A 57,291-nucleotide genomic window follows, 5' to 3' on the forward strand; every position below is an offset into this window, starting at 1 on the left:
GTCACGGTGGACACGATGAGGCTGTTGGTGAGGTACCGCAGCAGCTTCGCGTTGTCGAGGATCGCGGTGAAGTGCTCGAACGTGAGGTGCTCCGGGAAGAGCCGCGGCGGGAACCGGAACACCTCGTGCGTCGGGGTCAGCGCCGTGACGAGCACCCAGTAGACCGGCCCGAAGGCGAAGATGCCGACGAGCGCGACGGTCACCGCTGCCTTTCTCACGCCCGCTCACCCCGCTCGGAGAACCGGACGTAGACGATCGTCAGGCCGAGGATGAGCACCAGCCACAGGGCGCCGAGCGCGCTCGCCTGGCCGAGGTCGAAGGCCTTGAACGCGGTGTCGTAGACCGCGACCGCGAACGTCGTCGTGGAGCCGGCCGGGCCGCCGTGCGTCAGCACGTAGATCATGTCGAAGTGCTGCAGGTTCCAGATGACCTCCAGCAGCACGACGATGCCGAGGACACCGCGCAGGTGTGGCAGCGTCACGTGCCAGAACCGGTTGACGCTCCCGGCGCCGTCGAGCGCGGCGGCCTCGTACAGCGCCTCGGGCACGGTCTGCAGCCCGGCGAGCAGCATCACCATGATCCACGGGAAGCTCGCCCAGGTCTTCGCCACGATGACGGCGGCCATCGCGGTGCCGGGGCTGCCGAGCCAGACGATCGGCTCGTCGATCAGATGCATGCTCGTGAGGAGCCCGTTGAGCAGGCCGTAGTTGGCGTTGAAGATCCAGAGCCAGACGAACGACACGACGACGCCGGGGATCACCCACGGCAGCAGGAACAGCCCGCGCAGCACCGCCCGGCCTTTGAGTCGCGTGTTGAGCGCCAGGGCGAGGGCCATGCCGATGACGACCGGCGCCACGGTCGCGCCGGCGGTGAAGACGAGCGTGTTGCGCAGCGTCGGCCAGAACTGCCGGCCGAGCACGTCGGTGAAGTTGGCCAGGCCGGCGAACGAGCGCCCCGGCAGCACCAGGCTCTGGTCGAACAGGCTCGTGGTCAGCGAACCGACCAGCGGGTACAGCACCACGGCGCTCAGCAACGCCAGCGCGGGAAGGGTCAGCAGGAACCCGAACGTCCGGTCCTTCATGTCATCACGCTCGGGTGGTCGTCATCCAGGTCGATCAGCTCCGGGTCGAGCTGGGCGGCGAGCTCCACGCCCAGCTGCCACTCGACGTGGTCGCGCGCGGCCCGCTCGGCGCCGTCGGGGTCCCGCCGCCGCAGCGCGCCGAGGATCGCCTCGTGCTCGGTGATGACCTGCCCCCAGGCCGGCTCGACGCGGACGCCGACGCGGTAGTGCTGCACCCGCAGCAGGGCCAGGTCGGTCAGCTCGCGGAGCGTCGCGTAGCGGGTGGCGGTCGCGATGCCGGTGTGGAACTGCCGGTTGAGCCCCGACATCGGGGTGAGCTTGCCGCGCTGGTGCTGGAACTGCATCTGCGCGTGCAGCTCCTCCAGCTCCTCCAGCTCGGCGTCGGTGATGACCGCTGCGGCGACCCGGGCACTGAGCCCTTCGAGCGCGCCACGGGCCAGGTAGACGCCGCGCATCTCGCGCAGCGACAGGGGCGCCACGTGCGCGCCGGCGTGCGGGTTGGGCTGCACCACGAGCCCCTGGCCGGTGAGCCGCTGGATCGCCTCCCGCAGCGGGATCTTGCTGATGCCGAACTGCCGCGACAGCGCGTCGATGTTGACCCGCTCGCCGGGGCGCAGCTCACCGCTGAGGATCGCGTCGCGCAGCCGCTCGTACACGAGGTCCGCCTTGGTCTGGAACCCACCGAGCGGCCTGTCGAACGCGTCTGCCATGTCAGGCATCTCCCCTGCTCAGCGTCGACCGTATACGATCGACCATCTACTGTTGAGGAGTGTTGCACGCCACCCGAGCGGCTTTCAAGAGGCTTCAGGGCATGGAAAAGCCCCCCACGGCGGTGGGGGGCTGCGCGTTTCGCAAGCAATGCCGCAACGTACCGGCGAGTATCTATTGACTGAAGGCGACGAACTGAATACGTTGCGTCATGCCTATCGGGTTTCTCCTGGAATCCAGGGCAGGAAGGCCCGAGGAGCACACCTCGGACCTTCCTTCTGACATCCCGGATCAGATGATGTGAATGCGCTCGATCTCGCCATTGGCATGCTGGACCCGCAGCACTCCTTCATTGCGGTCCATGATCTCCTGCACGATGGCGTAGATCTGCAGCGCCCGGTTGATCGTGTCGGTCTTGCTGTACCGCTCAGTGGAGCTGATCTGCTCCAGCGCCTTCATGGCCTGCTGGTTGAGGTTCACCGTCACTCGCGTGAGCCCATTGCCACCGCCGGCGCCCACCGGGTCACCCGGCCCCGGTATGTCGACGTCGTCATTGACGGCGGCCCGATGGTCAAGCGTGTCGGTTCTGCTCATAACTTCGCTCCTCCTGGTGAGCGTCACCCCTGCCACTACGTTCGGTAACCGGCAACAGCCGATGCAGTCATGGTATACCCAAAGTATGCCTCTGGATACGATTAACTGCTGCATCAGTGCTGCAACACGCGGATCATGGCACGCGTGAGCACGGATCGCTAGAGGTCAGGCCCAAGATCTCGGCGAAACTGTTCGCTTCCGAACGCTTCCGCGGTAAGCAAGTCACATAAAGATGCACCTTACGTACATCAAACTGATGACTCAAGCGCTCAACTTTGCTGCATTAAGGTCTGGCGCATACTCGCCTTCATCACTTACCGTAACATCCGTCGGTTCCTATTCAGGGGTACGAGGACGGAGCGCATGCGGAGAAAGCGAGTGCCTGAACAGCAGCATCTGGACTTGACCGAGTCCGAGGACCGCGACGGGGAGCCGTCCACAGACAGTTACGTTCTGCAATCGCGCCACTACGAGGTTACCGGGGCGCCGAAGCTCGACCTCGCCGCCGAGACGCCCAGCCCAGATGCGGTCGTCAGGCACATGGGCGAGACGGTCCGCACCTCCTTCGCACTCACCATCTGGAGGCACCTGAGCTTCCGCTTCAACCATCATCAGTCGGGAGCATCGACGGGCGCGGGTGAATTCGTGGTCGCCTGCGTCACCGTGCTCGGCATTGCGGCCGTCATCGTCGTCGCACCCGACTGGCGCCGGGCACTGGTCGCGGGCGCAGTCGCGGTCGCCACGGCGGTGCCCCTCGCCTTCCTGTTGATCCGCCGCCGCTCGAACTGACCCGAACCGACAGAACCGGAGGAGGAGCCGATCATGGCCGCAATGGAGTTCGACCTCAACGAGGTCCAGCTGGAGCTGCTCACCCAGTCGGGCCCGTTGGACCTCAACATGGACGTCATCCACCACGCACGCCAGTTGAACACCCTGACCTCGCAGATCCTGGCCCAGCGCGACCGCGACGAGTTCGAAGACGTGAACATGCTCGTGCACGAAGCGGGCCGGCTCTACCAGAGCCTGCTGCGCGTCGCGGCGCGTCAGGCGGCGATCGACGAGCTCAAGGCGCACCGGCGGTCGATGCTCCACTCGCAGCATGTGGACCTGTCCAAGGACGTTCCCACCGCGGCGGCGCACGTCGGGCAGAACCGGATCATCGGGCCGAGCCGGGTCGAGCGCGGCCTGCACCGCTTCGGGTTCCACCCCCGCGAGCCCGAGATCTCCCTGGTCGCCTGAGCGCGTCCGCTTCCGGTTCTACGGCGGCATGCGAAGCGCCCCCCACCTACAGGTGGGGGGCGCTTCGACGTTGCCAGAGCCGCCTAACGGAATCGAACCGTTGACCTATTCATTACGAGTGAATCGCTCTGCCGACTGAGCTAAGGCGGCAACGATGACCAAGTGTACGGCACGCCCAGGGGGCGCGCGCGAGGGGTTATCCGAGTAACGTCCGGCGCGTGATCCCTGACGATCTGCCGGCCGCCCCCGGCGAGCTCACGGCACAGCCCGGCGACCCCATCCTGCCGATGCCCGAGACCGGGCCGCCGGTCGCGCGGGTCGGCGACCGGCCCGACGCGCTGGACCCCGACCAGATGGGGTTCACCCCGCGGCGGGCCGTGCCGTGGCTGAGCCCGGTGCTGCTCAGCGGCACCGCGGTGCGGGTGGTGCTGGCCGACCTGTTCGGGGCGTACCTGGACAAGCGCGAGCTGCAGGACTCGATGCCGGACCGGATCATGCGGGAGGCGCCCGGGTACACCGGCTTCCTGAGCGCCGAGGACGCCGACGACATCCCCGACGGGGAGCTGTGGGTGGACTACTGCGCCGACACCGGCGACGGGTTCAACGCCACCTACTCCGTGGCCTACCTGCTGGCGCAGCAGTCGCTGACGGTCGAGGGGCACGAGCTGCCCCGCGGTGAGGTGCTCGTCCTCGGCGGCGACCAGGTCTACCCGACGGCGAGCGGCCAGCAGTACGAGGACCGCTTCAAGGGCCCGTTCCGCGCCGCGTTCCCCGACCCGCCCGCGGAGGGTCCCCTCCCCCGCATGTACGCGGTGCCCGGCAACCACGACTGGTACGACGGCCTGACCGCGTTCCTCCGCCTGTTCGTCCGCGGCGGCGAGGGCAAGATCGGCGGCTGGCAGACCCGCCAGTCGCGGTCCTACTTCGCGATCCAGCTGCCCAACCGGTGGTGGATCCTCGGCACGGACGTGCAGGCCGGCGCGTACATCGACGACCCACAGCTGCGGTACTTCAACCGCGTCGCGGCCCGCCTCGGCCCCGGTGACAAGGTGATCATCTGCCCACCGGCGCCGAGCTGGGTGGAGGCGCAGGAGGACCGCAAGGCGTACGACAGCCTCGACTACTTCGTGCGGACCGTCATCGCCCCGACCGGCGCCGACGTGAAGCTGATGCTCTCCGGTGATCTGCATCACTACGCCCGGTACGAGGGCACCGACCGCCAGCTGATCACCTGCGGCGGCGGGGGCGCGTACCTGTACCCGACGCACGAGCTGCCGCCGCGGATCGAGGTGCCGCCCCGGCGCTCGCTGGTGCGCAACGCGAGCCCTTCGCAGTGGTTCGACTTCAAGGCGGCGTACCCGAGCAAGGCCCGGTCGCGGGCCCTCTCCCTCGGCGTCTTCTGGCGCGTGCCGTGGCGCAACCCCATGTTCCTCGGCCTGCTCGGCGTGCTGCAGACCCTGACGATGCTCGCCTTCGTCAACGCCGCCGACCGCGTCATCTCCGGCACCGAGCAGCGGCTCGTCACCATCCCCGCGTTCCTGATGGTGATGGTCGACGTGCTCAGCGGCTTCTTCCTCGCGATGCCGGGCGTCGCCGGGAAACGCAGACCCCGGCACTGGATTCTCGGCCTGGGGCACGGCGCCGCGTTCGTCGGCATCGCCGTGCTCGGCACGTGGGCGTGGCTCAACCTGCCGTTCGTCGACCAGCCGTGGCCGCTGCCGCTGCTCATCGCGATCGTGCTGTACTTCCCGCTGTCGTGCGTCGCGGCCGGCGAGCTCTTCGCGCTGTACCTGCTGATCGCCTCGAAGTTCGGCGTGAACGTCAACGAGCTGTTCGCCGGCCAGGGCATCACCGGCTACAAGGGCTTCCTCCGGATGCGGTTCGGCGCCGACGGCACCCTCACGATCTACCCCATCGGGGTGGACCGCACCGCCCGCCGCTGGAACGCGCAGCCGACCGGCTCCTGGTTCGCCCCGCGCAAGCCGATGGCCCTGCGCCTGATGGAGCCCCCGATCGAGCTGTCCTAGCCGGCCTTCATGGAGCCCTCGATCGAGCCGTCCTGGCCGGCCTCATGGAGCCCTCGATCGAGCCGTCCTGGCCGGCCTCATGGAGCCCTCGATCGAGCCGTCCTGGCCGGCCTCATGGAGCGCCCGATGAAGCTGTCCTAGCCGCCGAGGTACGCCAGCAGCCCCACCTCGGGCGCGAGCGCACCGGGCTGCCCGAGCGCGCGGAACTCCTCGGCGACGGCGGCCCGGTCCAGCACGCCGCTGCGGGCCGCCTGGTAACGCACGATCGAATACAGGAACACGTCGAGGTTGTCGAACTGGGTGTGCCCCTCGATGACCTGCTCCTCGTGGAACCAGACGGCGATCCTGCCGTTGGTCAGCATCACGTACAGGTTGCCGCCGCCGTCCGACGCGATCGACCACACGTCGTCGTCGGTGAGCCGGGTCGCGTAGTCCGAGTCGAGGATCTCGCACTCGTTCCCGGCGAAGTCGAACCCGTACGAATACCCGGACACGTCGACGACCCACGGCAGCGTCCCGGACCGCACCCGCCGGTCGAACGCCGCGAGCGCCACGGCCGCCTCCCGCGGGAGCCGCGCCAGGAACGGCTCCACCGGCCGGGTGTCCGCCGGTACCTCGACCGGCGGCCGGTCCGGGAACCAGCGGACCAGGTCGCCCTCGAAGCCGTCGTCGCCGTATCCGGAAAGCTGCTCGACCGCGGTTGGCATGCGGCGATCGTAATGCCCCTACAACGCGACCCTGGTGGTCGGTGCCGCACCCCCGGCGGGCCCGGCCCCGGGCTCGCTGTAGCGCAGCTCTTCCAGGTCGGGCGCCCGGCGCGCCATCAGCTCGCGCGCTTCGGCGAACGCGTCCGCCGCCGGTTGCAGCACCCGCACCGCGATCCTCGCCGCCGCCTCCAGCACGTCCGCCGCCGGTGGCTCCTCCCTCAGTGCAGCCGGATCGGCCTGCCGCAGCGTGACGGCCTCCGCGGAGCTCACGACCCGGGCGACCGCCTCGGCGAGCTCGCCGCGCAGCGCGTCGCACCAGTCGGCGAGCGCCTCGGCGTAAGTGGCCGTGGCGCGCAGCCTGCCGGTGATGGTGCCCGGGTCGCCGCCGTCGCCGATGTACGAGGCGAGCGCCCCCCACCGCACCGCGAACGCCTCGGCTCCCGTCCCCTCCCACACCCCGGCCAGGTCCACGGTGAGCTTGCCCTGCCGCCGCGCGAACCGGTCGGCGTCGGCCCGCAGCTGCGCCCCGGCGACCCGCAGCGGCTCGGCCCTGACCTTGAGCCCGAACTCCAGCACGTCCCCGGGCAGCGCCCCGACCCGCCGCAGCAGCTCCCAGACCGGGTCCCCGGCCGGCGCACCCCCGGCGATCAGCACTCTGTCGACCCGGCGCAGCAGGTCACCCCCGACCCCCGCCAACCGCTCAAGCGCGTCCATCATCGCGCGGCCGACCGATCCCCGGACGGGCAAGAGATGCGTCGACCCTGAGCGCTGGGTGTCCCGGTGTCGCTGGCGGGGCCGTCCGGCGCCACCGTGCCCGTGGCGCGGTGGGCCGTCGGGGTGGTCGGTGAGGCCGGCCGGCCCGCGGCCCGGGTGCCCGGACGGGTCGGAGGTGCGGCGGCCCGGAGCATCAGGTGTCCCGGTGCTGGTGGCGGGCGTCGTGGTCGGCGGCGCGGTAGGACCGGGCGGCCTGGCGGAGCGCTTCGGCCGTCTCGGCGAGGCGGGCGCCGTGGGTCGAGGCCTCCCGGCCGCGGGCGGTCAGGGCCGTGGTCAGCGTGCGGTGCAGGGCGCGGCCGAGCTCGCCGGGGCCACCGGGGGCATCGCCGCCGAGCGGGCCGGAGCCGGGGTCGATGAGCGCCGTCGTGGTGCTGGTGGCGGCCAGCTCGTCGCCGGTGGCGTCGAGCCGGTTGGCCAGGTCGTCGAGTCGCATGCAGTCCCCCCGCTGGGTCGACGGTGTGCTGGTCAGGCCAGGGAGCGGTAGTCGCCGAACGTCTCGGCGTGCAGCTTCTTCCTCGCCCAGGCGGCGGCGTCGGTGGCGGCGGTGACGGCCGCGCGGACCGAGCGGGACACCTCGGCGCCCGTCTGCCCCCGCAGGTGGTCGATCCGCACGTCGCGGATCGTGCCGTCGGCGGTGACCACCACCTCGACCAGGCCATCGGGCGAACGCACGCTCACCTCGACGGTCGTGACCGCCTTGTCGAACTCGGCGAGCAGCGCTTCGATGCGGCGGTAACGCTCCACCGCCTCCTCGATCCACGACTCGTCGATCTCGCGCATGTCGGCCCCTCCCCGGAGTGACCGTACGGCACCAGCGAGTGACACGAAACCCCGAACTCAGGCCTGTGGATAACCTCGCGCGTCAGCCCCGCCACAGCGCGAGCATCATCGCCTCGACGGCGATGCGGGGCTTGACGTTGGCCTCGATGGCGACGCGGCACTCCAGCACCGACTCCAGCCGGCGCAGCGTGCTCTCCGGCGCCCACTTCTGCGCGGCGGCCCCGGCGAGCTCGTCGGTGTCGCCGTGCACGGGCTCGACCCCCGCGCCGAACGTGTGCACCAGCACGTCCCGGTAGAACCCGGCGAGATCCACCAGCGCCCGGTCGAGCGCGTCGCGCTGGGTCCGGGTGGCGCGGGACTTCTGCCGCCGTTCGAGGTCCTTGAGCTGCCCGGCCGACCCGCGGGCCGCCCCGGCGGCGCCCTTGCCCGTGCCGCCGGCGCCGAGCGCGGTCTCCAGCGCCGCCCGCTCGGCCGCGTCGGTTTCCAGTACCGACGCTGCCGCCTCCGCCTCGGCGGCCTCGATCAGTGCCGCGGCCGCGTCGAACGCCGCCCCGATGCCCGTCAGCCGCCGCGGCACGGCGAGCACCGCCTCGCGCCGGGCGCGGGCCTGCGGGTCCCGGGCCAGCCGGCGCGCCCGCCCCACGTGCCCCTGCGCCGCGGCCGCCGCCCACGCCGCGGTCTGCTCGTCCAGCCCGTCCCGCCGCCGCAGCAGCCCGGCGATCGCGTCGGCCGGCGGCTGCCGCAGCGGCACGACCCTGCACCTGGACCGGATGGTGACCGAGATGTCGTCGGGATGGGTGCTGGGCGTGCACAGCAGGAACACGGTCCGCGGCGGCGGCTCCTCGATCGCCTTGAGCAACGCGTTGCCCGCCGCCTCGGTCAGCCGGTCCGCGTCCTCGACCAGCAGCACCTGCCAGCGCCCCTGCGTCGGCGAGCTGGCCGCCCGCAACACGAGCGCCCGCATCTCACCGACCGCGATCGACAGCCCCTCCGGCACCACGAACCGTACGTCGGCGTGCGTGCCACCGAGGGTCGTGTGGCATGCCGTACACACGCCGCAACCACCATCAGGACACTGCAGTGCCGCGGCGAAGATGCGCGCCGCCACCGACCTGCCCGACCCGGGCGGCCCGGTGAACAGCCACGCATGCGTCATGCCCGCCTCGGGCACGCCCCCTTGGACGATCACCCCCGCGGCCGCGACCGCCCTGCTCAGCGTCGCGACCGCGTCTTCCTGCCCGACCAGCTCCGCGAAGATCGGCGGAGCCGTGCCGACCTCAGACCTCATGCCCACGCCTCCCCCCGACCGCCGGAGCGATCTCCAGCCCACCCACCACACCACGCGCGATGGCCAAAACGGCCGGCAACGGATGGGCGCAGGCGACCACCCCGCAGCCGATCGCCCGCCACCCGACGAGCGTCACTCGCCAGTCGGCCGCCTGCAACACCGCCGCCCGGACGAGCACCACTCAGCAGAGGGTCGCGGACAGCACCCACCCCCGCAGAGGTGCCCGCGCCGACATCCAGCGGACGGTGCATGGTGACAGGGCTCAAACCCGCGCCGACCGTCCTCTCACGAAATCCCGGCCAGGCCGATCGGCGCGGCACATCGACGCACGACGCACGGCCGCTCCGCCCAGCGGTCGTGGGCACACCGCCGTCCGGAAACCTGTCGGCCTCCACGCCCGCGCTCGGCACACCGCCGTCCGTGCCCGCGTGCAGCACGTCGACGTCGGACACGGTGGCGCCGGGCATGGCAGCCTTCAGCGCGGCGGCGGACGGGAGGCAGGCGCCCGATGGAGGGCGCAGCTGGTCGGTGCTCGGGAGGACGTCGCCCCGGGCGCCGGCGCCGGCCCGGAGGCCGGCGGGCAACGGGCGGGGCGGGGCGGCGTCGGGGGTCATACCCGGGTCTCCCGGCCTCCGCCGGGGGCGTCCTTGTCCAGGTCCACGGGCGGGAGGCCGGTCAGCTCGTCGCCGGTGAGCATGGTGACGGTGTCGGCCGCGTCCTCGAGGGCTTCCTCGATGGCCTCCTCCAGGTCGAACTCCTCCTCGGCGGGCATCAGGTGCCGGACCCGCTGCAGGACGCCGGCGGCCAGGGCCTCGGGTGGCATGGAGGCGTCGAGGACCAGGTAGCGGCTCGGGTCGGCGGCGGCCAGGTCGAGGAACGCGTAGCGGACCCGCTCGTGGAAGGCGAGCGACTCGCTCTCCAGCCGGTCGGCCTCGCCGCGGCGGCCGGCCCTGGCGAGGCCGATCGAGGGCTCCAGGTCGAGCAGGACCACCAGGTCGGGCTTGAGGCCGCCGGTCGCCCACTTCGACAGCCAGGAGACCTCGTCGACCGGGAGGGTGCGGCCGGCCCCCTGGTAGGCCAGAGACGAGTCGACGTAGCGGTCGCTGACGACGACGGCGCCGCGGGTGAGCGCGGGGCGCACGACGGAGGCGACGTGGTGGGCGCGGTCGGCGGCGTAGAGCAGGGCCTCCGCGCGGGGCGTGACGACCTCGCCGGTGACCTCCGGCGGGTCGAGCACGAGGCTGCGGATCCGGGCGCCGAGCGCGGTGGCGCCCGGCTCGCGGGTGACGACGACGTCGCGGCCGAGCTTCCGCAGCGCCTCGGCGAGGTGCTTGACCTGGGTGGACTTGCCGGCGCCCTCGCCGCCCTCGAAGACGATGAAGAGCCCGCTGGCGGCCTTCGGCTCGTCGGGGCTGAGCGGGCGGCCGCGGACCGAGCCGAGGACGTCGGCCAGGAGCGGCACGCCCTTCTTGTCGTCCATCTGGCGCAGCGCCACGATGCCGGCCATGACGCCCAGGACGCCGGCGACGGCGAGCAGCGGCCGGGTGCTGGAGATCTCCACGGACGTGAAGCCGAGGCTGAGGTGGCGCGACCCGCCGGCGCCGACGATGACGCTGGACAGCGAGATGGTGAGCATGAGCACGACGCGGGTGCCGGTCTGCACGAAGGCGAACGCCCGGCCGCGCATGTCGTCGGACACCTCGCTGCCGAGCAGCGTGGTGCCGGACAGGAACGCCATGCCCGCGCCGACGCCGACGAGCAGCGCGCCGCCGACGGCGACCGCGAGGTGGGTGGCGAGGGCCAGGATGAGCACGGAGCCGGCGGCCAGGATGATCGACAGGCCGAACCAGCGGCGCCGGGACAGCGCGCCGACGATCCGGGGGCCGGCCGCGATGCCGACCCCGAGACCGAGGAAGAGCGTGGCGAAGAGCAGGGCGAAGGCGGCGTCGCCGGCGCTGAGCGACACGGCGTAGAACTTCGCGGTGCCGACGACCACGCCGCCGCCGGCGAAGGCGCCGAAGATGCCCAGCACCAGGCCGCGGACCAGCGGGGTGCGCCGGACGAACGCCCAGCCCTGCACGAACTCCTTGAGCATCCCCGGCTTGTGCTCGACGGCCGCGGTGCGACGGCCGCTGATCTCCTTGATGCCGAAGAACACGGTGACGGCGGTGGCCAGGAACGTCAGCGAGTTGAACCACAGCGCGACGTCGCTCGGCTCGGCGCCCCTCGGGCGGCCCTCGGCCCCGAACACGAGGACGACGAGCTGCTCCAGGCCGATCAGCACGAGCCCGGCGAGCACCGGCGTGATGCCATAGGTGGTGGCGAGGGTCAGCTGGTTGGCCGTCTCGAGCCGGGCGCGGGGCAGCAGGTTGGGCACCGCCGCTTCCTTCGCCGGGGTCCAGATCATCGCGGTGGTCTCGATGATGAACGTGGCGATCGCGGTCCAGCCGATCACCAGCGCGGGGTCGTCGAGGATCAGCGCGGACGCCGGGATCGAGGCGAAGAACAGGAAGCGGACCAGGTCGCAGGCGACCATCGTGAGCCGCCGGTCGAACCGGTCGGCGAAGACCCCCGCCACCGGTCCGAGGATCAGCGCGGGCAGGAGGCGCACGGCGATGACCGAGCCGAACGCCGCACCCTGGGCCGCCGAGTTGGACACCTGCGAGGCGGCGAACGTCGCCGCGGCGAGGAGGCCGAGCCAGTCGCCCAGGGACGAGAGCCCCAGGACGGCCCACAACCGGCGGAACGCCCGGATGCGCAGGACCGCCTTGAGCTCCCCGAAGCCGGACAGGTCGCTGCTCGCGATGGCGGCACCTCCTCAACTAGGACGCCTACTGTAACCACGCTACCGGTCCCCAGGTGTCGCCCCGGTGTCGGCCGACGCGCGGACGCGAGGTTCTTTCATATTCATCACCGACTCGGTACGGTGAGTCGTGACCAGCTCACGTGCCGCCCAGCGGGCCCGCTACGACCGGGCGACCGCGGATCTCGACCCGCCGTTCGCGATCGTCGACCTTGACGCGTTCGACGCCAACAGCGCCGCGATGCTCGGCCGCGCCGCCGGCAAGCCGCTGCGGATGCCCAGCAAGTCGGTGCGGGTCCGCGCCCTGATGGACCGGGCGCTCGCCCAGCCCGGCTGGCAGGGCGTCATGGCGTTCACGCTGCCGGAGGCCATCTGGCTGGCGGAGCAGGGCACGTCCGGGGACATCCTGGTGGCGTACCCGACGGCGGACCGCGCCGCGCTGCACCGGCTCGCCACCGACGAGAAGCTCGCCGCGACCGTCACGGTCATGGTCGACAGCACCGCCCAGCTCGACCTGATCGACTCGGTCATCCCGGCCGGCGAGCGGGCCGGCGCCGTGCGCGTGTGCATCGACCTGGACGCCTCCTGGCGGCCGATGAGCAGCGTGCACATCGGGGTGCGCCGCTCCCCGGTCCACAGCGCCCGCCAGGCCGGTGAGCTCGCCGCCGCGATCGCCGGCCGGGCGGGATTCAGGCTGGTGGGGCTCATGTCCTACGAGGCGCAGATCGCCGGCCTCGGCGACGCCCCACCCGGACGGCCCGTGCGCGGGGCGCTGATCCGCATGATCCAGTCGCGCTCGTTCCCGGAGCTGCTCGCCCGGCGGAGCGCGGTCGTCGCCGAGGTGCGGCGCCACGCCGACCTCGAGTTCGTCAACGGTGGCGGCACCGGCAGCGTCCAGGCCACCGCGCAGGACCCTTCGGTCACCGAGGTCGCCGCCGGGTCCGGCCTGTTCGGGCCGTGGCTGTTCGACTCGTACCGCCGCTGGCGCCCCCAACCGGCGGCGTTCTTCGCCATGTCGGTCGTGCGCAGGCCGAACCAGCAGGTCGCGACCGTGCTCGGCGGCGGCTGGATCGCCTCCGGGGAGACCTCGCCGGCCCGCCAGCCGCAGCCGTGGCTGCCGGAGGGCCTCAAGCTGATCGGCACCGAGGGCGCCGGCGAGGTGCAGACCCCGCTCATCGGCCCCGGCGCGGCCGGCCTGCGCCTCGGCGAGCGCGTCTACTTCCGCCACGCCAAGGCCGGCGAGCTGTGCGAGCACGTCAACGAGGTGCACCTCGTCTCCGGCGACACGATCGTCGACACCGTGCCGACGTACCGGGGAGAAGGCAAAGTGTTCCTGTGAACCAGCGGAACGCCGGAGCCGTGCGGTGGCGGGCGGCGATGGAGCGGGCGCTCTACGGCGACGGCGGGTTCTTCCGCGCAGAAGCCGGCCCCGCCGCGCACTTCAGGACCAGCGCGCACGCGTCGCCGCTCTTCGCCGGGGCGATCGCCACGCTGCTGGAGCGCGTCGACGAGGCCCTCGACCACCCGGCCCGGCTCGACCTCGTCGACGTCGGCGCCGGCCGCGGCGAGCTGCTGCGCGGCATCCTCGCCGCCCTGCCGCCCGCGGTCGCCGCCCGGGTCTCGGCCGTCGGCGTCGAGGTCACGCCCCGCCCCGAGCACCTGCCCCCCACGATCGGGTGGACTTCCGCGATCCCCTCCGGCATCACCGGCCTTCTGGTGGCGACCGAATGGCTCGACAACATCCCTGTCGAGGTCGTGGAGCTCGATTCGACGTTGCGGCCACGGTACTGGCGCAGCACGCCCGACGGCACCCTGACGCTCGACGAGTCGCCGCTGGAACCCGGTGACGCCCGATGGCTGGCCGACTGGTGGCCCCTCGCAGGGTTACCGGAGGGTGCCCGCGCCGAGGTGGGCGCCCCGCGCGACGAGGCCTGGGCGGCGGCCACGGCCAGCGTGGCGCGCGGGATGGCGCTCGCCGTCGACTACGGGCACCTCGCCGGGGACCGCCCGCTGTTCGGCACGCTCACCGGCTTCCGGGACGGCCGGGAGACCGCACCCGTGCCCGACGGGTCGTGTGATCTGACGATCGCGGTGGCGTTGGACTCGCTGGGCGTACACCACCTGCTGACGACACAGCGAGAGGCGTTGCGCCTGCTCGGGGTGGACGGCCGGCGCCCGCCGCTGGCGCTCGCCTCGACCGACCCGGCCGGCTACGTGCGGGCCCTGGCACGGGCCGGGCAGGCGGCCGAGCTGACCGACCCCGCCGGCCTCGGCGGCCATCATTGGGTCATGTACTGGGTATGAACATCGGTCATACCGGGGGTACGCTAGGGGCATGACGGCCAAGGTGACGTTGTCGTTCTCCGACCAGACCATCGCCGACGCCCGGCACTGGGCCGAGCGCGACGGCGTGTCGCTCAGCGCGTGGATCGACCGGGCCGCGCAGGAGCGCGCGCTGCGTGAGATCTTCACCGCGCACGCCGAGGCGGTGCGCCGGGCCAAACCCGACCTGGAGCGGGCCGCGCTCGCCGACGAGGAAGAGATCGCCATGGTCGACGCGGAGCTGTTCAGCGGGCGCCGTGCGGCGCGGTGAGGTCTGGCTGATCAAGGGCGCCCGCGAGCGCCTCGGTCTGATCATCAGCTCCGACGTCTTCAACGGCACCGACGTGCCCGTCGTCATCGTCGCCGAGGTCACCGACCAGGAGGAGCTGCGCGACTCGCCGCTCGCCGTCGAGCTCGACGACCTGGTCGTCATGCCCGACCGGATCTCCTCGCCGCTGAAGCGCTGGTTCGTCGAGCGGGTCGCCGTGGCCGACACCGCCACGATGCACAACGTCTCGCGCGCGCTGCGGATCCTGCAGGATCTGTAGGGCCTTAGGGTTACGGTATGACCTCCGAGTTGACGGTCGGCACCGGGGCGGGCCTCGACACCGCCGACATGGTGCTCAACATCGGCCCGCAGCACCCCTCCACCCACGGCGTGCTGCGTCTGAAGCTCGTCCTCGACGGCGAGCGGGTCCTGAGCGCCGAGCCGATCATCGGCTACATGCACCGCGGCGCGGAGAAGCTCTTCGAGGTCCGCGACTACCGGCAGATCATCATGCTGGCCAACCGGCACGACTGGCTGTCGGCGTTCTGCAACGAGCTCGGCGTCGCCCTCGCCGTCGAGCGCCTCATGGGCATCGAGGTCCCCGAGCGCGCCACCTGGCTGCGCACCGCCCTCGCCGAGCTCAACCGGGTCCTCAACCACCTGATGTTCCTCGGCTCCTACCCGTTGGAGATCGGCGCGATCACGCCGGTCTTCTACGCCTTCCGCGAGCGCGAGACCATCCAGACCGTGCTCGAGGAGGCGTCCGGCGGGCGGATGCACTACATGTACAACCGCGTCGGCGGCCTCAAGGAGGAGGTCCCGGCCGGCTGGACCACCCGCGCCCGCGCCGCGATCGACCAGGTCCGCCGCCGCATGCCCGACCTGGACAACCTGATCCGCCGCAACGAGATCTTCCTCGCCCGCACCGTCGGCGTCGGCGTCCTGTCCGCCGCGGACGCCGCCGCGTATGGCGCCTCCGGCCCGGTCGCCCGCGCCTCCGGCCTGGACTTCGACCTGCGCCGCGACGAGCCGTACCTGGCCTACGGCGCCCTGGACGTCCCCGTCGTCACCCGCACCACCGGCGACTGCCACGCCCGCTTCGAGGTGCTCCTGGACCAGGTGTACGCGTCGCTGGACCTCGCGCAGGCGTGCCTCGACGAGGTCGACAAGCTCACCGGCCCCGTCAACGTCCGCCTGCCGAAGGTCGTGAAGGCGCCGGAGGGCCACACCTACGCCTGGACCGAGAACCCGCTCGGCATCAACGGCTACTACCTGGTCTCCCGCGGCGAGAAGACCCCGTGGCGCCTGAAGCTGCGCACCGCGTCCTACTCCAACGTCCAGGCCCTGTCGAAGCTCCTGCCGGGCACCCTGGTCCCCGACCTGATCGCCATCCTCGGCTCGATGTTCTTCGTCGTCGGCGACGTCGACAAATAGCGGAGCTGTTCACTCGTATCCGTCAGGGCGGTGCCCGCCGCCTCCGGTCCGCAGCCGCGGGTCAGCGCCAGCGGTCGTCGTCGCCTTCGAAGTCGACGATCTGGCGGGCGGGGCGGGGGCGGGAGTCGTCGCGGGAGCCGTTCCAGCCGTAGTCATCGTCGTCGTCGTGGCGGGCACGGCGGGAGACGCGCTCGTCGTCGCGGGCGGGGCCGGGGTCCTGCCAGCGGGAGGCCGGGGACGCCGGGAGGGCGGCCTGGGTGGCGCCGACGGCGGGGCGGCGGACCTCCGACCAGCGGGTGGTGCCGGTGTCGTCGCGGCGGGCTTCCTCGTAGCTGGACTCGGACCACTGGACGTCGGCGCCGTGCTGGCGTTCGCGCTCGCGGCGGGCCTCGGACCTGCGGGGGCTCTCGCGGCGGGGCTCGTCGTCGTCGGGCTCGGGCACGTACTCCTCGTGGCGCACGGACGCCCACCGGTCCTCGATCCGGACGTGGGTGCCGGTCTCGTCGGCGTGGACCGCGGCGCGGCGCTCGCCGACGCGGAACTCCCGGCCGCCGTGCTCGTCGCTGTGCACCGACGCCCACCGGTCCGTCGTCCGGACGCCGGTCACGCTGCCGGCGTCGTCGTCCGGGTCGTACGCGCGGCGGCGCCCACCGGCGCGCACCACCTCACCGGAGTCGTCGGCGTGCGCCATCCGGTCGCGCAGGAGCTGCTCGGTCCAGGACGGCTCGCGGGGTTCCTCGCGCGGGGTCTCGGTGCGCTCGATCCACTCCGAGCGCTCGCTCCGCTCGGTCCACTCGGAGCGCTCCGACCGCTCGGTGCGGCTGACCCGTTCGGCGCCCCGGCCCCGGTCGGCACGGTCGGCACGGTCGGGCTGGTCGTCCCGGTTTCCGCGGTCGGTGTGCTCACCACGCCCGCCGCGGTCGGCGTGGTGACCCCGGCTCCGGTCGGAGTCCCAGTCACGGTCCCTGTCGCGGTCCCGGTCACGCTCTGCGTCGGACCACTCGCCACGCCTGCCGCGGCCCTCGCCGCCGCCGTCCCAGTCACCGCGCCCGCCACGATCGGCCCGGCCCGCGCGGCCGGCTGCCTCGCCGCGCTCCGACCACTCGCCACGGCCCGCGCGATCGCCCCGGCCCGGGTCGCCGTCGCGGGAGGACCACTCGCCGCGGTGATCGGCCCGGTGCCCGGCCCGGTCGGCCCGGTCCGTCCGGTCCGCGCGGTCGTCGTCGCCGTCGCGGGAAGCCCACTCGCCGCGGCTGCCGTCACCGTCACGGGAAGCCCACTCACCACGGCCGCCGTCGCCGTCACGGGAGGACCGGCCCGCGTCGCCGTCGCGGGGGGACCAGTCGCCGTGGCTCGCGCGGCCGCGGTCGGGCGCGCCCGACCGCCCGCCACGCTCGGGAGCCTCGCTCCAGTGCCCGGTGCCGTCCACGACCCGGCCGGTCTCGTGCCAGTCGGCGTCGCGGTCGGAGACCCGCTCCGACACGCGCTCCGACACCGGGCGGCGCTGCTGCGGGATCTCGACGGGGCGGGCGCCGTACACGGTGCCGTCGCGCCGCTGGTCGGTCGGGTCGACGACCATCGTCTTGGTGGTGACCTGCACGGTCTCGGTGTGCCGGAGCACGCCCTGCGGGACCGCGGCGGAGCCGACCGGCTGCGGGCCGCCGTGCTGCGCGGCCGCCGCCTGCTGCGCGGCGCGCGTCGCGCGCTCCAGCTGGCCGCGCATCATGTCGACCTGGTTGCGCAGCGCGTCGACGGTCTCGTGCAGCACGCCGATGCGCTCGACGAGCTGACCGTGCGTGGCGCGCGCCGCGTGGGTGATGTCGCCGCGGATCTCGTCGCGGAGCGTGTCCATCTCCTCGAAGACCGCCTCCTCGACCTCGCTGCGCACGTTGTCGTTGTCGGGGCGCAGCGCGATGGACAGGCCGATGAGCACGACGACGCCGACGGCGAGCACCGCGGCGAGCTGCAGGACGAACCCGCCGCCGACCAGCAGTAACAGTGCCGCCAGCGGAGCCAGGCCGACGCCGGCCCAGAAGAGGATCTGGAGCAGCTTCGCGCTCGGCCGTCCTCCGGTGGTCTCCGCGGCTGGCATGAGCAGAGACCTTACCTACTCTTCAGGGCAAGCGAAATGCCCGCCCTGGAAGGCCAGGACGGGCATCCGCCAACTACCGTGCGTATCGGAGGAGCTAGCCGAGCGAGCCGTCCGAGGAGAAGACGAGCGCGATCGTGGCCGTGCCCTTCTTCAGCGCGTCGAGGCTCTGCGGGCCGCCCGCGTCGAGGCTGACGAACTTGCCGAACTGGATGCTGTAGGTCTTCTCCAGGCCGGGCTGGCAGAACGGCCGCTGCGGGCACTCGGCCGGACCGCCGAGGACGGTGTCCTTGCCGGAGCACTTGGCGGCGAAGTCGCTGAGCGTCTTCACCCCGTTCTTGTCGGCGAACGCGGTGGTGACCGCGAACGCGTTCTGGTCGGCCGCCTTCGACGCCTTGCCGAAGGACAGGCCGGCCTTGCCGCCGATCTCCTTGAGCGCGGTGACGGTCTTGTCGACGTCACCCGAGGCCAGCGTCTTGGCGTCCTTGCCGTTGACCTGCCCGTTGATGAACTCGGTCAGCGTGCCGGCGTACTCCGGGATGACCTGGATGTCGCCCTTGGTCAGCTGGCCGTAGTAGACCTCGCGCTTGCCGATGGTCTGGACGGTCGCGTCGTAGCCGGCGGCGTCGAGGACGATCTCGTAGAGCGCGCCGAGCGTGGCGCTCTCCGCGAAGTCGGCGGCGCCGATCTTGATCGCCCCGCCCTTGCCCTTCTCGATGCCGGTGGTGAGGTTCTCGGCCTTGGCGAAGTCCTCCGCCGCGACCTTGGACGTCTTGCGGTCCACGACGACCGCCTTGTTGAGCTGGATCAGCTTCTCCGTGGTGAGCGCGTCGGAGACCTTGTCCAGCGCCGCGACGAGGGCCGGGTCGGCGGCCTTCGTGTTGATCGCGGCGATGATGTTGTCCGCCGTCTGCAGTTGCTTGTCGTCGGTGAGGACGACGAGCTTGTCCCCGGCGACAGGGGCACAGCCGGCCCCGCTCACACTCGCCGGCGCCTTGGTGCCCGAGGAGCCCTCCTCGCCGCAGGCCGCGAGGCCCACGGTGGCGAGGCCCAGCAGGACCCCGAGCGTGGCGCGCATGGCAGTTCGCAAAATGGCCCGCCTTCCGTGTCCCGGCGCGATCACTGTGACCGGCCGCGTGTCCGACGGACGGCGCTATCGGCTTGAAGCCCGCCCGCTGCTAAATAGGCAACTCTGGCTATGGGAAATCGGCAACCGCATGCAGGCACGGTTTCGTAACGACCCGTCACGGAGCAACCTTCACCGCTGCCCCGGCCGCCGCCGCACCCCTGGTGACCGGCCTTCTGGACCGGTCACGCCCGGCCTGCGGCCTGCCGCAGCACCTTGGGTGTGACCTTGCGCTCCACCAGGGCCATCAGCCCGTCGATCAGCAGCGCGAGCAGGGCCACGAGGACCGCGCCGGCGAGGATCTGGGCGTCGCCGCGGCCCGGGCCGAGCCCGAAGCCGGCGGAGATGATGTTGCCGAGGCCGCCGCCGTTGACGAGGGTCGCGAGGGTGGCGGTGGCGACGACCTGGGTGGTCGCGATGCGCAGGCCCGTCGCGAGGTAGGGCACCGCGAGCGGCAGCTCGACCCGCATCAGCATCTGCGCGGACGTCAGGCCCATGCCCCTGCCCGCGTCGCGGACCTCCTCGTCGATCTCGCGCATGCCGGTGTACGCGTTGGCGAGCAGCGGCGGCAGGCAGAACACGGTCAGCGCGACCACCACGGCCGGCTTGCCGATGCCGAGCGGGCTGAGCGACAGGATCGTCAGCAGCGCGATGACGGGCATCGCCTGCGTGATGTTGGACAGGATGACGACCACGCCCGACCCGGCGCTGCGCCGCCCGAGCCAGATCCCGATCGGCCAGGCGACCAGGCTGCCGAAGAGCACGGAGAGGAACGAGATCTCCAGGTGCTCCTGCAGGCGCACCAGTACCCCGTCGGGATTGGTCCAGTTCAGCGGATCGTTGAACCAGTTGATCATGTCATTGATGGCGCTCATGCCTTGCTCCTCCTGGTCCACGGGGTGAGGGCCCGGGTCAGTGCGACCAGGAGCAGGTCGAGCACCAGGGCGAGCAGCACGCAGACGAGCGCGGCGGTGGCGATCTGCGCCTTGTAGAAGTTGTTGCGGAAGCCGCTGAGGATCAGCGCGCCGAGGCCGCCCTGCGAGCCGACGGCCGCGCCGACAGTGACCAACGCCACTGTCGAGACCGTCGCGAGCCGCAGCCCGGTCAGGATCGCGGGCAGGGCGAGGGGGAGCTCGACGCGCAGCAGGCGGGCGCCCCGGCCGTAGCCCATCGCGGTGGCGGCTTCGCGCACGTCGCCCGGCACCTGCTGCAGTCCGGTGAGCGAGTTGCGGATGATGACGATCAGCGCGTACATCACCAGCGCCACGACGACCGGAGTGCGTCCCGTGCCCAGGAACGGCGCGAGGAAGGCCAGCAGCGCCAGCGACGGAATCGTGTAAAGCACGCTGGCTGATGTCAGAATCGGCGTGGCGAGCGGGCGCACCCAGTAGGCCAGCACCGCCAGCGGCACCGCGATGGCCACCGCGATCGCGACCGACCACACGGTGATGGCCACGTGATCCAGCAGCGCGTCGCGGATCGTGTCGGCGTTGTCCCGGACATAGCTCCAGGAGAACCAGGGGTTGCCCGCCTCACCGCGAGCCAGGAAGGACATGCGTGGACCGTACCGCGAAGGCCGACGGCGCGCCGATCACGCTCGATCGGCTGGGCAAGACGTATCCGAACAACACCACGGCGGTCGAGGAGCTGAGCCTGGAGATCGCCGGCGGCGACGTGACCGTGCTCATCGGCCCGTCCGGCTGCGGCAAGTCGACCGTGCTCAGGATGGTCAACCGGCTCATCGAGCCGACCCGCGGCCGGGTGCTGGTCGACGGCGAGGACGTGACGCGCGCCGACCCGGTGCGGCTGCGGCGCACGATCGGCTACGTCATCCAGAACGTCGGGCTGTTCCCGCACCAGACGGTCCGCACCAACGTCGGCACCGTGCCGCGGATGCTCGGCTGGGACAAGCAGCGCATCGCCGCTCGCACCGACGAGCTGCTGGAGCTCGTCGGCCTGACGCCGAAGCAGTACGCCTCCCGCTACCCGCACGAGCTGTCGGGCGGCCAGCGGCAGCGGGTCGGGTTCGCCCGGGCGCTCGCCGCGGACCCGGTGGTGCTGCTGATGGACGAGCCGTTCTCCGCCGTCGACCCGATCAACCGCGGGCGGCTGCAGGACGAGTTCCTGCGGCTGCGGCAGAGCGTGCGCAAGACGACGATCATGGTCACGCACGACCTGCAGGAAGCGATCAAGCTCGGCGACAAGATCGCGGTGCTGTCCGACCGCGGCCACCTCGAGCAGTACGCGACGCCCGCGGAGCTGCTGGCCAACCCCGCGAACGCGTTCGTCGAGCAGTTCATCGGCGAGGACCGCGGGCTGATGCGCCTGTCGGTGACCCCGATCCCCCGCGACCGGCTGCACTCCCTGGACGGCGCGCCCGGCGACCTGCCGGCGGTGTCCGCGGACGCGACCCTGCGCGTCGCCTTCGGCGCGATGCTGGCGGCGGGCGTCGACGCGGTGGTGGTGCGCGAGGGCGATCAGCCGCTCGGGTTGCTGTCTGCCGCTGATGTACGGGTAGCGCTCGCCGAGGCCGACACCGTCAAACGGTGACCGGCGGTGGGGAGTTCCCGCCGCCGGCGTGCCGCTCTGTCAGGCCCGCGTCTGCCGCCGCGGGCCGCTTCTCGCCAACCCTGTTGCCGTTCTGTTCAGGGCCGGCGGCCGGCCATGGTGGCGAGGCCGATGATCCAGCCGACGATGAGCCCGTAGCCGGCGCCACCGGCGGCGGCGACGACCGCGCCGCCGATCGAGGCGTCAGCCAGCAGGAACGCGGTGATGAGGGCGGCCAGCGCCGCCGCGAACATGTAGGCGGCCCAGCCGGTCAGGATCGCCGAGATGGTGCCGCGCGCGCTGGCGAGCTGCGCGCCGACGAGCAGTGTGATGAACACGGCCGTGAACAGGACCAGCAGGATCGCCTTCAGATCGGCGGCGAGCAGGTCACGCACCGACTGGTCGGTGTCGAAGTTCCACGCGGGCCACGCGAGCGTCTCCAGGAACACGCCACGGTCGCCCTCGTTGACCCAGTCGACGTACCAGGGGCTGCCGAAGATCAGCACCAGGAGGAACGCCACCAGGGTGCCCGCGCTTGACGCGGTGCGGTAGCGCGAACGAGTGATTGCCATGCCCCGGATGAGTCCCGGGAAACACGTTTTATAAACAAATACCGATAGTTACTTGGCCGGCGACATGATGTAGTCGATGAACGCGGCGCGGACCAGCGGCTCGGACTCGCCATAGGTGTGGTCGGTGACCTCGCGCCACAGCGCCACGACGTCGTCGATGGTGGCGTCGAGCGAGCCGAGCCAGCCGTCCTGCGTGTCGTCGTTGCTGGTCGTGACGTGCTTGAAGAGGTCCCAGAAGAACTTCACGTCGCGACGCTGCCGGGCGAGGGCGAAGGCACGTTCGCGGAGCTCCTCGGTGGGTAGTGCGTCAAGCTCCGCAAGGGTGGCGTTGGTCATGACCACAGCTTAGCGAGACACCCGCCGCCCTGGTCGGTCGCGCTCACGCCCTCCGTCGCCAGCACTACCCGCACCCAGCGACCCGACGGCACTCGCCCGGCGCGCCGCAAGCCGCTCCCCCCGGATATGTCCGCTCCGCGAACATATCCGAAATTTCGGTTATGTCGGGGAGCACAGCAAGTCAACATAACCGACCAGGGCGGCACCTGGAGACCGGAGCGAGCCGACATGCCCGCGCCAGAGAAGGAGGCAAGCCGCCACGACCGGCTCGACGGCGGCACCGAGGAGCGACGCAAGCAGGCCGCCCCAGCGAGATCCACCCTTCGCTCCGACATATCCGAAATTCCGGTTATATCGAGGAGCGGGGCGAGCCGACATAACCGGCTCGGCGGGGCAGGAGAACGAGGCAAGCCGACACAAGCAGCCCAGCGGCGGCACCGGAGAAGGACGCGAGCCGACATGACCGGCCCAGCGGCGGTGTCGGGAAGCGAAGCGAGCAGGCCGCCCCGGATATGTCCGCTTCGCGAACATATCCGGAATTTCGGTTATGTCGGGGAGCGGAGCGAGTCGACATAACCGACCCAAGGCGGCACCTGGAGACCGGAGCGCGCCGGCATGAGCGGCGCGGCGCGGTTCAGCGGTTGCTGCCCCAGCGCTCCTCGACGCCCCAGTCCTCGTCGGTGCTGCGGGCCGGCAGCTGGCTGGTCCAGCCGCCGGTGCGCGACGCCGACCAGGCGCTGTCCGGCTCGGCCTGGCTCGACCCGTACCCGGCGGTCGAGGTGCTGGGCGTCCAGACCTGCTCCTCCTCGACGTCGTCCTCCGCGGTCCGCGGCCGGCCGAACGTCTCGATCAGGCGGGTCACGACCAGCCCGATGGCGATCGCGCCACCGCCGACGGCGAGCGGAGCGATGTTCCACTGCTCGGCGGCGGAGTACTGGAACAGCAGCGTGATCGCGGCGACCGCGAGGACGGTGCCGAGCACGCCGCCGCGGCGGCCGTAGACGGAGGTGCCGCCGAGCAGGGCCGCGCCGAGGGCGAGGATGGTGAGGGAGAGCCCGGCCGCGGCCATGCCGTTCTGGGTGGTGGTGACCTCGCGCTGGTCGAGCGCGGTCAGCACGCCGGCGAAGGAGGCGAGCAGGGCGGAGCCGGCGATCGCGAAGCCCGTGATGGTGGCGGCGCCGCCGCCGCGGCGGCGGGCCGGGTCGGCGACCGGGCGGAAGCGGCCGACCGCGCGGCGGACCGGCCGGATCAGGCCGATGGCGCTGCCGGCGACGGCGACGAGCACGACCCCGAGCATCCACCAGAGTGCCTGGTCGTGCGGGTCGTACGCGCCGGTGACGACCTTCTCGTCGTTCTGGTCGGCGATCCAGGCCATGAGTGCGACCGCGACGCCGAGACTGGCCGCCCAGCCGGGCACGTGGAAGCCGACGACCAGCACCGCGATGACCACGCCGACGCCGAGCGCGATGAGGGCGGTGATGCCGGCGGTCATCGCCAGGCCACGGTCGGAGTTGTCGGCGAAGAACAGCGCCGACGCGTACGCGATCGGGCCGAGCGCCAGGTTGGCGGCGCCGGCACGCAGGGTGAGCCCCATCGCGATGCCGACGAGCCCGAGCTCGGCGCCGGCCAGCAGCAGCGACTCGAGCTCGGTGCCGCGCAGGGCCTCCGGTCGGGCGTCGCGCAGCAGGTACAGCAGCGACACCGCGGCGAGGAGCAGCACCATCTCCCAGAGCGCGTGGACGGCCAGCCGGTCGCGGCCGGGCTCGCCGTGCTCCGGGTCGTCGAAGACGTCGCCGAGCTGCGCCGGGCTGGGCGTGGCGCGCCTGGCGGCGAGGCCCAGCGTGCTCTCCGACGGCGGGACGCTGTAGTCGGTGTTCGCCGCGTACGACCCGGGGGTGTAGACGGACTGGTTCGAGACCCCGAGCGTGGGAGCGTCCTCGGGCACCCCGCCCGAGCGGAAGTCGGGCTCCTCCCGGAACCCGGGCTCACCGCGGAACCGCGAGTCGTCGTACGCCATCGCGCGCGCCTCCTGCCAGCCGACGACCGGTTACGCGTCGCACAGTAACCGCGGATTGTGGCCTGCGACAGTCTTTGGGCGAGGAAGACGGCAGTGTTTATGCCAGATCTCTATCGATCGAGGCTTTCGTCCTCGCTGCGATCACCCTCCCGGCGTCCGTCCATGCGGCCCTGCCTGGGAAGATCCTTGTCTCGCTGGCTGGGTGGCACCTGGCACGACCGCTCCAGCCACAGCGCGGCGGCGAGCAGGACGATCGATGCGGCGACGCCCAGCAACGCCTGCGGCAGGTTCTCCGAGACCTTGGCGAGCACGCCCCGCTGGGTCAGCAGCCACGACGACATGCCCAGGTAGAGGCCGCCGAACAGGGCCGCGACCAGCGCCGACGCCTTGCCGAGCACCGCGTACCGTGCGATGACCAGCGGCTGGAGCGGGCCGGCGCCCTCCTTGCGGAGGATCCGGTTCCGGGTCGAGTACGCCTCGAAGCCCTCGAAGATCGCCAGGCCGATCAGCGTCAGCGGCGGCAGCCACGGCAGCGTCGGCAGGCTGTTCCACAGGCTGCTGATGCCGATCCAGGCCAGCGCGGTGGTCGCGAGCGCTGCGATGACGAGGGTGGCCGGCCTGGTCGGCTCCATCCGGCCCTTGGGTCCGTTCGCGTTCGGTTCGTCGGGTGGCGGCGTGGCCATCGGCTCGGCTCCAGATCACGAATCGAGGTGGATGTCTTCCCGCGGGCGCAGGTCGGCGAGGTCGGTGGCGACCGGGGCGGCCCGGACCAGCTCATACAGCCATCCGTGGCCCGGCACCTGCCCGTAGGGCTGGATGTCGAGCCACGGCCGGAGCACGAACGCCCGGAGATGCGCCCGCGGGTGGGGCAGAGTCAGCTCCGGGTCGTCCGACACGACCGGCCGGTCGTCGTCGTCCCAGACGGCGATGACGTCCACGTCAAGCGTACGCGGGCCGAAGCGCCGCTCCGGATCGCGCACGCGACCGGCGGCCTGCTCCAGCCGGTGGGCGCGGTCGAGCCAGTCGCGGGGCGTCGCGGCCGGGTCGACGGCCAGCACCACCGCGTTGAGGTAAAACGGCTGGTCGGCATCGCCCCACGGGGGTGTCTCGTAGACGCCGGAGACCGCCCGGACGGCGTCGCCGAGTCCCGTGACGGCGCCGCGCAGGTTGGCCTCGCGGTCGTCGAGGTTGCTGCCCAGCGACAGCACGGCCCTGGTCACGGCCTCGTCCGCCGGATGGTCACGGCGACGTCGGTGAACTCGTGCGGGATCGGCGCCTGGGGCTTGTGCACGGTGACGGTCGCCGCCCGTACCCGCGAATCCTCCAGGCAGGAGCCGGCGAGGCGGTGGGCGAGGGTCTCGATCAGGTTGACCGGGTCGCCCGCGACGATCTCCGCGAGCCGTCCGGCCAGCTCACCGTAGTGCACGGTGTCGGTGACGTCGTCGGACTCCGCGGCGGGGGCGAGATCGAGCTCCAGGATCACGTCGATCACGAAGTCCTGGCCGTCGCGGCGCTCGAAGTCGAACACGCCGTGGTTGCCGCGGACCCGCAGCCCCGTCAGGGTGATCCGGTCAGCCGTCATGCCCTTGTCATCCTCATTCGTCACCGCGCCGCCTGTACGGCCTTCCACACCTTGATCGCGTCCACGTTGCCACGGACCTCGTGGACCCGCACACCCCAGGCACCCGCCGCGACGGACAGCACGGTGGTGGCGATCGTGGCCGCCTCGCGCTCCTCGGTCGGGCGCGGGGAGCCGTCGGCGGCCTGCAGGAGCCGCCCGAGGTGCGACTTGCGGCTCGACCCGACCAGCACGGGGTAGCCCAGGCCGATGAGGTCCGGCAGGTGCGCGGCGAGCCGCCAGGTGTGCTCGGCCTTCTTCGCGAAGCCCAGCCCGGGGTCGAGGATCAGCCGTTCGGGTGCGACGCCGGCGGCGACGGCCTCGTCGACCCGCTCCAGCAGTTCGGCACACACCTCTTTGACGACATCGTCATAAACGGCCAAATCGGCCATCTTGCGCGAGTGGCCGCGCCAGTGCATGAGCACCCAGGGGCAGCCGGCGTCGGCGACCACGCGGGCCATGTCGGGGTCGGCGAGCCCCCCGGAAACGTCGTTGACCAGGGCGGCACCGGCGGCGACGGCCTCGGCGGCGACCGCCGCGCGGGTGGTGTCGATGCTCATCGTGACGCCGGCCGCGGCCAGCTCGCGGATCACCGGCAGGACGCGGTCGAGCTCGGTGCGCGCGTCGACCCGGTCCGCGCCCGGGCGGGTGCTCTCACCGCCGATGTCGATCACGTCGGCGCCCTCGGCGACCATCTGCATGGCGTGGTCGACCGCGGCGCCCAGATCGGCGTAGCGGCCGCCGTCGGAGAAGCTGTCCGGGGTCACGTTGAGCACCCCCATGACCACGGGGGAAGGACGGCGAAGGAGCGTCACCTGAATGAAGGTACTCACCTCCGGTCAGTCACCTGTCCCCCACCAGGGGTAACCGCTCAGGCGCCTCATCCGCAACACTGATCACGGACCGGTCAGCTTGTTGGAAAGAGGGCTGCACCGTACTCTCTGCAAGTGAACGTTATTCGGACCGTTAAACCCGACAATGGGCATTTAGCAGGGCAAACGCCCGGATAAGGTTCCGCTGGAGGGCGACACAGCAGCCGGGGTCGTATGACCGGGTCGTCTTATCAGCGAGGCTTAACGCGCGGCGTGCACCTCGCCCGTCGCGCCTCCGGGGAGGTCTGATGATGTTGTTGGAGATCGGCCACGCGTTGTGGGGGGAGACGACCCGCGTCGCTGATGCGATCGCTCTGGCGCCGTCGCCCGAACCCGCACCGAAGACGATCAACACCGACGGCATTCTGCAGTTCTTCACCACGAAGATCGTGCCGATCCTCCTCGCGGCGCTCGGCGTGATCTTCATCGGCCGAGCCAGCAAGGGTGAGGTCTCCCGGGTGCTGACCAGCTCCGCCATCGCGATCATCGGGCTGGCCTTCGTCGCGGGCGCCGCGTCGCTCTTCTTCTTCGGCGACTCCCTCGTCAAACTGCTCTTCAACTAGAGCTGCCGTGCCTTCCGGACTCACTGCTGAGCCTCACTGCTGAGACGAGTGAACAAGACATGCGGCTGCGCACCGACGACGACATCTACCGGGCCCGCCTGGTCTACCTCGGGCCGCCCGGCTACACCCTGCCCATCCAGCTGCCCTATGCGCAGTACGGGGTGTTCGCGCTCCTGGTGCCCCTGTTCATGTTCATCCGTTACCTGATCACACTGCAGGTCGACTACTTCCCCGCCTACGAGATCGCCCTCGCGATCGTGGCGACGTCGCTGATCTTCCGCTACGTCGACCCCGATCGTCCCGCCCGGATGGTGGTCCGCACAGCCCTGACCGACTGGCGCCACACCCGGGAGCCGAGCCACGAGCAGCGTGACGCTCGGCTCGTGGCCACCAGGGTGCGTATCCGCCCGGAACTCACCGGTGATCTCGCATGACCAACCCGCCTCCCCGCCGTCCTGGGGGCTACTCCAACCAGCCGGACGTCGATGACGACGCTGCGCACACGTCCGATTACGACGGTGGCCTGCGCGCCGCCGCCGAGGGTGGTCGCGTGGCGATGTTCCGCGGGCCGGCCCGCGGCCCGTCGGCCGACCGCCCGGCGAGCGCGCCTCCGGCGGCCGACGTCGACTCGCCGTTCCTCGGGCTGTTCGACGACCCGCCGGGCGGGCGGCCGCGCGACCGCGTGACGGCCGGCGACCCTGGCAACCGGCCGATCTCCGGCATCCCGGTGTCGGCGGCCCCGACGTCCGGCGCCGGGCGGGCCCCTGAGGACCTGCGGGCGCCGAAGCGGGTGGTGCCGCGGACAGAGGCGCTGCCGTCCTCCGCCTCCCCTTCCGCCGCTCCGACGTCTGCGGTCCCCTCGTCCGGTTCCGCTTACGACCGGCGGCTGGCCCCGGCCGAGCGGCGGCTGGTGGACGCCGCTGAGCGGCGGCTGCTGGACGCGGCCGCCGAGCGGCAGCAGGCCGACGTCGCCGAGCGGCGGCAGATCGAGGCCGCCGAGCGGCGGCAGGTGGATGCCTATGAGCGGCGGCAGTTGGACCGGGCACCGGCCGACCCGCCGCCCGCGCTCCCTCCGGCCGCCCGATCCGGACCGCTGACGGCCGCCGAGCGCCTGGAGCGCAGCGGCGAGCACCCGGACGCCTTCGACTGGAGCGGCGAGCACCCGCGGCTCCCCGGCCGGCTGGGCACGGGCGAGCACCCGCAGGTCCCCGGACGGTCAGGCACCGGCGAGCACCCGCAGTACCCTGGACGGCCGGGCACCGGTGAGCATCCGCGGCTTCCCGGCAGGCCGGGCACGGGCGACCGCGCGCCCGTCGAGCGGCAGCGGCCGGCGCAGCGGCAGGCGCCAGATCGCGCTCCCCGTCTGACCACACCGGCGATGGGCGACGGCGGCAGTCGTACAGGCGCCAGAACCGCAAACGGGAAAGTCGTGCCGGGCAAGGACCTGGTGCCCCCGGCGCGCCGCTCGAGCCCTCCGCCCAAGCAGCCCGCCCGGCCCACCGGCAAGCGGACGCCGCTGGACCGCACGCCGAAGCCCCGGGTCCGGGACCGGCAGCCGTCGATCGACCTGGCGATCACCGAGATCGCCGGGCACCTGACGTTCACGCCGAACACCGTCACGGCCTGGTACTGGCTGCCCGAGGTCCGCTGGGCGTTCCGCCCCGACGCCGAGCGCGAGGCGCTGCTGTCGGCGATCTCCGAGCAGTACGCCGGCCTCGCCGGTTTCCGCCTGCACCTGCGCCGCACGACCCGGCCGTTCCCCGCCGACCAGTGGGCGCGCGTGGTGGACAACAACACGCCGTTCCCGCTGCCCACGGCCGGCGCCGGCCCGTCGTGGACCGACCACCTGGTCGCCGCGCAGAAGCACCTCCTGGCGATCAACCACGCCGAGGGCCAGACGTACCTCGGCATCTCCTTCGCCCGGCGCACCCTCGGCGACACCTTCGCCGAGCGCATCGGCGCCCTCTTCCGCCGCGGCGTCGCCGACGCCGAGCGGCGCCGGATGGCACGGACCGTCGAGCAGTTCGACGAGGTGCTCGGTGCGTTCGGCATGCGCGGCCGCCGGGTCACCGCCTACGAGCTGGAGTGGCTGCTCTACCGCTCCGTCGCGCTGTGCATGTCGCCGCCGGCGCACGTCACCTCGCTGGACGGCGGCTGGGACCGCGGCGACCTGCTCGCGCTGACCGAGCAGGTGGAGCGCTACCGGACGCCGTACGGCTCGACCGTCAAGCTGGTCAACCGGGTCAGCGGCGAGGAGCGGCACGTCGCCGTCCTCACCGTCGGCCGCATGGAGCCCCTGGAGATCCCCGAGCGGCACGAGCCGTGGCTGCACTTCCACGAGCGGCTGCCCTGGCCGATGGAGCTCTCCTCGCGGATCGACATCCTCGGCCCCAACGACTCGTTCCGTAACCTCGAGCACCGGCTCCGGCTGATCCGCTCCCAGCAGGCCGACTACAGCGAGCACGGCATCGACGCCCCGCCGGAGCTGGAGCGGCTCGCCAAGCGCGCCCTCACCATCGGCGACGAGATCAGCACCGGCCTGCCCGTCGACTCCTCGCGCGCGCACGGCTGGCACCGCATCGCCGTCGGCGGCCGCACCCGCGAGGAGTGCCTGGAGCGCGCCCGCCGGGTCACGCAGATGTACTCCCGCGAGATGCGCGTCGCCCTGCAGCACCCGAAGCAGCAGGACTGGCTCGCGCGCGAGTTCATCCCCGGCGAGCCCCTGGCCAACACCGGCTACCTGCGCCGCATGCCGGTGAAGCTCTTCGCCGCCGCCCTCCCCCAGGCCGCCTCGACCGTCGGCGACCGCCGCGGCGACCTCATCGGCCGCACCGCGGGCACCTCCCGCCGCCCCGTCTTCCTCGACCTGCACTTCCCGATGGAGGTCCGCGAGCGCTCCGGCCTCGCCGTCTTCGTCGCTGAGCCCGGCGGTGGCAAGTCCACCCTCATGGGCGCCCTCGGCTACCTGAACGCCCGCCGCGGTGTACAGGTCACGCTGCTGGACCCCTCAGGGCCGCTCGCCCGCCTCTGCGCGATGCCCGAGCTCGCCCCGTACTCGCGCGTCCTGAACCTCACCGGCTCGGAGCAGGGCACCCTGGCGCCCTACTCGCTGATCCCGACCCCGCAGCGCGGCCACTACGTCCCCGGCCCCTCCGGCGACCGCGAGTTCGAGATCGCCATCTCCAACGCGCGCGCCGAGCGCCGCATGCTCGTGCAGGACATCTGCATGATGCTGGTCCCGCCGCAGGTCGCCCGCGAGGCCTCGACCGCCACGATGCTCCGCCACGCCGTCCGCCAGGTCCCGGCCGAGGAGTCGTCGACCCTGGAAGACGTCATCCGCTCCCTGCGCGACACCGGCGACCACGACGCCCTCGAGCTCGGCAACCTCCTCCTGGACACCGCCGAGATGCCCCTCGCCATGCTCTTCTTCGGCACCCCACCGGCCGGCCTCCTCGGCGCCGACGCCACCCTCACCGTCATCACCATGGCCGGCCTGCGCCTGCCCGACCTCAAGATCGAGCGCGAGTACTGGTCCGCCGAGGAGTCCCTCGCCCTCCCCATGCTCCACACCGCCCACCGCCTGGCCGTCCGCCGCTGCTACGGCGGCGACATGACCCAGCGCAAGCTCGTCGGCCTGGACGAGGCCCACTTCATGGAAGGCTGGCGCTCCGGCCGCTCCTTCCTGGTCCGCCTCGCCCGCGACTCCCGCAAGTGGAACCTCGCCGCCCTGGTCGCCTCCCAGAACCCTCGCGACATCCTCGGCCTGGACGTGCAGAACCTGGTCTCCACCGTCTTCGTCGGCCGCATCGCCGAGGACTCCGAGATCGCCGCCGAGGCCCTCCGTCTCCTGCGCGTCCCGACCGACGTCGGCTACGAACAGACCCTGGCCGCCCTTTCCCAGGTCGACACGTCCTCATCCTCGCGCCTCGGCTTCCGGGAGTTCGTCATGCGCGACGTCGACGGCCGAGTCCAGAAGGTCCGCGTCGACGTCTCGTACGTCCGCGACCTCCTGCGCTACCTCGACACGACCCCAGGCGGCATCCCAACCGGCGACACCGTCGGCGGCGAGATCGTGGACATCCACGACGACGACTCGGAGGTCGACCGGTGAGACGCCTGCCCGTGCACGCAGCCGTGGTCATCGTCACCGCCCTGGCAACCCTCTTCGCCGGCCCCATCTCCCCAGCCACCGCCACCCCAGCCCGCGCCCCAGGGGACCCGTTGTGCACGGTCCAGGAATGGAGAGTACCGGGGAACTTCGAGAACTGCGCCGATCGATTGCAGGTAGACGTCCAGTCTCGAATTAGCTGCCTGGACGCACCAACTCCGAGCGCGCCAGATTCAGGCATGGCGGGCTGGTTTGCCAGCCGACCCAAAACCGGCACAGGCCTACGCTTTGCCTACCGCTATAGCGAGTACGGTTACGCCGGTTACGACTTTTCGACCTACGACTTGAAATGCGCTTCAGTGGTCAGGAATCCAAGCGCAGAGTTCGAAGGAACGATTGCCAACGGCGAATTCCTCGTTGCAACTTCGATCATTGGGGCATCTAACGCTCTGCGAGAGCGGGCGTGGGATCCGTCAGCGACTTGGGGTTGGGCGGATCCTCTCGTCGAGACTGCAACCAAAGCAGTATACGAAAAAGTCTTCACTGCTTTTGGCGCAGTAACATTGACCATTGTCGGAATGTACCTACTCTGGCGCTCACGGCAGGCAGATCTCTCCGGTGCGGTGACCACGGCGGGCTGGGCAATCTTTGTGATGGTCCTTATCACGGGCATTGCATCATGGCCGCAACTCTCTGCCGGTCTCGCCGACAAGACATTGATCGGCAGCCTTGGCGTAATCCACGACGCCATCGGCCCACCTGACGAAAGCATCCCGGCAGATAAATGCCGTAACCCCGAACCAAAAGCGTGCATAGACATACGACCTCCAGCGGCGCGGGCAAGCGACACGGTCGTTGACGGACTTCTGTATCGAAATTGGCTTCGCGGGACACTCGGGTCCGCGGACAGCATCACAGCCCAAAAATATGGCCCCGCACTATATGACGCAAAGTCCTTTAGTTGGGATGAAATTGACAGAATTCGCGCCGCCGAGTCACGGGCTCGCGAAAGCGAAGAAGAACGAATCCGCCTGAAGCGCCCTGGGCCAGCTATCGAGTCAAACGAACGCAAGATTCTGACTGATCAGAAGAAGAAGCGTTGGATGCAGGTCGCCGAACAGATCAAGACGGAAGATCCTGAGGCGTACGAGCACCTCCAAGGCAGCAATGGCATGGACCGAATCGGCGCCGGATTCCTCGCGATCCTCTCCGCACTGTTCTTCGCCTTATTCGACCTGACCGCATCGGTGCTCGTTTTCCTCGGATTCTTGATTTTCCGATGGGCCGTAATCGCGGCACCAATCCTGGGCACTGTCGGCCTTCTACGCCCAGCAAATGCGGGCCTTCGCCGACTCGGCAATGCGGTGATCGCGGCGATATTCAACATCGTCATCTTTGGAACAGGATCAGCAATCTATCTGCTGGCAGTTACATTGATTCTCGGAACTTCTTCGCTTGCCGGGTGGCTCCAGGTTTTGCTTATTTGGCTGACTGGAGTCGTTGGCTGGCTGTTGCTGCGGCCTTACCGGCGGATCACGCAGCTCGGTGGGAAGGATTCCACTCGCGCCATCACATCCGCTGGTAGCTGGCACCGGTTGTTCTTGCGGGACGTGCGGCAGGCTGCGGCGCTCAAGGTCGTTGACGCCGGTGGAACGAATGAGCCGCGGCAACGTGGGGACAGCCTGCCGGGACATCAGCGGCCAGAGCACCGGCCGGAGACGCGGGACGAGGACGTCGTGGCGGTCGGTGGAGGTGGCGACCGGACGCGTCCTGAGGAGCGGACGACGCGGCAGGACGGTCCGCAGCGACGGCGGCGGGAGCCGACGTGGGAAGAGCCCGACTTGCCGCAAGAGACCGCGCCGTCGTATTCGATCTATCGGCCCGACTCCGAACGGTCCACGTCCGACCGGTCGCCGGCGCGACGGCCGGAGTCGGCGAACCTGCCGGGGTGAGCGTCCATGCGTACGGTTCTGCGTCTGCTCGGCACGCGGTACGGCATCGCCATGGTCCTGATCGTTGTTGTGCTGATCGTCGTGGGATTCGGCCGCACCGTCTTCACGGACGATGACGGGACCGGCAACGGCGCACTCGGACCTACCGTTGCTCCCGCAACGACGACGCCGGACCCTTACAACTCGCTCGGTGACGACGGTGTCGCGGAGGAGCCGAGTTCGGCGGCGCCCTCCCTGAGCAAGGGGGCCGCCGACGCGAGCACGGTGGCCACTCGGTTCGCGAAGGCCTGGCTGCGCAAGCCCGGTATTTCCGGCGCCCAGTGGCGGGACGGGTTGAAGCCGGACGCGACGAACGAACTGATGGAAGACCTGGCCGACACGGATCCGAGCGACGTCCCTGCCGCTACGATCACCGGCTCTACGGTCGTGGAGAACCTCGGACAGGTCGCTACCGCCAAGGTTCCGGCTGATGGCGGAACGATCATCCTGCAGCTCGAGGCCATCGGTGGCCGCTGGCAGGTCACCTCGCTGGACTGGGAGGTGGCGTGACCGACTTCGAGACCGCTGACGAGCACGGTGAGGGCGGACAGCGAAGGCTCCGCCCTGCGCTGCTGGTGGCGCTCGCCGCGGTACTGATTCTGGTCTGCTGCGGCGGAGGCGTGGTGTCGTTCTTCCTCGATGCGGCGAACAAGACCGTCACCTACGATTCCGGCTGCGGCAACGGGAAACTGGTCGACGTGGCGGCAGAAATGCCGAACCATCGCAGGCTCGGCCAGGAGCAGGTACGTAATGCGGCGATCATCGTGCGGGTCGGGCAGGATCTCAATGTGCCGCCCCGGGGCTGGGTGATCGCCGTCGCGACGGCGATGCAGGAGTCATGGCTCCGTAACCTGCCGAATCTGGGCGCTCGCAACGACCACGACTCACTCGGGCTCTTCCAGCAGCGACCCAGCACCGGCTGGGGTACACCCGAGCAGATCATGGATCCGAAGTACGCGTCGCGGAAGTTCTACGAGAAGCTGGTGACGATTCCCGGCTGGCAGGGCATGAGCCTGACTCGCGCCGCTCAGAAGGTGCAGCGCAGCGCGTACCCCAATGCCTACGCAAAGCATGAGGAACTGGCCTCGACGGTGGTCAACTCCTTGACGGGCGGCGCAGCCCGCGCGGTCGGCGATCAGACCGACCTGCAATGCGTCAGTGCCGGCCAGATCGCCGCCTCTGGCTGGACGGCACCGGTCAAGGGAAAGGTGGGGTCAGGGTTTCGGACCGCCTCCCGCCCCACTCATCAGGGCGTCGATCTCATCGTTCCGCGAGGTACCGTCATCCACGCTGCGGCGGCGGGGCGTGTCATCAAAGTGCGCTGCGACGCGATCGGCCCGAACGGTAAACCGTGGGGCTGCGACCGGGATGGTTCACCATCCGTTCGCGGCTGCGGCTGGTTCGTCGACATTCTGCACGCCAATGGCATCATCACGCGGTACTGCCACATGGTGAAACAGCCGAGCGTCGTGGTGGGCCAAAGCGTTGCGCCCGGTCAGGAGATCGGGCTCTCGGGCACGACCGGACATTCTTCGGGTCCTCACGTGCATTTCGAGACGCACCGGAACAGCGACTCGAGCAAGAACGGCGCGATGGATCCAGTTCAGTTCATGCAGCTGATGGGGGCGCCACTCGGAGGGGAGCCGTGAGCGGTTTCCCGAGCGATGATCTACCCGACTGGGATCTGATTGCCGGCGGCGCCGAACGTGCTCCTGCGGGCATCGAGCTGGTGCCTGCCGTGTCCGTTCGCGACCTCCGCGGGCACCGGGCGATGGTTGGCATGCCGGGTCTTGGCTGGCGGGGTGATCTGCGGGTCGATGACCCGGTGGTGCAGGCGAGCCGGACCTATGTGCCGGCGTTGCCGGAGCAGGAATGGTACCGAGCCGAAGCGGAAAGAACCGAGGTATTTGCGCCGCTGGTGCCGATCGAGCGGGTGTGGGTGGAGCGGACGTCTTCGGCTGTGACCCCCGCCGAGGGGCGTTCGGACCTGGTGGGACGGCTCGTTTCGCTTGACGTGCCGCCGCCTCGGCCGCCTCGGCCGATTCGGGAGGTCGGGGTGGTAACCGGACTCCGCGTGGTACGCGTCGCAGGCCCTGACAACAAGGCCGGGAGGGACGAGCGGGATCTGCGAGCGGTGACAGAGCCGTACAGCAGCACCGAGGGCGACATCTGCGTGCGGGTCTGTAAAGAATTGGACTGGTATCGGTGGGCCTGGAGCGGACAAACACCGAAGACCCTTGAACTGCCGATCCACCTAATCTGGATCGAGTAGGCGCTACAGCTGCTCCGCACTGCAGATCAACCAGCTGCGGCTCTTTTCCAGCAGGAAACGCCATTCCTGCAAAGAAACAGTTTCACGTCCATCCGACTCTGGCACGAAGACGTTTAGCGTCGCCTTAACCTCTGCCTGCGTCCCGACGGCATTTACATCGAATCGAGCAGGCTTCACCGTAATCCTAATGGCGAATTTTGCCTCCCGCTCTTTGACTGCAGCGAGCGCAGCATCTACTTCCTTAAGGCTAGCAGTGGGACACTCGAAGAGCTTCGCTCGAATGTTGTCTCTGGAGGAAAATTTTGCCTCGATATATTGCTCGAGAACACCTTCGGGCGTGCTGCGGTCCGGGGTGGTGGCTTTGTCGTACAGGATGTATGCGGTGATTGAACCGCCCAGGCAGAGGCCGGCGGCGGCTACTGCGATCACAAGGAGCAAGGTCTTACGGAGGCCGAGGCCTCGCTTCGGGGGGCTGGATGGCGGGGTGGGGGCGGGGCGGCCGAGGGGCTCGTCCTTGCCGATGATCTCGCCTTCGAGGACCTCGTCGTTGCCGGGGCGGGATCTCGGGATCGACCTGCCCTGATCGAGGTTTGGCTCGTTCGGCTTCGATGCGTCCACGGTTCAGAGGCTATCGGGCCGCATCGAGGCTGGCACGCTCCCACGCGCTCTGAGGGATCGGCGGGGGTGGGTGCAAGATCGGGAGGGGGTGGGGTGTGGTTGGGAGGGTGTGGCGGTCACCTGCGGGAATACAAGACTCCCAGTGCGCCTACTGACTGCTTCCGCGGACTGCGTTACCGTTCCGGCATCTGCTGGATCGGAGCGGGCGGAAAGGGGCACGGTGGCACGGCTGCGGGCACGGATCGAGCGAGCGGCAGCGCTGCACCGGCACACCGCTGCGCTGGTCGCCGCCGCCGGGCCGATCCTCGATGGTTACTCGCCCAGTGCGGCGCCGACGGAGCAGTACGCGGAGCAGCACGACCTGACCGCCGGGCTGCGGGCCGACGCGAACCTGCTGGCGCCCGGCTGGCTCGGGGCACAGCTGGACGCGCTCTCGCCCACCACGCCGCTCGGGGGGCCGCTGCCGCCGACGTTCGTGCGGGTCGGGCAGGCGCATCCGCTGGACGACGCGCGGTTCCCGGTGGTGGTGCCGTTGCTCCGGGCGGGGCACATCGCCATCGACGCCGATGCGAGGGACAGCCGGGTCGCGGGGTTGCTGCGCAGTCTGGTGCTGCGGCTGCTGGCTTCGTCGCCGCCGGGTTCGGTGCGGATTCGAGCGGTGGACGCGGTCGAGGAAGGGTCCACGTTCGGATGGTTCGCCGGCATCGAGTCGATCATGCCGCCGCCGGCGACCGATGCGGAGGGTCTTCGCGCGGTACTGGATGAGGGCGAGCACTGGCTCGCCGCCCGCACGGACGGTGCCGGGCCGACGCTGCTGATCGTGATCGCGTCGCTGCCGGAGCTGACGGAGGGCCGGGACCTGGCCAGGATCGCGGGGCTGGCGCACGCGGGTCCGGCGGGCCGGCTGCACCTGATCGCCGCGGGCTGGCCGCCGCCGCCGCTGACGGCCGAGACCACGCAGGCACCGTTGCCGCACGCGACGCAGATCGCCATCCGCAACCCGCATGCCTGGGTGGGCGATCCGCCGGGCGCGACGTTCTCAGGCACCGGCGTCACGCCCGGGAGGCTCAACGCCCCGGTGTACCTCGACCCTGAACCGCCCGCGGATCTGGTACGCCGGGTCTGCGCGCAGCTTGTCGGCCCTTGGACCACGCCACCCGCCCCGGTCGGTGAGCCGAGCCGCACGGCCTGGCTCAACTACGTCGCCGCCGGGCAGCGGCTGGACACGGTCCGGCGCGAGGTGATCGCCGTCGTCGCGGAGCACAAAGCGGCGCTGAAGGCCGCCCGCGACGACCTCGCCGCGATCCGGGCGAAGCTCGCCCACCACCAGGCGTACCTGACGGAGGTCGCCCGCGAGGTCGGTGGCCGCCCGTTCGACGTGGTGCCGAGCTGGCAGGAGACGCAGACCGCGGCCTCGGTGCTGACCGGCGCGGCCCAGCCCGGCGGCCGCCGCAGGAGCGCGCCGCAGCAGGCCCCCCGCACGACGGCCCCGGTGAGCTCCCCACCGGGGCCACCGTCATCGCCAGCCGGACCTGCGGGCGCGGTCCCGCCGGTGACGGGCAACCTGTACATGGGCAGCACCGCCGGCAACACGGGCGCGATCATGGGCCCGTACCAGACCTACCCTGGCGCGCTGAACGGCCCCACGGGCGCCCAGCCCGTCTACCGCCCCCCGGGCGGCGCGCTGAACGGCCCCACCGGAGCCCAACCCGTCTACCGCCCGCCGGTCAGCGGCGTCCCCGCCCGTCCGCAGAGTCCGGGTCAGGGTCCGGCGCAGGCGAAGAGCCCGGCTCAGGTCAGCGGCGGCCCCGTGCGCCCCGCAGCCGTCAGCGGCGTGCCGGTCTCCGTTGCGGGCGGCGCGAGCGGTACGGGCGCTGTACGCCCCCAGAGCCCTCCAGCGCCCGAATCGCTGCCGGGGAGGGTGTCCCATGCCCTCCGCGTGGCGGCGGCCGGTCTGAAGCAGTCTGAGGCGGCGCTGGCCGCCCCCGGCAGGTCCGACACCGCCTCCAGCACCAGGGTCTGGATCAACGCCGCGGTCTATTTCACGTTCGCTGTGCTCGCCGCCGTCGTACAGGTGCCGACGCTGCTGGCGGGCGAGCGGTTCGACGAGATCAGCCTTCTGGCGCTGCCGTGTGCTCTGGTACTGCCGGCCCTCGCCTTCGCCCTGGGCTGGCTGACGATCGGCGCGACGACCCGCCGCCCGACCTCCAGAACGCCCGTCATGGGCATGGCGATCAGCCTCCTCGCCCTGATTCCCATGATCGTCTTCGCCGCCGTACTCTTCCTGGGCTGACACCCTTCACGAGCCCCCGCGAGTAAGCCAAGCAACCGCCGGGCAGCCAAGCGCCGCGCCGGAAAAGACAGCCACCCCGCCGGGAAGCCAAGCGCCGCGGCGGAAAGGCAGGCGCCGCGGCGGTCAGCGCCCGCAGGAAACGCGAAAGCCCGGCCACCAACCGGCGACCGGGCTCAGCAAGCACCTGGGCGCTAGCCGCTCAGAATCAGCGACATCGCCTCGGCGCGGGACTTGGCGTCGTCGCGGAGCAGGCCGCGGACCGCCGACGTGATCGTCCGCGAGCCGCCCTTCTGGATGCCCCGCATCGACATGCACATGTGGGCGCACTCGATGACCACGATGACGCCGCGCGGGTTGAGCTCCTCCATCAGCCGGTCGGCGATCTGCGCGGTGAGCCGCTCCTGCACCTGCGGCCGCCGCGCGTACACCTCGACCAGCCGCGCCAGCTTCGACAGCCCCGTGATGCGGCCGTCGTGGCCCGGGATGTAGCCGATGTGCGCGACGCCGTGGAACGGCAGCAGGTGGTGCTCGCACATCGACATGACCTCGATGTCGCGGACGAGGACGAGCTCCTCGTGGTCCGCCTCGAAGGTCGTGGAGAGGACCGTGGCGGGGTCGACCCGCAGCCCGGCGAAGAGCTCGGCGTAGGCCCGGGCGACCCGGCCGGGCGTCTTGCGCAGCCCGTCGCGGTCGGGGTCCTCGCCGACGGCGATGAGGATCTCGCGGACGGCGGCCTCGATGCGCTTCAGGTCGACGTTGCGCTCGACCTCCACACCTCCGAGCTTCCCACTGACGAGGCGGGCGGCCACGTGGTCGAGCTCGCCACTGACGAAGGGCTCCGTGGAAACACCGAACCCGGCGCCATCGTCATCGGCGTCGGGCTCGGTGCTGCTGATCTCGTTCAGTTCTTGCCGTCCGTGGTCTCGCCGCCGCTGGTGATCCGCACGTGGTCACCGTCGCCGTTCACCCCGACGGGCGTCCCGAGCTCGGCACCGTTGGCGCCGGCCTCCAGAGCCCTCCGCCGGCGGCCGTTGCCGCTGTACGGCGCCATCGGCGGCCGCTTCACGACGCGGGCGCAGATGCGCGCCATGTCGTTCTGCGAGATGGTCTCCTTCTCGAACAGCTCCTCGACGATCTGGTCCAGGACGTCCCGGTACTCGACCAGGATCTCCCACGCCTCGTCATGCGCGATCTCGATGAGGGCGCGCATCTCGCCGTCGATCTCGGCCGCGACCTTCTCCGAGTAGTCCCGCTCGTGGCCCATGGTCCGGCCGAGGAACGGCTCGCCGTCGCCCACGCCGTACTTGACGGCGCCGAGCTTGGAGCTCATGCCGTACTCCGTGATCATGGAGCGGGCGAGCGCGGTCGCCTTCTCGATGTCGTTGCCGGCGCCGGTGGTCGGCTCGTGGAAGACGAGCTCCTCGGCGGCCCGGCCACCCAGCGCGTAGGCGAGGGTGTCGATCATCTCGGAGCGGGTCTGCGTGTACTTGTCCTCGGTCGGCAGGACCAGCGTGTGCCCCAGCGAACGGCCACGGGACAGGATCGTCACCTTGTGCACCGGCGCCGAGTGCGGCAGCGCCCAGGCGACCAGCGCGTGGCCGCCCTCGTGGTAGGCGGTGACCTTCTTCTCGTGGTCGCTCATGATGCGGGTGCGCCGCTCGGGGCCGGCGATCACCCGGTCGATGGCCTCTTCGAGGTAGTCGTTGGTGATCGCGCGCTTGTCGCTGCGGGCGGTGAGCAGCGCCGACTCGTTGATGACGTTGGCCAGGTCCGCACCGGTGAAGCCGGGCGTGCGGCGGGCGACCGAGTCGAGGTCGACGTCGGGCGTGAAGGGCTTGCCCTTCGCGTGCACCCGGAGGATGGCCTTGCGGCCCTCCATGTCGGGCCGGTCGACGGCGATCTGCCGGTCGAAGCGGCCCGGACGCAGCAGCGCGGGGTCGAGGATGTCGGGCCGGTTGGTCGCGGCGATCAGGATCACGCCGCCCTTGGTGTCGAAGCCGTCCATCTCGACGAGGAGCTGGTTGAGGGTCTGCTCGCGCTCGTCGTGACCGCCGCCCATGCCGGCGCCGCGGTGACGGCCGACGGCGTCGATCTCGTCGACGAAGACGATGGCGGGCGCGTTGGCCTTGGCCTGCTCGAACAGGTCACGGACCCGGGAGGCGCCGACACCGACGAACATCTCGACGAAGTCCGAACCGGAGATCGAGTAGAACGGCACGCCGGCCTCGCCTGCGACGGCGCGGGCCAGCAGCGTCTTACCGGTGCCGGGCGGGCCGTAGAGCAGGACGCCCTTCGGGATCTTGGCGCCGAGGGCCTGGTACTTCGCCGGGGCCTGCAGGAAGTCCTTGATCTCGTGCAGCTCTTCGACGGCCTCGTCGGAGCCGGCCACGTCGGCGAAGGTCGTCTTCGGCGTGTCCTTGGAGATCAGCTTGGCCTTCGACTTGCCGAAGTTGAGCACCCGCGAGCCGCCGCCCTGCATCTGCGACATGAAGAGCAGCAGGAGGACGACCAGCACCGCGATCGGCAGCAGGTTGATCAGCAGGCTGACGAAGATATTGTCCTGCGTGACATTGACGTTGTACTGGTCGAGCTTCTTAGCCGCCTGCAGCTCGTTGAGCTCATTCTGCAGGTCGTTGGCCGACCGGGCGGTGAACTGGGTCTCGACCTTGTCGGTCTTGGAACCCTTGATCGACTCCTTCGTCTTCAGGTCAAGCTTGAGCGTCTGCTCCTTGTCCTGAATCACCGCCTTCTTGGCCTTGCCCTCGCGCAACAAGGCAAGCACCTGCGATGTGTCCGCCTTCGTGTAGCTGGGGCCGGACGTGAAAAGGGAGCTAAGGATGATCGCACCGATGATCACCACAAGGATCCAGACCACCGGCCGGCGGAACAAACGGGTACGTTCCATGTTGTCGTCGAGCGCACGCGGCGCCCGGCCCCTCCATCCGTAAGACCGCTGACCGCGCCGGACCCAGTGTGCCGACGCGATGTCGAAAGCGTCGACAGAATGGCCTAGTTGACGCTCGCGACCATTTGACGGTACACCGTGGCACCGACAGTCGCGGATCGGCGTGGGCCGGGACGGAGATGCTCCCAGCAGACTCCCAGGAAGTGCGGGGTCAGCCGCGGCCGTACACCGACGGCTTCAGGACACCGACAAAGGGCAGGTCACGGTAGCGCTCGGCGTAGTCGAGCCCGTATCCGACCACGAATTCGCTAGGGATGTCGAAGCCGACATACCGCACAGGGACGTTCACTCTCAGCGCATCGGGCTTGCGCAGCAGCGCCACCACCTCGACCTGGGCCGCGGAGCGGCTCTCGAGGTACTTCAGCAACCAGGACAGCGTGAGGCCGGAGTCGACGATGTCCTCGACGACGATCACGTGCCGGTCGGTGATGTCGCGGTCCAGGTCCTTGAGGATGCGGACGACCCCGGACGAGGTCGTGCCCTGCCCGTACGACGAGACGGCCATGAACTCGAGCTCCACGGGCGGGCCGACCCGGCCCAGCGCGCGGGCGAAGTCCGCCATGAACATGACGGCGCCCTTGAGCACCCCGACCAGAAGGATCGACTTGGCGTCGGCGTGGTCCGCCGCCACCTGCTTGGCGAGCTCCGCCGTCTTGTCGCGGATCTGCTCCTCGCTGATGATCACGTGGTCGATGTCGGACGCGTGCCAGGTGCTGCCGTCGGCCATGGATCTAGCCTGCCGTATCGGCCCTCCCGGATCGACGGCGGGTCACCCTCAAGGAGACATCCGCCATCAATAGCCCAGTGCCGCGCCGTCGGCCCGCGGCTCGGAGCCCGCCACGTAACCGGACGGTGTGCGCCAGATCGCCTGTCCGTAGCCGAAGGCGCCCTGCTCGTCGACGATGCGCACCCGGTGACCGCGCCGTCGCAGGTCGTCCGCGGCGCCGGCGAGGCCGGACTCGAGCCGCACGTCCAGCCCCGTGTGCCAGTACCAGCGCGGCCGGTCGAGCGACGCCTGTGGATCCAGCAGGTCGTCGACGGTCGACCGGACCACCTGCACGTGGCCTTGTGGCTGCATGTGGCCACCCATCACGCCGAACGGCCCGACCGGCGCTCCGTCCCTGGTCAGGAAGCCCGGGATGATCGTGTGGAACGGCCTGCGCCGCGGTCCGACCTCGTTCGGGTGACCCTCGGCGAGCACGAACCCGGCACCCCGGTTCTGCAGGCTGAAGCCGGTGCCCGGCACGACCACGTGCGAGCCGAAGCCCATGTAGTTCGACTGGATCAGGCTGACCATGCGGCCGTCGGCATCCGCGGTGCAGAGGTAGACCGTCCCGCCCCGCGCGGGATCGCCGGGCGGGTGCTCCGCGGCGTCCTCGCCGATCATCTCCCGCCGCTTCGCCAGATAGTCCTCCGTGAGCAGCGGCGGCCACTGTACAGCCGGCGAAGGGTCGCCCACGTAAGCATGGGCGTCGGCGAACCCGAGCTTGACCGCCTCGATCTGCCGGTGCAGGTCGGCGGCGCCGCCGGCCCCGAAGCCGTCGAGGATGCCGAGCGCCTGCAGCGCCACGATGCCCTGGCCGTTCGGGGGCAGCTCCCAGACGTCGTGTCCGCGGTACCGGACGGACAGCGGCTCGACCCAGAGCGACGCGTGCTCCGCCAGGTCGGCCTCCCGCAGCAGCCCACCGGTCCGCTCGGCGTGCGCCACCATCCGCTCGGCCAGCTCACCGCGGTAGAACGTGGCACCGCCGGTGGCCGCGATCGCACGCAGCGTGCGGGCGGCGTCCGGGTTGCTGAACCGCTCCCCCGCCCGCGGCGCCCGGCCGCCGAGCGTGAAGACGCGGCCCCACTCGGCGAACTCCTCGCCGGACAGCCCCGCGTGGACGGCCTCGACCGCGCGGTCCCAGTGGTGCGCGACGGTCGGCGAGACCCCGTAGCCGCGCTCGGCGTAGGCGATCGCGTCGTCGAACAGGTCCGCGAACGGCAGCGACCCGAAGCGTTCGTGCAGGTCGTGCCAGCCCGCCGGGGCGCCGGGCACGGTCACGGGCAGCCAGCCGCGGGCCGGCATGACCTGCGCCGCGACGGCCTGCGCGCCGCCGAGCGCGGCGGTGGCCCGGGCGGCCGGGTCACGCTCGACGACGAGGTCGCGGGTCAGCAGCGCCGGCGACCGGCCGGACGCGTTCAGCCCGTGCAGCCGCTCGCCGTCCCACACCAGCGCGAACAGGTCACTGCCGATGTCGTTGGACCCCGGCTGCAGCACCGTCAGCGCCACGGCGGTCGCGATCGCCGCGTCGACGGCGTTGCCGCCCCTGCGCAGCACCGCCAGCCCGGCCGACGCCGCGAGCGGCTGGGTGGTCGCCACGACACCGCGGGGCGCGTACACCGGCCGGCGCGGATGCAGGTCCTTTGACATCTGTGGATCTTACGTGATCCGCCGCAGCCTGCCGCCCTGGCGGGCGACCCGCAGGCCACCCGGCAGCGCCGCGGGCCCCTGCCCGTGCCAGTCGGTGACCAGCGCGTCCATGGCGACCACGTGGCGGTGGGAGAGCGCCCCGCCGGAGACCCCGAGCCGCCGCGCCCACGAGTGCAGCACCCGCGTCCGTACCGGCGCCGGGAGCCGCTCCAGCTGGGCGATGTCGAGCTCGTCCGCCCCCGTCGCCGCCTTCTCGAACGCGTCCGACGCCAGCTCGTCGAGGTGCGCGGTGTCGGCCGCGATCAGCGCCGCCGTGCGGGCCAGATTGTCGATCACCGCCGGTCCGAGCGCCGCCACCAGCGGCCGTACCCGCGACCTGGCGAACGCGTGATCCGTGTTGTGCGGGTCCTCCCACGGCGTCAGCCCCGCCACCTCGCACGCGGCCCTGGTGTCGGCCCGTGTCACGTCCAGCAGCGGCCGGGCGAACAGCACGCCCTGCCGCTCCCGCCTGGCCGGCATCCCGGCGATCCCGCGCGGCCCGGCACCCCTGGTCAGCGCCAGCAGCACCGTCTCGGCCTGGTCGTCGCGGGTGTGGCCGAGCAGGACCAGCGCCGCCCGGTGCGACTTCGCGGCGGCGACCAGCGCCGCATACCGCGCGTTGCGGGCGGACGCCTCGGGCCCTCCGTGCCCGGCGACCTTGACCGTCCGCACGTCCACCGGGTCGAACTCGTGGTCTCTCGCCCACGCCGCGAGCCTGGCCGCGCGCTCCCCCGACCCGGCCTGCAGGCCGTGGTCGACGGTCACCAGCCCGCAGCGCACCCGCAGCCGGGCGGTGACGAACCTGGCCGCCACCGCCAGCGCCAGCGAGTCGGCGCCGCCGGAGCAGGCGACCAGCACCGTGTCGCCGGCCGCCACGTCGCCCAGGCTGCGCCGGACCGCGGCACGCACCGCCGCCACAGCCGGCGGGAGCGCGGCCACCTCGATCAGCCGGTGGCGTCGGGCTTGGCCGGCTGCTCCTGCGCGCCCTCGTCTCCTGCTGCTGCCTGGCTGCCGCCCTGCTTGGCGACCAGCGGCTCCACCTCGGCAGGCTCCGCCTCGGCGTCCTCGCCGGTCCCTTCCGAGGACCCGCCGACCGGCTCTGCCACCGTCTTGGTGGTCGCCGCGGCAGCCCCGTCACCCGGGGCGGCCGTCGTCGCGGGCGGGGCCGTGACCTCTTCCACGGACAGGCCCGCAACCTCGGTGGCGTCCGCGATCCCCGCCTCCGCCGGCGCCGTCTCGGCGGGCTCCGGCACCGTCGGCACGGGCGCCGGGGGCGCCTCGACCACGCCGGCTTTCGCGGGCGAACCCTCCGTCACCGGGGGCGCCGCGGCGGCCGCCGCCGGCGGGGCGGGCGGCGAGACCATGGGCCGGTGCAGCGCGCTCGACCCGTGCACCCGCACCACCCAGGCGTCGGGGTCGCTGAGCTCGTCGAGCCGCGGGATGGTCAGCGGCGACTGCCAGATCTTGTTGAAGCCGTCCATGCCGACGCGCTCCACGACCGCGTGGACGAACTTGCGGCCCTCGGCATACTGGCGCATCTTCACGTCGACACCGAGCAGCTTGCGCAGCACCCGGTCGAGCGGGTTGGCGGCCGCTTCGCGGCGCCGGTTGAACTTGGCCCGGATGTCCTCGACGGACGGCACCACGTCGGGGCCGACGCCGTCCATGACGAACTCGGCGTGCCCCTCCAGGACGGTCATCAGGGCGGTGAGCCGGTCGAGCACGGCCCGCTGGCCGGGCGTCTGGACCAGGTCGAGCACCGACACCTTGCTGTTGGGGTCGCGGACCACGTCGGCGAGGGCGCCGATGCCGCGCCGCAGCCGCTCAGCGAGCTGGTCCTGGTTGAGCTGCGACGCGTCCACGAACGCGCCGACCTCGCCCAGGAAGTAGCCCCGCATCCAGGGCACGGCGGTGAACTGGACCCGGTGGGTGACCTCGTGCAGGCACACCCAGAGCCGGAAGTCACGTGGCTCGGCACCGAGCCGGCGCTCCGCCTCGACGATGTTGGGGGCGACCAGGAGCAGCTGGCCGGGGTCGACGGAGAACACCTCATACTGTCCGAGCACCTTGCCGGACAGATACGCCAGCACGGTGCCGGCCTGCACGCCGGTGAACCGTGACCCGATCGCGCTGGCGACCGGCCCCGGCTGCTTGCCGCCGGCGAGCCGCTCCGCGAGCGGCTGGATCACCTGCCGCAGGCCCTCGATGTTGGTCGCCGCCCAGTCGCGGCGGTCGACGATCCGCACCGGCGGAGCGATGACCTTCGTGCGCAGGCCGGTGAAGGAGCTGACGTGCTCGGTCGCCTCGTCCGCCAGCCCCCGGAGGTTGGTGACTGCGGCGGCGGCCTCCTCGTAGGACACGGCAGGGCCGCTCTTGCCCAACGCCGCGGCGGTTGCAGCGGCCAGATCCCAATCGACGAACTGCGCCATGCACCCACCGTACCCGCGCCGGACCACCGGCTGCTGCTGAGAAGACCCGGAGTCGACCCGTAGCGACAGACCGACTACCGACAGCCACAAGCGGCGAGCGCGGCAGCGACCCGGTCGAGCGCGACCACTGCCTTGTCCCGGTCGGTGGTCGCGTCGGCCATGAACGCGAAGGCGAGCGTCCGCCCGTCCGCGTCCACGACGATGCCCGCCAGCGAGTTGACCCCGGTCAGTGTGCCCGTCTTGGCCCGGACCAAACCCGCGGCGCCCGCCCCTTCCTGCGTTTTGACGAACCGTCCGGTGAGGGTTCCGCTGTACCCGGCGACCGGGAGCCCGCCGAAGATGCCGTGCAGGTCGGCGCGGTCGGAACGCGCGGACATCGCCAGCAGGGTGGTCAGCAGTGCCGGGGACAGCCGGTCGTTGCGGGAGAACCCGCTGCCGTCGACCAGCCCGTACCCGGTCACGGGCACGTTCAGCTCCTCCAGCACCATCCGCATCGCGGCGGCGCCACCCTCGAACGACGCGGGCTGGTTCTTGGCGAGCGCGACCTGCCTGGCCAGGATGTCGGCGAGCACGTTGTCGCTCTGCAGCAGCATGGACTCGACGAGCCGCACCATCGGCGCCGACTCGACCTTGCCGAGCTCCTTGGCACCGGCCGGCGCGGTGCCTGCGACGGCCGCGGTGGCCGGCAGGCCGAGCATCTTGGCGAACGCCTGCGCCGCCTGCACGTCCGGCTGCGGGTACCGCTTGGCGTACTGGCCGCCGTTGGGCCGGCCGCCCTCGGTCATCAGCGGGGTGATCACCGCGCCGGACCCTTCGGTGGTGGCGTCGGCGTCCCAGCCGGGTCCGATGCCGGAACCGACGAAGAGGGACATGTCGTACACCACCTTCGTCGGCGCGGTGTCGCCCAGCGACTTCTTCACCTGAGCGGCGAGGTCGTCGAGTCGAGCGGCGCCCGGGTAATACGGCGTCTGGAACACCGCGAGCGTCGGGTCGCCGCCGCCGATCAGCACGACCTCGCCGGGTTGCGCGCCGGCCACGACACGGGTCGGGATGCGGTACGCGGGCCCACGCGCGGCGAGCGCCGTCACAGCCGTCACGACCTTCGTCGTCGACGCCGGCGTCATGGCCGCGTCGGGCTCCGAGGAGTACAGGACCTGCCCGGTCGCCACGTCCACGACGGAGGCGGTGATGTGCGGGCCGAGCGCGGGCGCGGTCAGCAGCGACCCGATGGCGGCCTTCACCCCGTCCGGCGACGGCAGCGGGGCCTGGCTGTCCATCGCCGCCAGTACGGCCGGCGGCAACTCCGGGGTGACCCCGGCGGTCCACTTGGCCTGTTCGTCCGATCCCACGAGTCCCAGCAGGCGGATGGTCTGCGGTCCGGCGTACACCGAACCGAGCGCGGCGACGAGCGCCACGACCAGCGCGACGGCCGCGACGACAGAGCCCAGCTGTGGTCTTTCCCTCGCCAACCGACCCTCCCCGTTCTTCACCGTGGTGCTGTCAGGGAGACTAATGGTCGGCGCAGCGGTGCGAGGGTGAGGAGTCATCAGATGGACTTCGACGTGACGGTCGAAATCCCGAAAGGCCAACGCAACAAGTACGAGGTTGACCATGCGACCGGCCGGATCCGGCTCGACAGGACGCTGTTCACCTCGACGCAGTACCCGGCCGACTACGGCTTCATCGAGGGCACGCTCGGCCAGGACGAGGACCCGCTCGACGCGCTGGTGCTGGTGCAGGCGCCGACGTTCCCGGGCTGCCTGATCCGCTCCCGGGCGATCGGCATGTTCCGGATGACGGACGAGAAGGGCGGCGACGACAAGGTCCTCTGCGTGCCGGCCGACGACCCGCGCCTGGAGCACCTCCGCGACATCCACCACCTCGGCGAGTTCGACCGGCTGGAGATCCAGCACTTCTTCGAGGTCTACAAGGACCTGGAGCCGGGCAAGAGCGTCGAGGGCGCGACGTGGGTCGGACGGGTCGAGGCCGAGGCCGAGATCGCCGCTTCCCGCAAGCGCTACCAGGAGGCGGTTGCCAACGGCACCTACCACGACCCGGGCGTCGCCCCCAACGCGCACCCGACCGAATAGCCCCTTTTCGCCCGCCTCGACGCGCGGAACTCCGCCCGCGTCGAGGGGCGAAACCCCAGCCCACGTCCACGAGCGGACCTGAGCGTGCCCTGACGGGCGAGCTCAGCTCCCGCATCGAGACAGGCCCCGCGTCGACACGGAACCACGACCCGTGTCGACGCACGGAAACCGAGGCCGCGCCGACACCCGGCGCCAACCCCGTCGACGCGCCACGAACGTCGACGCCAGGGCAGCCTCGACGACCAGGCCGGCGCACTCGACCCGCATCCATGCGGACCCCAACCCGTGCCGACGCGCGAACTCAGCCCGCGTCGACACCCGAGGCCCAGCCGCCTCGACGCGGACCTCAGCCCCCGCGTCGAGGCGGACCTCGGCCCGCGCCCCGCGTCGACGCCCGAAGGTCAGCCGGTCTCGACGCGAACCACAGCCCCGCGGTGATGTCCGGAGCTCGGCCCGTGCCGACCCGCGGAACTCAGCCCGCGCTGAGGTCCGAAGCTCAGCCGGCCTCGACGCGGAACTCAGCCGCGGCGACGCCCGAAGTTCAGTCAGTCTCGACATGCGCGACCTGCACCAGACGCGCGCCGTCGCGGCGGGTGACCAACCACCCCCGTCCGGGCGGCAGCGGGCCGGGACGGAGGTTGCCGAGCAGCGCCCCCTCCTCCCGGTCCCCGGACAGCAGCAGCCCCGGCGACGAGAGCTCCCGCAACCGCTGCAGCACCGGCTCGAACAGGGCCCGTGCGGCGCCGCCGCTGCGCCGGGCCACGACCAGGTGCAGACCGATGTCGCGGGCCTGGGCGAGGTACGGCAGCAACGGCTCGATCGGATTGCCCGACCCGACGGCGACCAGGTCGTAGTCGTCGACCAGCACGAAACACTCCGGCCCGGCCCACCAGCCGCGGCTGCGCAGCTGCTCCTGGGTCACGCCGGGGCCGGGCAGCCGCCGCTGCATGTACGACGCGACCGAGGCGATCAGCTCCTCGGTCTCCTGCCCGCCGGTGCCGTCGCCGATGAGGTGCTCGGTGCTCACCGCGCCGAGCAGGCTGCGCCGGTGGTCGACGAGCACGATCCGCGCCTCCTCGGGCGTGAACCGCTCGGTGATCGTCGTGGCCAGCCCGCGCAGCAGCGTCGACTTGCCCGACCCGGCGTCGCCGAACACCAGCAGGTGCGGCTCCGCGCCGAAGTCGACCAGCGCCGGGCGCAGGTCCGACTCGGCGATGCCGACCGGCAGGTCCAGCGGCTGGCCGGGCTCGGCGGCGGCCGTCATCGCCGCGTGCGGCACCAGGCTCGGCAGCAGCCGCACGCGCGGCGCCGGCGGCCCGTCCCATGCCGCCGCGACCGCCCTGACCAGCCCGGCCTGGTCGCCGCCGGTCAGTGAGGGCAGCGCGACCAGCAGGTGCAGCCCGTCGACGGTGACGCCCCGGCCGGGCGACTCCTTCGGCACGTTCGCCGCGGCCTTGCGCGAGGCGTGCGAGTCGCTGTCGTCGCCGAGGCGCAGCTCGATCCGGGAGCCGAGCAGGTCCCGCAGCGCCGGCCGGAAGTCCATCCACCGTGATGCGGACGCGGCCAGATGGATGCCGTACGAGAGGCCACGGGTCGCGATGTCGGTGATCGTGCCCTCAAGGTCCTCGTACTCGCCGCGGACGGTCGCCCACCCGTCGATCACCAGGAACACGTCACCCCACGGGTCGTCGCCCCACAGCCCATCGCCTGACGGAACGTCGCCGGCCGAAGGTGCACCCGACCAGAGTTCGCCTGACGAGAGTTCGCCTGACGAGAGTTCGCCTGACGAGAGTTCGCCTGACGAGAGTTCGCCTGACGAGAGTTCGCCTGACGAGACGTCGGCCGGCGGGCCACCGGGCGCGACGCCGGCCCGGTGGCGGCGATACGTGGCCATGCTGTCGATGCCGGCCTCCGCGAACCGCCGCTCCCGATCGGTGAGCAGCGCGGCGACCTCGCCGACGGTGCGGCGGACCGCGGCCGGGTCGAGCCGGCCCGCGACCCCACCGACGTGCGGGAGGTCGCGGAGCCCGAGCAGCTGCCCGCCGCCGAAGTCGAGGCAGTACACCTGGACCTCGACCGGCGTGTGGGTCAGCGCGAGCGCCGCGATCAGCGTGCGCAGCGCCACCGACTTGCCGCTCTGCGTGCCGCCGACGACCGCCACGTGCCCGTTGGCGCTGTCGAGGTTGAGCCACAGCACCTCGCGGCGCTGCACCAGCGGCTTGTCGACGACCGCGACCGGCACCTGCAACGCCCCGCGCAGCCGGGGGTCGGTGACCGTCAGCCCGCGCCCCGGCTCGGGTGCGACCGGGCCCAGCAGCTCGTCCAGCGGCGGCGACGCGTTGAGCGGCGGCAGCCACACCTGGTGCGCGGGGACGCCCTGCCCGACCAGCCGGTCGACGAGGATCTCGAGCAGGCTGGAGGTGGCGGCCGGCTCGTCGGTCGCGTCGGGCCGCGCGACCGGCGGCGGCACGAACCGCGTGTCATACGCCGTGACCCGCCGTCCGTCGCCGTCGGCACCCGGCCTGCGGCGCCGCCGGTGCGCGCCCGACACGTACGCCGTCTTGAACCTGGCCAGCGGCTCGGTGCCGGCCTTCAGGTAGCCGTGCCCGGGCGATCGCGGCAGCTCATACGCGTCGGGGACGCCGAGCACCGTGCGCGACTCCAGCGACGAGAACGTCCGCAGCCCGATCCGATACGAAAGGTGCGTGTCGAGCCCGCGCAGCCGCCCCTCCTCGAGCCGCTGCGACGCCAGCAGCAGGTGCACGCCCAGCGACCTGCCGACCCGCCCGATCTGCACGAACAGGTCGATGAACTCGGGCTTCGCCTCCAACAGCTCGCTGAACTCGTCGCAGATCACCAGCAGGCTCGGCAGCGGCGCGAGCGGCGCCCCACCGGCGCGGGCGCGCTCGTAGTCGCGGAGCGAGTCGTAGTCACCCGCGCGCCGCAGCACCTCCTGCCGCCGCACGACCTCGCCGTTGATCGCGTCGGTCATGCGGTCGACCAGCGGCAGCTCCGCCTCCAGATTGGTGATGAACGCGGCGACGTGCGGCAGGCGGTCCAGCCGCGCGAACGTCGCGCCGCCCTTGAAGTCGATCAGCACGAAGTTGAGCGTCTCCGACGAGTGCGTCGCGGCCAGGCCCAGCACCAGCGTGCGCAGCAGCTCCGACTTGCCGGACCCGGTCGCGCCGATGAGCAGCCCGTGCGGCCCCATCCCGTCCTGCGCGGACTCCTTCAGGTCGAGCTCCACCGGCTGCCCCTGCGGCCCCACCCCGATCGGCACCCGCAGCCGGTCCCGGTGCGGGCGCGGCGCCCACGCCCTCGCCACGTCGAGCGACCACGGGTCGTCCAGCGCCAGCATCGCCGCCAGGTCGGCACCGGTGTCCCCTCTGGCGTTTTCCTCGTCGGTACGACCAGCGACCGCCAACCGCAACGGAGCCAACCGGCGGGCGATCGCTTCGACCTCGGCGGTGGTGAGCTGGTCGGGCACGCCGATGGACTCGCCCGGCACCACGGGGTCGCCGCCGGTCGGCACCGACGTCGTCACCAGCCGGCCGCCGGACGGGTCGAGCACGATCGCGGTCCGATCGGGCAGCCGCGCCGGCGCGCCGCCCAGGTCGATCAGGGTGACCCCGTCGACGCCGCCGTCGGTGCCGAGGTGGGCGCTGCCGACCAGGTCCCCGCCGTCGAGCACGACGACGATGTGCGGCGACGAGCGCTGCGCCGCCGCCCGGTCGGGCGCGAACCTTCCCCGGTTGGCGAGCAGGTCGTCGAGAAGGCTCTCCAGCTCGACGGCGGAGTCCGCGACGAGCCGGACCGGCCCGACCGCGTCGGTGCGGGTCGGGTGCATCGCGTGCGGCAACCACTTCGTCCACTCCCACCGCTCCCGGCGGTCGGTCGCGGCGCACACCGCCACCAGCAGGTCCTCCGGCGCGTGGAAGACGACCAGTTGCGCCAGCACGGCCCGTACCAACGCTGCTGACGCCTCATCGGGAGCCTCTGCGCTCAGATGGATGCGGGCGAAGCTGCGCAGCGAGATCGCGACCGGCAGGTCCGGCACCACCGAGCAGGCGTCGAGGAAGCGGCGCAGCGCCCCGGCCGTCAGCGGCTCCAGATCCTCCAGCGGCCCGGTCAGGGGCGGGTGCAGCGGCGTGGCCAGGGTCTGCGGGCCGACCGCCACGCGCACGACCGCGAAGTCACCGTCGGCCGGGCGGCGCTCCCAAAGCCGGAAACTGTCCACCGTCGACCACAGCGAACCCGGATCGGGATGCCGGTAGTGCAGGCCCGTGCGCTGCTTCTCCGCCGTGTCGCGGACCTGTCGCCGCAGCGACGCGAGGTGGCGCAGATAGTCACGACGCGCCGCCATCATCTGCGCCTTCTTGGGCCCGCTGCCCGCGCCGGCCGAGGTCAGCAGCATGCCCAGCGTCGAGAAGCCGAAGACCGCCCCGATCACGTAGGAGTAGGTGCCGCCGTCACGCCCGGCGAACAGCAGCGCGGTCGCCAGCGTGCCGGTCAACATGGGCACCACCTGGACCATCTGCTGCCAGCGCGACGGCGGCGCCGGCGGGATCTCGGGCGGCGCCTGGACAACCAGCTCACCGCTCGGGATCTCGGGCGCGGGGCGCCGAGGCAACCGATTGACGACGATCGTGCTCACGCCAGGCACTGTAAGACCTGCACGAGCGGCGTGGGACGAGGTTGCATCGAGAGTTACATCTCAGTCACACAACGTGCGATCCGAGGTCGCGGGGCGCCATCGCGGCATCGATCGTGGTACCCCTGAGGCATGCCCGCAGCATCCCCTGGCCTGGCCCGCGTGACGATCAACTCGCCCCAGCGGCGCGTCGACGTCGCGCTGCCCGACGGCGTCCCGCTGGCCGAGCTGCTGCCCGAGTTGCTGCAGCACGCGGGGGTCGGCCTCGCCGACGACGGCGAGCGGCACGGCGGGTGGCTCCTGCGCCGCGGCGACGGCACCGCACTGTCCACCACCACCGGCCTGGCCGGTCAGGAGGTCCGCGACGGCGCCGTCCTGCACCTGGTCCCGGCCCGGTCGAGCTGGCCCGATCCCGAGTTCGACGACGTGGTCGACGCGATCGCCGCCGGCGCCCGTCGCCAGGGCGTCGCCTGGAGCCCGGCCGCGACACGGGCCGCCGCGCTCACCGCCGCCGGCGCCGGCCTGGCCGTCGTCCTCGTCGCCACGGTCCGCGGCGATCTGGCGCTGGTCGCGGCGGTCGCTGCGCTGGTCCTCGTCCTCACCGGCACCGTCGCGTCCAGGGCCTATGGCGACGCCCTGACCGGCGCGGTCGTGGCCGCGTCCGGGCTGCCGTTCGCGGCCGCGTTCGGCTGGCTCAGCGTCCCGCCGCTCACCGACGCCGCCGGACGCGTCCTGCTGGCCTCCACGGCACTCCTCGTCATCTCGCTGCTCGCCGGCGCCGGCGTCGCGCACCTGCTCCGGCTCTTCGTCGCCGCGGCGACCGCCGCGCTGCTCGGCGCCGGGGGCGCGTTCCTGGCCGTGCAGCTGCGCCCGGCCGCGGCGGCCGCCGTCGTCCTCGCGGTCGTCGTGGCCGGCGTCGCGGGCACTCCGCTGCTCGCCATCAGGCTGGGCAAGCTGCCCATGCCGGTCGTCGCCCTGCCCGGCGACCTCACCGCGACCGGCGCGGGCCTCGGCACGCCACCGGACCGCGACCGCGTCTTCGCGGCCGTCGCCCGCACCGACGAGATGCTCACCGGCATGCTGCTGGGCTCGGCCCTCGTCGCGGGCGTCGCCGCCGCCGTGCTCACCCACTCCCGCGATGTGTCCGGCCTGGTGCTGGTCGCGGTCGCCGGCGTGGCGCTGGTGCTGCGCGCCCGGATGTTCGTCACGGTGCGCCACCGTGTGCCGTTACTCGCGGCGGGCGGGTGCGCCCTGGTCGCGCTCGCCCTGTCCGCTCCGCCGGGGGCGGTGCTGACGTCGCTGATCGCGGCGGCGGCGCTGGGCACCGCGCTGGTGGGAGCGCGTGCGGCGTTGCGGCCGTTGTCGCCGTACGCGGGCCGCGCCGCCGACATCCTCGACGTCCTCTGCCTGGTGTCGGCGATCCCGCTGGCCTGCGCCGTCCTGGGTCTCTATGGCCTCCTCCGGTAAGACGCATCGCCCTGTACGGGGCCGCTGACGCGAGAGGGCGCACCGGCCGGTACGCGGGCTGCTGACGCACCAGCCAGTACGCGGACCACTGACGGTGAGGACGCACCGACCGGCACGCGGGCCGGTGAAGGGGCCGCTGACAGGCCGCTGACGGGCTGAAGGGGAGGACGCACCAGGAAGGGCGCACCTGGGCGGGTCCGGGTCGACGACATGAGAACGCACCGACCTGTACGAGCTGGCTGGCATGAGGATGCATCCGGGTCTGTGCGGCCATCGACGTAGGGGACTCGTCGGCTCAAAGAGGGCTTGACGTGAGCTCGCATCGGATCGGGGTTGGTTCTTGGGGGACGTTTAGCGGCTGGTTAAGAATCTGGCGGGACGGTCAGGATGGCTGACAGAGCCTGCCGGCGCGGTCCAGAATGGGTGGCATCGCACCTGTTTCCCTCTTCCGCGCCGCCGCCCGTGGCCTTGTTACGGCGGTCTTCGCGCTGCTGGTGTGCCTGGTCGCGGCGCAGCCGGCCGGGGCCGACCAGACCAGGTCGGCGCAGTGGCAGCTCAACGCGCTCGACGCCAAGGATGCGTGGAAGGTGTCGACGGGCAGCGGGGTGATCGTGGCGGTGCTCGACAGCGGGGTCGACGCGAAGCATCCCGATCTCGCGGGGCAGGTGCTGCCGGGCGTGGATCTCGTCGACGGCGGTGACGGGCGGGTCGATCCGGTCGGGCACGGCACGACGGTCGCGGGGTTGATCGCGGGGCGGGCCGACGACAACAGCGGAGTGGCCGGCGTCGCGCCGGGGGCGAAGATCCTGCCGGTGCGGGTGCTGGACAGGTCGAACAAGTACGACGACCCAGCGGTCGTCGCCAAGGGTGTGCGGTGGGCGGTCGACCACGGGGCGAAGGTGCTCAACCTGTCGCTCGGCGGCGCGCTGCGCAGCGACGAGATCGCCGAGGCGCTGCGGTACGCGGCGGCGCACGACGTCGTCGTCGTGGCCTGCACGGGCAACGTGGCGACGGACCCGTCGATCCACGAGGTCTGGTATCCGGCCCGCGAGCCCGGCGTCGTCGCCGTGGCCGGGCTGAGCGGCGGAGGCGCGGCGCAGCCGAGCGCGAAGCCGGCGCCGAGCACGACCGCCAGTGACAGCGCCGGCGGTGCGGCGGGCGGGGCGGGCGGGTTGTGGACAGGCTCGTTGACGGGGCCGGAGACGGTGCTGACCGCGCCCGCTGACAATCTCACCGGCGCCAGGCCCGGTGGCGGGTACTGGCAGGTGCAGGGCACCAGCTTCGCCGCGCCGCTGGTGGCTGCGACGGCGTCGCTGGTCAGGGCGAAGTATCCGACGATGAGCGCCGCGAACGTGATCAACCGGTTGATCGGCACGGCGAAGGATCTGGGGCCGGCGGGGCGGGACGACGAGTTCGGGTTCGGCGAGGTCGATCCGCTGGCGGCGCTGCGGGAGCCGGTGGCCGAGGTGGTCGCGAACCCGCTGACCGTGGCACCGCCGAAGGGCGAGGCCGGGAAGCCTGCTCAGAGCGGGGCGACGCCGAGGGAAGAGGCCATCGAGGTGCCGCAGGAGGGCGGCGCCGCGCCGCTGCCGGCCAGCGAGGCGGCCGGCCTGGCCCGGGCCCGGCAGGTGGCAGACAGGAGCGTGCCGGTCGGGTCGAGCATCACCGTCGGACTGTTGGCGATGCTGCTGATCCTCGCCGCCGGCGCCGCCGGAGTCGTGCTCCATCACAGAGCCAGGCACGCCAAGCGCTTCTGACACCGGAGCACACCGGAGTAGCCCAGAGCAGCCCGGAGCAGCCCGGAGCAGCCATCGGAGCCGTAGGACACGCGGCCACCAGCGGACCACAAACAAACATCAGCGAGCCGAAAGACCCCCGGCGGCAGTGCCGTACCGGAGGCGAAAAGGCATCAAGCGCACTTGCCTGTGCCTGTCGGGTCGGTGTGGGTCTTGCCGGCGTCGGCGACGGCCGCTGCCTCATCGGCGGTGATGGCGAAGCCCGTGTTCTGGTCGTCGGCGGCGGCGGCGAAGATGACGCCCAGGACGGTGCCGTCGGGGGAGACGAGCGGGCCGCCGGAGTTGCCGCTGCGGACCAGGGCGCGGATCGTGTAGATCTCGCGGGTGACCTTGCCGTCCTCGTAGATGTCGGGGCCGGTGATGTTGCGGTGCTCGCGGATGCGGGCGGACTGGG

At 71.6% G+C, this 57,291-nt stretch carries 50 protein-coding genes, 1 tRNA gene and 2 pseudogenes (1 of these 53 only partly in view); 20 read left to right on the top strand and 33 right to left on the bottom strand.

The features are described from left to right. From ABZ321_RS03175 to ABZ321_RS03190, 4 genes and pseudogenes are all read right to left on the bottom strand, one after another. Window positions 1-218, bottom strand: a pseudogene (locus ABZ321_RS03175) (carbohydrate ABC transporter permease); the annotation flags it as partial. Continuing rightward, window positions 215-1,081, bottom strand: coding sequence for a sugar ABC transporter permease (locus ABZ321_RS03180; RefSeq protein ID WP_354889011.1), 867 nt, complete (start codon window positions 1,079-1,081; stop codon window positions 215-217). The gene ABZ321_RS03180 and the pseudogene ABZ321_RS03175, both read right to left, overlap by 4 nt. Then, a complete protein-coding gene (locus ABZ321_RS03185; protein WP_344514189.1) occupies window positions 1,078-1,800 on the bottom strand; it encodes a GntR family transcriptional regulator in 723 nt (240 codons plus the stop codon). Before ABZ321_RS03185 ends, ABZ321_RS03180 begins: the two co-directional genes overlap by 4 nt. Window positions 1,801-2,080: 280 nt before the next feature. Next, complete coding sequence (locus ABZ321_RS03190; RefSeq protein ID WP_344514187.1) at window positions 2,081-2,383, bottom strand: hypothetical protein; 303 nt, start codon at window positions 2,381-2,383, stop codon at window positions 2,081-2,083. Between the two features lie 402 nt (window positions 2,384-2,785). On the opposite strand from ABZ321_RS03190, the gene ABZ321_RS03195 reads away from it, so the two are divergent. Further along, a complete protein-coding gene (locus tag ABZ321_RS03195) occupies window positions 2,786-3,172 on the top strand; it encodes a hypothetical protein (protein ID WP_354889016.1) in 387 nt (128 codons plus the stop codon). 33 nt (window positions 3,173-3,205) lie between these two features. Continuing rightward, a complete protein-coding gene (locus tag ABZ321_RS03200) occupies window positions 3,206-3,622 on the top strand; it encodes a hypothetical protein (protein WP_354889019.1) in 417 nt (138 codons plus the stop codon). A 77-nt stretch (window positions 3,623-3,699) separates the two neighbouring features. Here ABZ321_RS03200 and ABZ321_RS03205 read toward each other — a convergent pair. Then, a tRNA-Thr gene (locus ABZ321_RS03205) sits at window positions 3,700-3,772 on the bottom strand. A gap of 68 nt (window positions 3,773-3,840) precedes the next feature. Here ABZ321_RS03205 and ABZ321_RS03210 point away from each other — a divergent pair. Next, window positions 3,841-5,649 (top strand): metallophosphoesterase, encoded by a 1,809-nt coding sequence (locus ABZ321_RS03210; protein WP_354889022.1) that lies wholly within the window; start codon window positions 3,841-3,843, stop codon window positions 5,647-5,649. Window positions 5,650-5,786: 137 nt separating this feature from the next. Here ABZ321_RS03210 and ABZ321_RS03215 read toward each other — a convergent pair whose 3' ends face one another. From ABZ321_RS03215 to tmk, 7 genes are all read right to left on the bottom strand, one after another. Further along, complete coding sequence (locus tag ABZ321_RS03215) at window positions 5,787-6,356, bottom strand: hypothetical protein (RefSeq protein WP_354889025.1); 570 nt, start codon at window positions 6,354-6,356, stop codon at window positions 5,787-5,789. A gap of 18 nt (window positions 6,357-6,374) precedes the next feature. Continuing rightward, a complete protein-coding gene (locus ABZ321_RS03220; protein ID WP_354889028.1) occupies window positions 6,375-7,073 on the bottom strand; it encodes a hypothetical protein in 699 nt (232 codons plus the stop codon). 190 nt (window positions 7,074-7,263) lie between these two features. After that, window positions 7,264-7,563, bottom strand: a complete 300-nt coding sequence (locus tag ABZ321_RS03225; protein WP_344514175.1) for a hypothetical protein — start codon at window positions 7,561-7,563, stop codon at window positions 7,264-7,266. Window positions 7,564-7,595: 32 nt separating this feature from the next. Continuing rightward, on the bottom strand, window positions 7,596-7,910 hold the full coding sequence (locus ABZ321_RS03230) for a YbaB/EbfC family nucleoid-associated protein (protein WP_344514173.1): 315 nt from the start codon (window positions 7,908-7,910) through the stop codon (window positions 7,596-7,598). Between the two features lie 82 nt (window positions 7,911-7,992). Then, window positions 7,993-9,198 carry a DNA polymerase III subunit delta' gene (locus ABZ321_RS03235; RefSeq protein WP_354889031.1) on the bottom strand — a complete coding sequence of 402 codons (1,206 nt, stop codon included), beginning with the start codon at window positions 9,196-9,198 and terminating at the stop codon, window positions 7,993-7,995. Further along, window positions 9,188-9,379 (bottom strand): hypothetical protein, encoded by a 192-nt coding sequence (locus ABZ321_RS03240; RefSeq protein ID WP_354889033.1) that lies wholly within the window; start codon window positions 9,377-9,379, stop codon window positions 9,188-9,190. The genes ABZ321_RS03235 and ABZ321_RS03240 overlap by 11 nt, the downstream gene beginning before the upstream one ends. 429 nt (window positions 9,380-9,808) lie before the next feature. Next, window positions 9,809-11,935, bottom strand: coding sequence for a dTMP kinase (gene tmk / locus ABZ321_RS03245; RefSeq protein ID WP_344514169.1), 2,127 nt, complete (start codon window positions 11,933-11,935; stop codon window positions 9,809-9,811). A gap of 196 nt (window positions 11,936-12,131) precedes the next feature. Here tmk and ABZ321_RS03250 point away from each other — a divergent pair, with 196 nt between their 5' ends. Genes ABZ321_RS03250 through ABZ321_RS03270 form a run of 5 tightly spaced genes read left to right on the top strand, consistent with a single transcriptional unit; the run spans window position 12,132 to window position 16,025 of the window. After that, entirely contained in the window at window positions 12,132-13,340 is a 1,209-nt protein-coding gene (locus ABZ321_RS03250; protein ID WP_354889035.1) for an amino acid deaminase/aldolase, read from the top strand. Window positions 13,341-13,378: 38 nt separating this feature from the next. After that, window positions 13,379-14,305, top strand: coding sequence for an SAM-dependent methyltransferase (locus tag ABZ321_RS03255; RefSeq protein ID WP_354889690.1), 927 nt, complete (start codon window positions 13,379-13,381; stop codon window positions 14,303-14,305). A gap of 31 nt (window positions 14,306-14,336) precedes the next feature. Further along, on the top strand, window positions 14,337-14,594 hold the full coding sequence (locus ABZ321_RS03260) for a DUF6364 family protein (RefSeq protein ID WP_344514165.1): 258 nt from the start codon (window positions 14,337-14,339) through the stop codon (window positions 14,592-14,594). After that, complete coding sequence (locus tag ABZ321_RS03265) at window positions 14,581-14,871, top strand: type II toxin-antitoxin system PemK/MazF family toxin (protein ID WP_344514163.1); 291 nt, start codon at window positions 14,581-14,583, stop codon at window positions 14,869-14,871. Before ABZ321_RS03260 ends, ABZ321_RS03265 begins: the two co-directional genes overlap by 14 nt. Before the next feature lie 17 nt (window positions 14,872-14,888). Further along, on the top strand, window positions 14,889-16,025 hold the full coding sequence (locus ABZ321_RS03270; RefSeq protein WP_344514161.1) for an NADH-quinone oxidoreductase subunit D: 1,137 nt from the start codon (window positions 14,889-14,891) through the stop codon (window positions 16,023-16,025). A 61-nt stretch (window positions 16,026-16,086) separates the two neighbouring features. On the opposite strand, the gene ABZ321_RS03275 is transcribed toward ABZ321_RS03270, so the two are convergent. From ABZ321_RS03275 to ABZ321_RS03290, 4 genes are all read right to left on the bottom strand, one after another. Beyond that, window positions 16,087-18,117 carry a hypothetical protein gene (locus ABZ321_RS03275; protein ID WP_354889038.1) on the bottom strand — a complete coding sequence of 677 codons (2,031 nt, stop codon included), beginning with the start codon at window positions 18,115-18,117 and terminating at the stop codon, window positions 16,087-16,089. A gap of 94 nt (window positions 18,118-18,211) precedes the next feature. After that, window positions 18,212-19,192, bottom strand: a complete 981-nt coding sequence (locus ABZ321_RS03280) for a glycine betaine ABC transporter substrate-binding protein (RefSeq protein WP_344514158.1) — start codon at window positions 19,190-19,192, stop codon at window positions 18,212-18,214. A gap of 233 nt (window positions 19,193-19,425) precedes the next feature. Beyond that, window positions 19,426-20,115 carry an ABC transporter permease gene (locus ABZ321_RS03285; RefSeq protein WP_354889040.1) on the bottom strand — a complete coding sequence of 230 codons (690 nt, stop codon included), beginning with the start codon at window positions 20,113-20,115 and terminating at the stop codon, window positions 19,426-19,428. Further along, on the bottom strand, window positions 20,112-20,795 hold the full coding sequence (locus tag ABZ321_RS03290) for an ABC transporter permease (protein WP_344514154.1): 684 nt from the start codon (window positions 20,793-20,795) through the stop codon (window positions 20,112-20,114). The genes ABZ321_RS03285 and ABZ321_RS03290 overlap by 4 nt, the downstream gene beginning before the upstream one ends. A gap of 2 nt (window positions 20,796-20,797) precedes the next feature. Here ABZ321_RS03290 and ABZ321_RS03295 point away from each other — a divergent pair, with 2 nt between their 5' ends. Beyond that, entirely contained in the window at window positions 20,798-21,790 is a 993-nt protein-coding gene (locus ABZ321_RS03295) for an ABC transporter ATP-binding protein (protein ID WP_354889042.1), read from the top strand. Window positions 21,791-21,885: 95 nt separating this feature from the next. Here the strand turns inward: ABZ321_RS03295 and ABZ321_RS03300 are convergent, their stop codons facing one another. The 7 genes from ABZ321_RS03300 to folP form a co-directional block, all read right to left on the bottom strand. Next, on the bottom strand, window positions 21,886-22,359 hold the full coding sequence (locus ABZ321_RS03300; RefSeq protein ID WP_344514152.1) for a hypothetical protein: 474 nt from the start codon (window positions 22,357-22,359) through the stop codon (window positions 21,886-21,888). 48 nt (window positions 22,360-22,407) lie between these two features. Further along, on the bottom strand, window positions 22,408-22,695 hold the full coding sequence (locus ABZ321_RS03305) for a hypothetical protein (RefSeq protein ID WP_344514150.1): 288 nt from the start codon (window positions 22,693-22,695) through the stop codon (window positions 22,408-22,410). Between the two features lie 634 nt (window positions 22,696-23,329). After that, the gene (locus tag ABZ321_RS03310; protein WP_354889045.1) at window positions 23,330-24,712 is read right to left on the bottom strand and encodes an ABC transporter permease; all 1,383 of its coding nucleotides are present in this window, start codon (window positions 24,710-24,712) and stop codon (window positions 23,330-23,332) included. A gap of 110 nt (window positions 24,713-24,822) precedes the next feature. Continuing rightward, window positions 24,823-25,395 (bottom strand): DUF3180 domain-containing protein, encoded by a 573-nt coding sequence (locus ABZ321_RS03315; RefSeq protein ID WP_354889047.1) that lies wholly within the window; start codon window positions 25,393-25,395, stop codon window positions 24,823-24,825. Between the two features lie 15 nt (window positions 25,396-25,410). Beyond that, on the bottom strand, window positions 25,411-25,932 hold the full coding sequence (gene folK, locus ABZ321_RS03320; protein ID WP_354889049.1) for a 2-amino-4-hydroxy-6-hydroxymethyldihydropteridine diphosphokinase: 522 nt from the start codon (window positions 25,930-25,932) through the stop codon (window positions 25,411-25,413). Further along, entirely contained in the window at window positions 25,929-26,294 is a 366-nt protein-coding gene (gene folB / locus ABZ321_RS03325) for a dihydroneopterin aldolase (protein WP_354889692.1), read from the bottom strand. Before folB ends, folK begins: the two co-directional genes overlap by 4 nt. 20 nt (window positions 26,295-26,314) lie before the next feature. Beyond that, window positions 26,315-27,112 carry a dihydropteroate synthase gene (gene folP, locus ABZ321_RS03330; RefSeq protein ID WP_344514203.1) on the bottom strand — a complete coding sequence of 266 codons (798 nt, stop codon included), beginning with the start codon at window positions 27,110-27,112 and terminating at the stop codon, window positions 26,315-26,317. A gap of 341 nt (window positions 27,113-27,453) precedes the next feature. Here folP and ABZ321_RS03335 point away from each other — a divergent pair, with 341 nt between their 5' ends. The 7 genes from ABZ321_RS03335 to ABZ321_RS03365 are packed head-to-tail and all read left to right on the top strand — an operon-like array spanning window position 27,454 to window position 36,136. After that, window positions 27,454-27,765, top strand: coding sequence for a hypothetical protein (locus ABZ321_RS03335; protein WP_344514201.1), 312 nt, complete (start codon window positions 27,454-27,456; stop codon window positions 27,763-27,765). A gap of 59 nt (window positions 27,766-27,824) precedes the next feature. Beyond that, window positions 27,825-28,199: a hypothetical protein gene (locus tag ABZ321_RS03340; RefSeq protein ID WP_327006656.1), complete on the top strand. Its 375-nt coding sequence runs from the start codon at window positions 27,825-27,827 to the stop codon at window positions 28,197-28,199. Then, complete coding sequence (locus ABZ321_RS03345; RefSeq protein ID WP_344514140.1) at window positions 28,196-31,876, top strand: ATP-binding protein; 3,681 nt, start codon at window positions 28,196-28,198, stop codon at window positions 31,874-31,876. The genes ABZ321_RS03340 and ABZ321_RS03345 overlap by 4 nt, the downstream gene beginning before the upstream one ends. 11 nt (window positions 31,877-31,887) lie before the next feature. Then, on the top strand, window positions 31,888-33,825 hold the full coding sequence (locus ABZ321_RS03350; RefSeq protein ID WP_354889694.1) for a DMT family transporter: 1,938 nt from the start codon (window positions 31,888-31,890) through the stop codon (window positions 33,823-33,825). A gap of 6 nt (window positions 33,826-33,831) precedes the next feature. Continuing rightward, window positions 33,832-34,374, top strand: coding sequence for a hypothetical protein (locus tag ABZ321_RS03355; protein ID WP_354889052.1), 543 nt, complete (start codon window positions 33,832-33,834; stop codon window positions 34,372-34,374). After that, window positions 34,371-35,513 (top strand): M23 family metallopeptidase, encoded by a 1,143-nt coding sequence (locus ABZ321_RS03360; protein ID WP_354889054.1) that lies wholly within the window; start codon window positions 34,371-34,373, stop codon window positions 35,511-35,513. The genes ABZ321_RS03355 and ABZ321_RS03360 overlap by 4 nt, the downstream gene beginning before the upstream one ends. Before the next feature lie 35 nt (window positions 35,514-35,548). Next, window positions 35,549-36,136, top strand: coding sequence for a hypothetical protein (locus tag ABZ321_RS03365; RefSeq protein ID WP_354889696.1), 588 nt, complete (start codon window positions 35,549-35,551; stop codon window positions 36,134-36,136). A gap of 3 nt (window positions 36,137-36,139) precedes the next feature. Here ABZ321_RS03365 and ABZ321_RS03370 read toward each other — a convergent pair whose 3' ends face one another. Beyond that, entirely contained in the window at window positions 36,140-36,754 is a 615-nt protein-coding gene (locus ABZ321_RS03370) for a hypothetical protein (protein ID WP_344514134.1), read from the bottom strand. 220 nt (window positions 36,755-36,974) lie between these two features. On the opposite strand from ABZ321_RS03370, the gene ABZ321_RS03375 reads away from it, so the two are divergent. Next, window positions 36,975-39,047 carry a hypothetical protein gene (locus ABZ321_RS03375; RefSeq protein ID WP_354889056.1) on the top strand — a complete coding sequence of 691 codons (2,073 nt, stop codon included), beginning with the start codon at window positions 36,975-36,977 and terminating at the stop codon, window positions 39,045-39,047. 191 nt (window positions 39,048-39,238) lie between these two features. Here the strand turns inward: ABZ321_RS03375 and folE are convergent, their stop codons facing one another. The 7 genes and pseudogenes from folE to dacB form a co-directional block, all read right to left on the bottom strand. Beyond that, window positions 39,239-39,856, bottom strand: a complete 618-nt coding sequence (gene folE, locus ABZ321_RS03380) for a GTP cyclohydrolase I FolE (RefSeq protein ID WP_344514130.1) — start codon at window positions 39,854-39,856, stop codon at window positions 39,239-39,241. A 92-nt stretch (window positions 39,857-39,948) separates the two neighbouring features. Then, a complete protein-coding gene (gene ftsH, locus ABZ321_RS03385) occupies window positions 39,949-41,952 on the bottom strand; it encodes an ATP-dependent zinc metalloprotease FtsH (RefSeq protein WP_344514128.1) in 2,004 nt (667 codons plus the stop codon). Between the two features lie 211 nt (window positions 41,953-42,163). Beyond that, window positions 42,164-42,739: a hypoxanthine phosphoribosyltransferase gene (gene hpt, locus ABZ321_RS03390; protein ID WP_344514126.1), complete on the bottom strand. Its 576-nt coding sequence runs from the start codon at window positions 42,737-42,739 to the stop codon at window positions 42,164-42,166. A 66-nt stretch (window positions 42,740-42,805) separates the two neighbouring features. Then, complete coding sequence (locus tag ABZ321_RS03395; protein ID WP_354889059.1) at window positions 42,806-44,425, bottom strand: gamma-glutamyltransferase family protein; 1,620 nt, start codon at window positions 44,423-44,425, stop codon at window positions 42,806-42,808. 9 nt (window positions 44,426-44,434) lie between these two features. Further along, a complete protein-coding gene (gene tilS, locus ABZ321_RS03400; RefSeq protein WP_354889061.1) occupies window positions 44,435-45,373 on the bottom strand; it encodes a tRNA lysidine(34) synthetase TilS in 939 nt (312 codons plus the stop codon). 476 nt (window positions 45,374-45,849) lie between these two features. Further along, window positions 45,850-46,893, bottom strand: a pseudogene (locus tag ABZ321_RS03405) (zinc-dependent metalloprotease); the annotation flags it as partial. A 74-nt stretch (window positions 46,894-46,967) separates the two neighbouring features. Next, window positions 46,968-48,362 carry a D-alanyl-D-alanine carboxypeptidase/D-alanyl-D-alanine-endopeptidase gene (gene dacB, locus ABZ321_RS03410; RefSeq protein WP_344514120.1) on the bottom strand — a complete coding sequence of 465 codons (1,395 nt, stop codon included), beginning with the start codon at window positions 48,360-48,362 and terminating at the stop codon, window positions 46,968-46,970. Window positions 48,363-48,443: 81 nt separating this feature from the next. On the opposite strand from dacB, the gene ABZ321_RS03415 reads away from it, so the two are divergent. Further along, a complete protein-coding gene (locus tag ABZ321_RS03415; RefSeq protein ID WP_344514118.1) occupies window positions 48,444-48,983 on the top strand; it encodes an inorganic diphosphatase in 540 nt (179 codons plus the stop codon). A gap of 541 nt (window positions 48,984-49,524) precedes the next feature. Here ABZ321_RS03415 and eccCa read toward each other — a convergent pair. Further along, a complete protein-coding gene (gene eccCa, locus ABZ321_RS03420; protein ID WP_354889064.1) occupies window positions 49,525-53,637 on the bottom strand; it encodes a type VII secretion protein EccCa in 4,113 nt (1,370 codons plus the stop codon). A 129-nt stretch (window positions 53,638-53,766) separates the two neighbouring features. On the opposite strand from eccCa, the gene eccD reads away from it, so the two are divergent. Together eccD and ABZ321_RS03430 are read left to right on the top strand one after the other, a co-directional pair. Then, the gene (gene eccD / locus ABZ321_RS03425; RefSeq protein WP_354889066.1) at window positions 53,767-55,101 is read left to right on the top strand and encodes a type VII secretion integral membrane protein EccD; all 1,335 of its coding nucleotides are present in this window, start codon (window positions 53,767-53,769) and stop codon (window positions 55,099-55,101) included. A 419-nt stretch (window positions 55,102-55,520) separates the two neighbouring features. After that, on the top strand, window positions 55,521-56,858 hold the full coding sequence (locus ABZ321_RS03430; protein WP_354889068.1) for a S8 family serine peptidase: 1,338 nt from the start codon (window positions 55,521-55,523) through the stop codon (window positions 56,856-56,858). 152 nt (window positions 56,859-57,010) lie between these two features. On the opposite strand, the gene ABZ321_RS03435 is transcribed toward ABZ321_RS03430, so the two are convergent. Further along, window positions 57,011-57,291, bottom strand: partial view of a MarP family serine protease gene (locus ABZ321_RS03435; protein WP_344514110.1) — the 3' portion only. Its footprint extends 904 nt past the window's final position; the window shows 281 of its 1,185 coding nt (coding positions 905-1,185); its start codon lies off the right edge, out of view; its stop codon occupies window positions 57,011-57,013.

The sequence above is a fragment of the Dactylosporangium sp. NPDC006015 genome, from assembly GCF_040614215.1.
GTDB lineage: Bacteria > Actinomycetota > Actinomycetes > Mycobacteriales > Micromonosporaceae > Dactylosporangium > Dactylosporangium maewongense.

Bases quoted from the DNA above. Each gene is read 5' to 3' on its own strand.
- ABZ321_RS03355 (WP_354889052.1), top strand. From the start codon at position 33,832: ATGCGTACGGTTCTGCGTCTGCTCGGCACGCGGTACGGCATCGCCATG.
- ABZ321_RS03395 (WP_354889059.1), bottom strand. From the start codon at position 44,425: ATGTCAAAGGACCTGCATCCGCGCCGGCCGGTGTACGCGCCCCGCGGT.
- folP (WP_344514203.1), bottom strand. From the start codon at position 27,112: ATGGGGGTGCTCAACGTGACCCCGGACAGCTTCTCCGACGGCGGCCGC.
- ABZ321_RS03270 (WP_344514161.1), top strand. From the start codon at position 14,889: ATGACCTCCGAGTTGACGGTCGGCACCGGGGCGGGCCTCGACACCGCC.
- eccD (WP_354889066.1), top strand. From the start codon at position 53,767: ATGCCCGCAGCATCCCCTGGCCTGGCCCGCGTGACGATCAACTCGCCC.
- ABZ321_RS03180 (WP_354889011.1), bottom strand. From the start codon at position 1,081: ATGAAGGACCGGACGTTCGGGTTCCTGCTGACCCTTCCCGCGCTGGCG.
- ABZ321_RS03220 (WP_354889028.1), bottom strand. From the start codon at position 7,073: ATGATGGACGCGCTTGAGCGGTTGGCGGGGGTCGGGGGTGACCTGCTG.
- ABZ321_RS03260 (WP_344514165.1), top strand. From the start codon at position 14,337: ATGACGGCCAAGGTGACGTTGTCGTTCTCCGACCAGACCATCGCCGAC.
- ABZ321_RS03275 (WP_354889038.1), bottom strand. From the start codon at position 18,117: ATGCCAGCCGCGGAGACCACCGGAGGACGGCCGAGCGCGAAGCTGCTC.
- ABZ321_RS03185 (WP_344514189.1), bottom strand. From the start codon at position 1,800: ATGCCTGACATGGCAGACGCGTTCGACAGGCCGCTCGGTGGGTTCCAG.
- ABZ321_RS03310 (WP_354889045.1), bottom strand. From the start codon at position 24,712: ATGGCGTACGACGACTCGCGGTTCCGCGGTGAGCCCGGGTTCCGGGAG.
- ABZ321_RS03315 (WP_354889047.1), bottom strand. From the start codon at position 25,395: ATGGCCACGCCGCCACCCGACGAACCGAACGCGAACGGACCCAAGGGC.
- ABZ321_RS03255 (WP_354889690.1), top strand. From the start codon at position 13,379: ATGGAGCGGGCGCTCTACGGCGACGGCGGGTTCTTCCGCGCAGAAGCC.
- ABZ321_RS03235 (WP_354889031.1), bottom strand. From the start codon at position 9,198: ATGAGGTCTGAGGTCGGCACGGCTCCGCCGATCTTCGCGGAGCTGGTC.
- ABZ321_RS03305 (WP_344514150.1), bottom strand. From the start codon at position 22,695: ATGACCAACGCCACCCTTGCGGAGCTTGACGCACTACCCACCGAGGAG.
- ABZ321_RS03225 (WP_344514175.1), bottom strand. From the start codon at position 7,563: ATGCGACTCGACGACCTGGCCAACCGGCTCGACGCCACCGGCGACGAG.
- ABZ321_RS03430 (WP_354889068.1), top strand. From the start codon at position 55,521: ATGGGTGGCATCGCACCTGTTTCCCTCTTCCGCGCCGCCGCCCGTGGC.
- ABZ321_RS03230 (WP_344514173.1), bottom strand. From the start codon at position 7,910: ATGCGCGAGATCGACGAGTCGTGGATCGAGGAGGCGGTGGAGCGTTAC.
- ABZ321_RS03345 (WP_344514140.1), top strand. From the start codon at position 28,196: ATGACCAACCCGCCTCCCCGCCGTCCTGGGGGCTACTCCAACCAGCCG.
- ABZ321_RS03280 (WP_344514158.1), bottom strand. From the start codon at position 19,192: ATGCGCGCCACGCTCGGGGTCCTGCTGGGCCTCGCCACCGTGGGCCTC.
- ABZ321_RS03300 (WP_344514152.1), bottom strand. From the start codon at position 22,359: ATGGCAATCACTCGTTCGCGCTACCGCACCGCGTCAAGCGCGGGCACC.
- ABZ321_RS03340 (WP_327006656.1), top strand. From the start codon at position 27,825: ATGCGGCTGCGCACCGACGACGACATCTACCGGGCCCGCCTGGTCTAC.
- ftsH (WP_344514128.1), bottom strand. From the start codon at position 41,952: ATGGAACGTACCCGTTTGTTCCGCCGGCCGGTGGTCTGGATCCTTGTG.
- ABZ321_RS03190 (WP_344514187.1), bottom strand. From the start codon at position 2,383: ATGAGCAGAACCGACACGCTTGACCATCGGGCCGCCGTCAATGACGAC.
- ABZ321_RS03335 (WP_344514201.1), top strand. From the start codon at position 27,454: ATGTTGTTGGAGATCGGCCACGCGTTGTGGGGGGAGACGACCCGCGTC.
- ABZ321_RS03285 (WP_354889040.1), bottom strand. From the start codon at position 20,115: ATGAGCGCCATCAATGACATGATCAACTGGTTCAACGATCCGCTGAAC.
- ABZ321_RS03200 (WP_354889019.1), top strand. From the start codon at position 3,206: ATGGCCGCAATGGAGTTCGACCTCAACGAGGTCCAGCTGGAGCTGCTC.
- ABZ321_RS03290 (WP_344514154.1), bottom strand. From the start codon at position 20,795: ATGTCCTTCCTGGCTCGCGGTGAGGCGGGCAACCCCTGGTTCTCCTGG.
- ABZ321_RS03415 (WP_344514118.1), top strand. From the start codon at position 48,444: ATGGACTTCGACGTGACGGTCGAAATCCCGAAAGGCCAACGCAACAAG.
- ABZ321_RS03215 (WP_354889025.1), bottom strand. From the start codon at position 6,356: ATGCCAACCGCGGTCGAGCAGCTTTCCGGATACGGCGACGACGGCTTC.
- folB (WP_354889692.1), bottom strand. From the start codon at position 26,294: ATGACGGCTGACCGGATCACCCTGACGGGGCTGCGGGTCCGCGGCAAC.
- hpt (WP_344514126.1), bottom strand. From the start codon at position 42,739: ATGGCCGACGGCAGCACCTGGCACGCGTCCGACATCGACCACGTGATC.